The organism is Rothia sp. P7208, from assembly GCF_048512915.1.
GTDB lineage: Bacteria > Actinomycetota > Actinomycetes > Actinomycetales > Micrococcaceae > Rothia.
The window spans coordinates 1-57,671 of record NZ_JBLXXW010000010.1 but is presented as its reverse complement, the minus strand read 5'-3'; the positions used below and the strand labels follow the sequence as shown (position 1 = coordinate 57,671).

Genomic DNA, 57,671 nt, shown 5'->3' with positions numbered 1-57,671 from the left:
CTCGCGGTGTTCAGGTGACGGCTGAAGCGACACCTCATCATTTGCTTTTGACAGAAGAACTTGTTCGGAGCTATGACCCCGTGTATAAGGTGAATCCTCCTTTGCGAACCGAAGAAGACGTTATGGCTCTTCGTCAGGCGGTTGCAGATGGAACGATTGATATTATTGGCACAGATCATGCACCACACCCAATAGAGTCTAAAGATTGCGAATGGGCTTGTGCTGCCAATGGTATGACGGGCTTAGAACAAGCATTGTCAATTGTTCAGAAAACGCTTGTTGATACTGGTCTTATTGACTGGGAACGTGTTGCAGAAATTATGAGTTTCCGTCCGGCACATATTGGTCGCGCAGTAGAGCAGGGGCGGCCTATCGCGGTAGGTGAACCGGCGCATATTGTGCTCTACGATCCTCAAGCAACACGCGTGATTAATCCGGCAGAGCAAGCAACACGAGGCAAAAATAACCCGTATAGAGGCTTAGAACTGCCCGGCGCTGTTCGTGCAACCTTCTTTGCCGGTCACCCTACGGTTTTGGACGGAGCATTAGCAACACCTCGTGTGCAACCGGCCGAGGGGAATAGCCTCTAAACAATGTCAAAATATTTTTTCCCCACGCTCGTATGTATCGGTGTTGTTGTCTTAGCTTGCCTTTTGATGTGGCGTGGCTGGTCGGCACGTAAAAGACGTCAAGGTGAGCTAGGCCCTTTAGCGCCGGTACCAGAACGCTATGATGAGTTACCGCCTGATGCGGTTGTTTCTGGGACGTATATTGTTACAACGCTATTAGGGGATTGGTTAGCCCGCGTTGCAGTGCACACTTTAGGTGTTAAATCCCGAGCTGAGTTATTCATTTTTGATGAAGGACTTGTCTTATCCCGAGAAGGTGCACAACACCTATGGATTCCTTATCGCGATGTTATTGCAGTACGCCAAGAGTCAGGCATTAACGGAAAGTTTGTGGAAAAAGATGGTCTTCTCATCATCTCGTGGATGTTCAATAGCACTGCTGTCGATACGGGGTTTAGGCTATTGCACCCGCAAGAACAAGAACGTATTCAAAAAGAAATTCTTCTAAGAGCACCTCAGGCGAAGGATTCTCTTCCAGCTCTTTAGCCCTCAATGATTGATGCGAATTATCGCAAAACACTATATAAGGAAGTTAGTTGATGTCTAATCTAACTCATCACCAACCGGCTCTTCTCGTATTAGAAGATGGCAATGTTTACCGTGGACAGGCGTATGGAACGGTTGGGAAGACTCTCGGTGAGGCCGTCTTTTCTACCGGTATGACCGGTTATCAAGAAACTCTCACTGACCCTTCTTACGCTGGTCAAATTGTGGTGCAGACTGCTCCTCATATTGGAAATACTGGTGTTAACGCTGTGGATGCGGAATCGCGTCAGGTTTGGGTTGCCGGATACGTTGTACGAGATGCTGCTCGACGTCCTTCAAATTGGCGTAGTGAAGGTTCTCTTGACGATTACCTTTCAGCACAGGGAATTGTCGGCATTGAAGGTATTGATACTCGTGCCCTCACCCGTCATTTACGTTCTGCTGGGGCAATGCGTGCTGGTATTTTTTCGGGGGAGTACGCACAACGTCCGGTATCTGAGCTGTTGACGATGGTGCAAGAGTCTGAGCCGATGCAGGGACGACAGCTTGCTGAAAGCGTTTCTTCTGAACAGGCGTATACCGTTGAGCCGCAAGACTTCGGATGGGACGGCCCCATTCAAGGGGTGTTAGCAGCTCTTGACTTAGGTATTAAATCGATGACTCCCGAACAGTTCGCACGTCGTGGTGTTCGTGTTCATGTTTTACCTGCCGCATCAAGTTTTGAGGATATTCAGGCGGTCAAACCTGACGGCGTGTTCTTCTCAAATGGCCCAGGAGACCCCGCTACTGCCAACCAGCAGGTTGAACTTCTACAACAGGTTCTTCGTTCTTCTATTCCGTTCTTTGGTATTTGCTTTGGTAACCAATTGTTAGGTCGTGCCTTAGGTTTTGGTACATATAAGTTGCCTTTTGGGCATCGCGGGATTAACCAACCGGTTCTTGATAAGACAACGGGCAAAGTAGAGATTACGGCTCAAAATCATGGCTTTGCAGTGGACGCGCCTCTTGATGAGGTGGTGCTGGCTCCATGTGAGGAATTTGGTCGTGTTGAGGTTTCTCATATCGGCCTCAACGACCGTGTTGTTGAAGGATTACGTTGCTTAGATATTCCAGCCTTCTCAGTGCAGTATCATCCGGAGGCTGCGGCTGGACCACATGATGCGGCGTATCTCTTTGACCGCTTTATCGATTTGATGAAACAACACCAGAACTAGGAAACTCACAAAGGATTTTGTAGACAATGCCACGTAGAAAAGACCTCAACTCTGTGCTCGTTATCGGTTCTGGCCCTATTGTGATTGGGCAGGCAGCCGAGTTCGATTATTCCGGCACTCAGGCGCTTAGAGTTCTCAAGGAAGAAGGAATCCGAGTGATTCTTGTGAACTCAAACCCTGCGACGATTATGACTGACCCAGAGTTTGCTGATGCAACATACATTGAACCCATCAATGCAGAAGTTATTGAAAAAATTATTGAAAAAGAACGTCCTGACGCTATTTTGCCAACTCTTGGCGGGCAGACAGCCCTCAATGCCGCAATTGACCTTGACCGCCAAGGCGTTTTAGCGAAGTATCAGGTAGAACTGATTGGTGCGAATATTGAAGCCATTAATCTTGGTGAAGACCGAGAGAAGTTCAAGGGTGTCGTAGAACGTGCTGGTGGTGAGTCTGCTCGTTCGGTCATCGTTCATAGCATGCCAGAAGCTTTGGCAGCAGCTGAAGAGCTAGGTTATCCGATGGTGGTGCGCCCTTCCTTTACGATGGGCGGTTTAGGCTCGGGTATGGCTTATAACGAAGAAGACTTGTACCGTATTGCCGGTGCTGGTATTCAGTACAGCCCCACGAGTGAGGTTCTTTTAGAAGAATCTATTCTTGGGTGGAAAGAATACGAGTTAGAAATGATGCGAGATAAGAACGATAACGTTGTTGTTATTTGTTCTATCGAGAACTTTGACCCAGTAGGCGTACACACTGGAGATTCCATTACTGTTGCCCCAGCGTTGACCCTTACCGACCGTGAGTTCCAAAAGCTTCGTGATATTTCTATTAACGTTATTCGCGAGGTTGGTGTTGATACGGGTGGATGTAATATCCAGTTCGCGGTTGATCCTCACAGTGGACGTATTATCGTCATTGAGATGAACCCTCGTGTGTCTCGTTCTTCTGCTTTGGCTTCTAAAGCGACAGGATTCCCTATTGCAAAGATTGCGACAAAGCTTTCATTGGGGTACACCTTAGATGAGATTCCCAATGATATTACACAAAAAACTCCAGCGTCTTTTGAACCAACATTAGATTATGTTGTTGTTAAAGTTCCGCGTTTTGCATTTGAGAAGTTCCCTGCAGCTGACCCGACTTTGACAACAACCATGAAATCAGTGGGTGAGGCTATGGCGTTAGGCCGTAACTTTACGGAGGCTCTACAGAAAGCTATGCGTTCTTTGGAGCAGAAGGGTGCGGAGTTTAGTTTTGAGGATTCCTCTATAACTGGTGTTGAACGTGAAGAGTTACTCCGTCGCTGTGCTACACCGACGGCAGAAAGAATTCATGATGTTCGGCAGGCTTTGGCTATTGGTGTGGGCGTGGATGAACTCTATCAGATAACGGGTATTGATCCTTGGTTCTTAGACCAGCTTGTTCTTTTGAATGAGGTTGCAGAGCAGATTCGTGACCATAAAAACCTTGATGAGCAGACTCTACGTCTGGCGAAGAGACATGGTTTTTCTGATGCGCAGATTGCACATATCGTGGGTTCCTCAGAGGAAATTGTTCGAGGTATCCGCTATGCCTTAGGTATTCGTCCGGTCTTCAAAACGGTTGATACTTGTGCTGCGGAGTTTGAGGCTTTTACTCCGTATCATTATTCTTCTTACGATATGGAAGACGAGATTGCACCACACCAAAAACCATCTGTGATGATTTTAGGCTCTGGACCGAACCGTATTGGTCAGGGTATCGAATTCGATTATTCTTGTGTTCATGCCTCGCTGGTGTTGCGTGAAGCGGGATATGAGACGGTGATGGTTAACTGTAATCCGGAGACAGTGTCAACTGATTATGACATTTCAACCCGTCTGTATTTTGAGCCTCTTACGCTCGAGAATGTTTTAGAAATTATTGATGCAGAGCGTCGTACGGGAGGTCTTCTTGGGGTTTTTGTCCAGTTGGGTGGGCAGACTCCGTTGAAACTAGCTCAGGCGTTGAAAGAAGCTGGTGTTCCAATTCTTGGAACATCTCCAGAAGCTATTGATTTGGCAGAGGATCGTGGTGAATTCTCGCGAGTTCTTGAAGAAGCTGAGCTGATTTCACCAAAGAATGGTACCGCTTTTACTTTTGAGAATGCTCGTCGTATCGCTGATGAGATTGGTTATCCGGTGCTGGTTCGTCCTTCCTATGTTTTGGGCGGTCGTGGTATGGAGATTGTGTATGAGCCTAAGCAATTGGCTCGTTATCTTGAGAACGCCACGGAGGTTTCGCCTTCACAGCCTGCGCTGATTGATAAGTTCCTTGAAGACGCTATCGAAATTGATGTGGATGCTTTATACGATGGTGAGCAGCTTTATCTTGGCGGTGTGATGGAGCACATTGAAGAAGCTGGTATTCACTCTGGCGATTCAGCATGTACTTTGCCTCCAATTACTTTGAGCCCTGACACTATTGCTCAGGTGAAGGAAGCGACGCTTAAGATTGCTCGTGGCGTCAACGTTCGTGGACTGATTAATATTCAGTTTGCGGTGCAGTCTGATGTTTTGTATGTGATTGAGGCTAATCCTCGTGCTTCGCGTACGGTTCCTTTCGTGTCAAAGGCTACAGGCGTTCAGTTAGCTAAGGCAGCAGCGTTAATTGGTATGGGTAAGAGTATTGCTCAGCTACAGTCTGAAGGTATTTTGCCGGTTACCATGGATGGAGCTTCTTTGCCGTCTCATACGGCTATCGCGGTGAAAGAGGCGGTGCTTCCATTTAGTCGTTTCCGTACTCCTGAGGGCGTGGTAGTGGATTCGTTGTTAAGCCCTGAGATGCGTTCTACTGGTGAGGTGATGGGTTTGCATCGCCATTTTGATACGGCTTTTGCGAAGGCAGAGAGCGCTGCTGGTGGGGCGCTACCTACGGAGGGTAAAGTTTTTGTCTCTATTGCGAATAGGGATAAGCGTCACGCGATTATTTATGTTCGTATGTTGCAAAGTCTTGGCTTTGAAATTATTTCTACTGGTGGTACGGCACAGGTGTTACGTCGTAATGGTGTTGATTCTGTGGTTGTTCCAAAAATTGCTGAGACATCTGCTGATGAGAAGTCTATCGTTCAGATGATTACTGAAGGTGAGATTTCGTTGATTCTTAATACGCCTTCTGGCGGTGAGAATGCGCGCGGTGATGGGTATGAGATTCGTGCAGCAGCGACTTCTGTTGGTTGCCCTGTAATGACAACAGTCTCGGAGTTTGGTGCAACGGTACAAGCAATTCAAGCGATGCGTGAGCATAGCTGGGATGTTATGACGTTACAAGAGCATAGCGCTTCGTTGAAGGCTGAGCAGAACCGTCGTTCAGGTGAGGCTGAGGAGGTAGTTGATGCGTAATCCGCGTGTAGGTTTTGGTGATGTACTGGCTCAGAAAATGGAGCAGTATGGTCCCTTGTGCGTAGGTATTGATCCTCATCCTCAGCTTTTGCAACAATGGGGTCTTCCCGCAACGGCCGATGGCGTAGAACGTTTTGCGCGGTTGGTTCTTGAAGCATGTGCGGGGAAGGTCGCTGCGGTCAAGCCACAGGTTGCTTTTTTTGAGAGTTACGGTTCTGCTGGTTTCCTCGCTTTGGAGCGTTGTGTCCAGTATGCGCAGAGTCTGGGTCTTTTGGTGATATCGGACGCCAAACGTGGGGATATTGGTTCTACGATGAGCGCTTATGCTCACACGTGGTTGGATGATTCTTCACCTCTTGCAAGTGATGCGCTCACGCTTAGCCCTTATCTTGGGTTTGGGAGTTTAGCTCCTGCTTTGGAGCTTTCTGAGGCTCAGGGGCGCGGTGTTTTTGTATTGGCGTTAACGTCTAATCCTGAGGGTAAGAGTGTTCAACATCGTGGGGGAGATTGTTCTGTTGCTGCGGAGGTGATTCGTTCTGCTCAGGAGCGAAATGCTAGGCAGTCGTGGCAACGGATGGGGTCTTGCGGTCTGGTGGTGGGAGCCACTGTAGCTGATGCTTTGAAATTACTTTCAATTGATTTGTCGGGATTCAATGGCCCAATTTTAGCTCCGGGTTATGGGGCGCAAGGCGCTACGGCTGAACAATTATATGAGGTTTTTTCTGGTTGCCCATCACAAGTTTTGGTCAATTCTAGTCGCGGAGTTTTGTCTCGGGGTCCGTCTCTTGAGGGACTTATCGATGCGATTGAAAGTTCGCAAGAAAATCTCAAAAATAACTTAAATGACAGAATATAATAATTCGTCGTTTATTAGGAGTGATTGGTCTAAATAATCTGACTTAATCTAAGCATCATCTAGTAGAAATATCTGATAACGTCCCCTAAAGTGTTAGATTAATACACGTCAGAGGTGGTTTGTTCAGCACATGATGCATATTCGCGTCATGTGCTGAACAAACCACTAAAGACAGGTTCGCAAACATAACACGCCACAATAGTTACACTAAGGGGAATTAGTATGGCACTCCGCCCACTCACCGAAGAAGAACGCGCAGCAGCTCGCGAAAAAGCTAAAGTTTCTCGCACCATTCGCGCTGAGGTTAAAGAATCTCTCAAAAAACGTGAGACAACTATCGCAGAAGTGCTCAAACGAGCCGATAGCGAAGAAGCTGTGAGTAGACTAAAAGTGACAGATTTGCTGATGGCTCTTCCAAGCATTGGTGAGATTCGCGCTAACGCAATTCTTAAAGAACTTAATATTGCGCCGTCCCGCCGTTTACGCGGATTAGGTGTACACCAGCGACGCGCATTAATCGATTTCCTCGAACGCTAAAGGCGGTTTTCAATGACTGAGAACACTACACCTCGACTCACTGTTCTAGCGGGCCCTACCGCAGTAGGTAAGGGCACTGTCTCGCAGTATATTCGTGAGAATTATCCAGATGTATGGTTCTCAGTTTCAGCGACCACACGAGACCCTCGACCTGGCGAGGAAGAAGGCATACACTACTATTTCGTATCCGATGAGGAATTCGACTCAATGGTAGAAAATCGCCAGATGCTTGAGTGGGCGCAGGTTCATAATAAATATCGTTATGGAACCATGAAGAATATGGTTACTCGCGCTCTTGAGTCAGGGAAGAACGTCCTGCTAGAAATTGATTTACAAGGCGCCCGTCAGGTACGTAATAGCATGCCAGAAGCTCGACTGATTTTTCTCGCTCCACCTAGCTGGGAAGAACTCGTTCGCCGTCTGGTAAGCCGCGGCACTGAATCTGCCGAGGAACAGCAACAACGTCTAGATACGGCAAAAGTTGAGTTGGCTGCTGAACCAGAGTTTGATCACACAGTGATTAACGATACTGTTGAACAAGCTGCTCAAGAAATCATTGAGCTTATGGGTCTGACGAAAACCTCAGCATAAAACTTCTATGAGGGATGAGAATATTCAGTACGAGTATTCTCATCCCTCATAATATTTTTTATCCTAGAGTGCTTTTTATCAGGCTTTTAGATATACTTATTTTTTGTCTTAGGCAAGTTCGTTTCGATGAAGCTTGCTGGTTGTCAATCTTATGGGAGTATTCGTGGCTAACGCACACAATGAAGAAGGAATCATCAACCCTAGCGCAGATGAGCTACTTGAAAAAGCAGAGTCTAAGTATGGTCTGGTGATTTTTGGCGCTCGTCGTGCCCGCCAGATTAACGCATACTACTCTCAGATGCACGAAAATCTTTTCGATCATGTTGGTCCTCTCGTAGACAGCGAACCAAACGAAAAGTCACTTTCTGTTGCGATGCGTGAAATTAATGAAGGTCTCATTGAAGCCCGCCATGTCAGCGAAGGAACGTTTGACGAAAACGGCGATCTCATTCCTGAGGAAGCTCCCTCAGCTTTCTTGACCGGTGGTTTTTACACTGAAGAATATTCTGAGGCAGCACCTATCGTAGAATACGTAGACGCCGAAGACTCCGAATAAGGCTTTCGGTTTCTGCTGAGAAGAACGCACTATGCGTATAGTTATTGGTATCGGAGGAGGAATCGCGGCTTATAAAGCCACGTCCCTCCTTCGTCTCTTTTCAAAAGCTGGGCATGAGGTTATCGCTATGCCCACAGAAACTGCTCTGAACTTTGTGGGTAAGGCTACCTTTGAAGCTCTCAGCGGTAATCCTGTGGCAACTTCTGTTTTTGAGCGAGTACCTGAAGTAAACCATGTTAAGCAGGCAGAGGAAGCTGACGGTATTATCATCGCCCCGGCTACGGCCGACCTTCTCTCACGGTTAGCTTCTGGTCGAGCAGATGATCTTCTTAGCGCAACGGTGCTTACTACTCACGCCCCAGTGATTCTTGCCCCTGCAATGCACACTCAAATGTGGGAACATCCTGCAACCGTGCACAATGTTCGAAAACTTCAAGAATACGGTTACCACGTTATTGAGCCAGCAGTTGGACGCCTCACAGGAAAAGACTCAGGTATTGGTAGAATGCCCGAACCTGAGGATATCTTTGAGGAAGCTCTCAACATCCTAAAACAAAATGCTCAAGTCGACACAGATTCTCGCCCTTTTGAAGGAAAACATATTGTTATCACAGCCGGCGGAACTCGAGAGCCTTTAGACCCTGTACGGTTCTTAGGAAACCGTTCCTCTGGAAAACAAGGCGTAGCATTGGCCCACGTAGCTCATGCTTTGGGTGCAAAAGTTACTCTTATCGGCGCCCATCTACAAGTGCCAGTTCCCTCTACCGTAGAGTACGTTGACGTTTCAACAACAGAAGAATTACGACAAGCTGTTCATCAGTATAGTGAGGGCGCCTATGCTCTCATCATGGCTGCTGCAGTTGCTGATTTCCGTCCAGCACATTATGCCGAATATAAAATCAAGAAAACAGATGACGCTCAAGAAGCTCCCACGATAGAACTTGTTCGAAACCCTGATATTCTACGTGAGATGGTTCAGCGGAAAGAACAATCTGATCCGAAAGCACCAAAAATTATTGTTGGTTTTGCTGCTGAAACCGGCAGCCAAGAAAAAACTGTGCTAGAGCTCGGCCGCGAAAAACTGAAACGAAAAGGCTGCGATTATCTTGCAGTTAATCAGGTCGGAGAAACACTCGGTTTTGGTGCCGACACCAATTCAGTGACGCTACTTTCACAAGATTTAGCTACCGCTGTTGAGGTCACTGGCTCAAAAGAAGATGTTGCTCAAGCCTTATTACTCCATATAGCGCAACATGTGCATAAAAATTAATATTTCCCTTTTATCCCGTCTAACTAAGTAGAGTAAATACGTGAATTCTCATCCTTCTCATCTTCGTTTATTTACCAGCGAGTCTGTTACTGAAGGTCACCCCGATAAAATTTGTGACCAGATTTCAGACGCTATTCTTGATGCTCTTCTCACCGAAGACCCTCACGCAAACGTGGCTGTTGAAACCATGGTAACCACCGGTCAAGTGCATGTTGCCGGTGAGGTCACAACCACGGGGTACGTCGATATTCCCTCTATCGTGCGTAAGACCATCCTTGATATTGGATATAACTCTTCTACCCACGGTTTTGATGGTGAGTTCTGCGGTGTGTCGGTATCTATTGGTGAACAGTCTCCTGATATCAATGCTGGTGTTTATCATTCTCTGGAAACACGTACCGGTTCTGAAGATGAGCTAGACCGTCAAGGTGCAGGGGATCAAGGCATCATGTTTGGGTATGCCTCAAATGAGACTGAAGTACTCATGCCTGCTCCTATCTGGGTTGCTCACCGACTTTCTGAACAGCTTACGGCTGTACGTAAAAACGGGACTCTTGATCGGTTACGACCAGACGGAAAAACTCAAGTTACACTCGGTTATGATGGCAACACCCCTGTTTCGGTAGATACCGTTGTTGTTTCAACCCAACACACCAAAGACTATGATTTAGGTGAACTTGAAGCTGACATTCGTCAACATGTTATTTCTCCGGTACTGCAAGATTTAGATTTTGATAGTTCTCAGGCCAAAATTATTATCAACCCTGCCGGACAGTTCGTTCAGGGCGGCCCAGTTGGCGACGCGGGACTTACCGGACGAAAAATCATTGTTGACACATATGGCGGGTTTGCTCGCCACGGTGGAGGGGCATTCTCCGGGAAAGACCCTTCAAAAGTTGATCGTTCTGCCGCTTATGCAATGCGTTGGGTTGCAAAGAACGTTGTTGCTGCTGGTCTTGCAGATCGTGCAGAAGTTCAGGTTGCTTACGCCATTGGTAAGGCTTCTCCCGTTGGTCTATATGTTGAGACTTTTGGAACAGAAAAAGTAAATCCTGTGGTGATTGAACAAGCCATTCGTGAAGTCTTTGATTTACGACCTCTAGCTATTATCCGTGATTTGGAGCTTCGTCGCCCCATTTACGCAAAAACAGCTGCTCATGGTCATTTTGGCCGTGAAGAAGAAACTTTTACGTGGGAGAGAACAAATCGCGTAGAAGAATTACGCGCCGCAGCGAATCTCTAAATATACTAGGTTCTATGACGAACGTTTCTTCTGCAGGGTCCCTGCAAACAGATTTGTTTGCAGGGACCCTCAATATCACCGATATGATGGGTCAAGAGAATCCTCTTGCCCAGCAATTCCCTGTTGCTCGGGTGATATTAGAAACGGACGTCCCGCATCTTGACCGAGCTTTTGATTATTTAGTTCCTGAATCATTGGCTGAGACTGCTCAACCAGGAGTGAAAGTCAAAGTTCAGTTCAATGGTCAAAACTTGATGGGTTATATCGAATCTCGTCAAGATAGCACTGATTATGATGGCAATATGCGGTACATTGATCAGGTTATTTCGCCTGTTTCTTTAGTATCTCCAGAAATTTTTCAGTTAGCTGATACTCTTGCAGACCGTTACGCAAATGTTCTTCCTCATGTTTTACGTTTAGCAATTCCAACACGAGTGGTTGGGGTGGAAGAGAAATTTCTTAACCAGTCACCAGAGTTCTTTCATCGAACAGCACCCCCTATCCACCTTAAAAAGGAGCTAAATACTGCTCTTTTTGAACCATATGACGGGGGATTAGAATTCCTTGAAGACGTTAGCTCTGCTGTACCTGCCCGAGCCGTTATGAATACTCTTCCTACTGCTTCAGCAGCGTGGGAAGATATTCTTGCTGTTGCTTTAGTAAGTACTATTGCATCTGGTCAAGGCGCCTTAGCTGTTGTTCCGGATAAGAAATCTTTAGAACGTCTGAGCGATGCGCTTTTAGAATACATAGATGCAGACAGTTTTGTTCGTCTGACGGCACATGATAAGCCATCAGAGCGCTATCGTTCTTTCCTTAAGGTACGCTCGGGTGAAGTCTCGTTAGTAATTGGTACACGTTCAGCAGCATATGCTCCTGTTCATCGTCTTGGATTAGTTGTGTGCTGGGACGATGGTGATGCTAACCATATAGAACAGCGAGCTCCGTATTGTCATGTACGTGATGTTCTTACGTTAAGAGCTGTTCAAGAACAATGTGCAGCTCTTTTTGCCAGCTATTGTCTGAGCAGTGAGTCGGCTCGATTAGTTCGTACACGTTGGGCTAGTTTTTTGGGTGCTCACCGTGAGATTGTGCGTGCTTATGCTCCACGAGTTGTACCAGTAGGAGACGACTACCAGTTAGCACGTGATCCTTTAGCAGCTAAGGCTCGTATTCCTCATCTTGCCTTTGAGACAGCTCGCGCAGCGTTACAGAAGGGGCCAGTCTTAGTTCAAGTCGCACGTTCTGGGTATATCCCGTCGTTGTCATGTCAGCGTTGCAGAATGCCAGTTCGATGCCCTGAGTGTCATGGAAGCGTCTCCGTAACTGCTTCTGGTGCTATCCCAAATTGCACGTGGTGCGGACGTCTTATTCAACAATGGAGTTGCTCTGAGTGTGGTTCTCATACATGGCGAAGCAACGCTAAAGGTGTTTTACGTACGGCAGAAGAATTAGGAAGAGCGTTTCCGGGGGTTCCCATTATTTCTTCAGGCGGAGAACACATCCGAACTTCAGTGGGTTCTTCTGCCGCACTGGTGATTGCAACTTCTGGGGCAGAACCTGTAGCAGAGGGCGGTTATAGTGCCGCTTTACTGCTTGACGCAGATTCGATGTTACGTCGGGATTCTCTGCGTGCGCCAGAAATTGCTTTACGTTCTTGGTTCAATGCTTCAGCTTTAGTTCGTTCTGCAGCTGAAGGCGGAACCGTTATTTGTACGGCTTCTCAATCGAGGGCTTTAGAGTCTTTGGTTCGTTGGGATTCGCCAGCTTTTGCCCTTCGAGAGCTTTCAGAACGACAGGAGCTCTCTTTACCTCCGGCGGTTCGTACTGCAGCTATTACTGGCAGTGAACAGGCGGTAGAGTCTTTTGTCTCCTCGTTGTCTTTGCCGGAAGAGGTCATTGTTCGCGGACCCTTAGAGGTGCACGATCATAGTCTTTATTGGGCGGAAGAAGATCAAGAATCACATCAGTATCGAACTATTCTTTTCTTTAACTTTAGTATTGCACCAGAAGTGACTCATCATCTGCGCACGTCACGTGCTTCGCAATCTATACGTCAGTGTGAGCCTGTGCAGATTCGTTGCGATGGCCTTGATATTTTCTAGCCGTTAGCTCTTATGATGCTGGTTGCAAACCGTAAGTAGCTTTAGTGCTGATTTTTCCCAGGAGAAACGTTGTGCATCGCAGAGTCCATCGTGAACTACTTGCTGATAATACTGAGTATCTTCTAAAGCTCTAATAGCTTGAACAAATTCTTGCGGTTTTTCTGGGTTACAGTGCAACCCATGAGGGGCAATTTCATGGAATATTTCGATGTCACTGATGACGACGGGGCATCCTTGAGCTTGAGCTTCAACGACAGGTAACCCATATCCTTCGGCTCGGGATGCTGTGAGTAATGCGGTGCTTTGAGCGAGGAGACGCTGGTATTCTTCATCGCTCACTCCGTGACAAAATTCGATGTTGTCAGCAGCATATTTTTGTAGTTCTTGCTGACGGCGTTCGTTAATGCGGGAGAGTAATAATAGTCGATACTCCGGTAGGTCTTTCATCGCTATCATGAGGGTTTCAACATTTTTATATTCCATAAAAGATCCCATATAGAGGAGAGTCTTTTGGCGGTGAGCGATACGTTCTTGTGCTTGTTCTTCGCTCACGATGCTGTCTGTGGCGGCAGCATTAGGAATGATGTGTAATGGTTTTTGTGTGAGTTGGTGCTGCCGAATTAGTTGAGCACTTGTCTGTGAAACTGTTACTACGGCGTCGGCACGGTTGAGGAGCAAACGTTGTGGCGTATAAGAACGGTGAAAGAGTTTCCAGCCCCATTGGATAGGACGAGGCAAGAAACTGGGGGGAGTTGGGTGCTCATAGTAGATGAGGTCATGCAGGGTGAGTATCAAACTGAATTTTCTACCCCAGCTCCCGATAGTTTGCATGGGAGAAAAAACTACATCTGGATGGTATCGGTTTAAGGTTCGTGCAATAAACGGTTCGCGAATACTTGTCGGAGATGATACGAGAATATAGTCCAAATCAGGGAGCATTTTAAGCTGTCTTCTATCGCTAATTGCCATGATGATCTCGAGGTTAGCGCATAGAGGGTGCTGTTCATCGTGAAGTTTTTTGAGAGCTTCAAGTAACGACGCAGTATAGCGGCTGATGCCGTCGTGAAAACCGTATCGGGTGTAACGGGCGTCAATAATGAGTCTCATGCGTTCTCTTCCATGATAAAACTCCGAATGAGTTGTGCAGCGTATCGAGGTGTCTCGTAATGAATTAGGTGACCGACCTCAGGGATAATATCGATTTTTCCTTGACGTATCTTCTGGTACATGAGGTGTTGTGTTTCGAGTGTACCCAAATCATCTTTTTCTGCAACAATCATGTGTACTGGTACAGGTACATGACCAATATATTCTGCGGCAGTGTGCTGTGTTGAGATTTTATAGGCCTCATAGACACTTTGGGCGCTGGCAAAGGAACCAAAATATAGGTGATGCTGAGTATTGATAAAAGATCGTAGTTGTGGCGTTTTTGTTTTCATCATGATTTCGCTCATGATGCGGGTGATGATTGTTGAACGGAGTAAAGGCATCCCTAAGAATGAGGGAAGGCGGGAACCTAACCAGTAGTACCCCTGAACGGCTAAGGTTAGCGCTTGAGCAGAACTTTTAAGCGGGCATTGGCTAATCGGGTTAATAAGAGATAGCTTTTTGACCTGTTGTGGGTATGTAGATGCGGTGTAGCTACAGATAATGGATCCGAAGCTGTGCCCGATGAGATAAATAGAACGTTGTTGATGGCTCAGAGAGAGCATCAGAGCATGTAACCATTGTCCGTAAGCATCAATGTTGTGTTGGTCAGAGGGGAAGGCTTCTGTTTTTCCGAATCCTGGTAAATCGGGGATGATGACACGGTATTCAGATAAAGACGAACCGATGAGCTCTAATCCGTGGTGGTCACCTCTAAAACCATGGATGAGAAGTAAGGGCTCTCCTTTGGGATTTCCGTATTCCCAGTACCAGGTAGATATTCCATTAATCGTGAGGTTTTGAGGTGTCCCATGGGGGTAGGAGGCGGGAGGAACTTCAAAAATATTTTGTTCGGTGACGCCCATGAGATACTACATCGCTTTCTGTCCAGTGTGCTCTTAAAAATTCTTGTACCTTTAAGACTATGGCAACAATAACTGGTGGGCTGGTCATCTATAAGGTGTTTTCACGATAGACTAAAGATAATCTAAGAGCATTTAAAGTTTTGTCGCATGTGCATAACACACAGCACATTGAAGCTCATCGTACCGACGTTCAACAACCAAAGGAAATCGCTGTGTCAGCTGAGGTGAAAGCTACTAAAAACACGGAAAAGTCGTATGACTTCCGCGCTATTGAGCAAAAATGGCAGCCCTATTGGGAAGAAACTAAGATTTTTAACCTAACGGGTGATGAAGACCGAGAAAAACGGTACGTCCTCGATATGTTCCCTTATCCTTCTGGCGACCTTCATATGGGTCACGCAGAAGCTTTTGCTGTTGGCGATGTTACTTCTCGCTATTGGAAACAGCAGGGCTTTGAAGTTTTTCACCCTATTGGTTGGGATTCTTTTGGTCTGCCAGCAGAGAACGCTGCTATCAAGAACAATACCCACCCTCGTGAGTGGACGTATAAGAATATTGAAACTCAGGCTGAGTCTTTTAAACGCTACGGTATTATGGTGGATTGGAGCCGACGTATCCACACGTCAGACCCCGAATATTATCGTTGGACGCAATGGCTTTTCCAACAGTTTTACCGTAAAGGACTTGCCTATCGTAAGTTCTCACAGGTGAATTGGTGCCCTAAGGATCAGACTGTTCTCGCAAACGAGCAGGTCATTGATGGCGCGTGCGAACGTTGTAAATCTGAGGTCACCAAGAAGTCTCTGAATCAGTGGTATTTCAAGATTACTGATTATGCTCAAGAGCTTCTGGACGATATGGAACAAATCAGAGGCCATTGGCCAGATCGTGTTTTGGCCATGCAGAAGAACTGGATTGGTCGCTCTGAAGGCGCAGAAATTCGTTTTGATATTGAAGCAGGCGGAGGGAAAGATCAAACCTCCATTAATGTTTTCAGCACTCGCCCAGATACTCTATACGGTGCGACCTTCTTCGTCGTTGCTGCAGATTCTGAGCTTGCTCTAGAAATCATTGCAGAAGACCAGCAAGAAGCTCTAGAAGAATACCGTGAACAGATTAAAGTTCTTTCTGATATTGATCGTCAGTCTACAGAGCGCAAGAAGACTGGTATCTTCACGGGACGATACGCAGTTAACCCGTTGACGGGAAAGAAACTTCCTATTTGGGCTTCCGATTATGTTCTTGCAGATTATGGAACCGGCGCAATTATGGCTGTTCCGGCTCATGATCAACGTGACCTTGAATTTGCGAAGGCCTTTGACCTTCCCATCGTAACGGTGGTGGACACGGGAGAAGAAGACCCAGCTACTTCAGGTGTCGCTACCACCGGCGACGGAAAACTTATCAATTCTGGCGAGCTTACTGGGCTTGATAAGGCCGAAGCTATCAAGAAGGCTATCGAGATGATTGAGGCTGCTGGAACGGGTGAGGGTAAAGTCATTTACCGTCTACGTGACTGGTTGCTATCTCGTCAGCGTTTCTGGGGCACTCCTATTCCTATTATTCATTGTGATGACTGTGGGGAAGTTCTTGTTCCAGAGGATCAGCTTCCTGTTCGTTTGCCAGAAGACCTCAAGGGTGATGAACTTGCACCTAAAGGTCAGTCTCCTCTAGCGGCAGCCGAGCAGTGGAATACTGTAGACTGCCCACAATGTGGCAAGAGCGCTAAACGTGACTCTGATACGATGGACACCTTTGTGGATTCTTCGTGGTATTTCCTCCGTTACCTCTCACCGGATGAAGATAAAGCACCTTTTAATAAGGAAGACGTCCAGCAGTGGGGCTCGGTTGATATGTATATCGGCGGTGTAGAGCACGCAATTTTGCATCTACTGTATGCACGTTTCTTCACCAAGGTCATTCGCGATTTGGGCATGATTGATTTTGATGAGCCTTTTGCCTCTTTGATGAATCAGGGGCAGGTTCTCAACCAAGGTAAAGCCATGTCTAAGTCTTTGGGCAATGGTGTAAATCTTGGTGAACAGCTCGATACATTCGGTGTCGATGCTGTTCGTACAACCATGATTTTTGCTTCTCCACCAGAAGATGATATTGACTGGGCGGATGTCTCTCCCGGTGGTGCGCAGAAGTTTTTGGCTCGTGCATGGCGTATTGCCGCGGATGTTACTTCAGACCCTGGTATTGATTATCAGAGCGGAGATAAAGATTTACGGTACTTCGTACACCGCACGGTTCGTGATGCTACCGAGAATATCGAGAGCGGTAGATTCAACGTCATGGTTGCAAAGACCATGGAATTAGTGAACGTGACCCGTAAGGTCATTGACTCCGGTGTAGGTCCGGCTGATCCTGCAGTTCGTGAAGCAGCTGAAACTATTGCTATTTTGCTTTCTTTGTATGCACCATATACGGCAGAAGATATGTGGCATATTTTAGGTCATGATGCTCCCGTGCTGACTGCCGGTTGGCCACAGGTCGATGAGTCATTACTTGCTGATGAGATGGTGACTGCTATCGTCCAGATTAAGGGTAAAGTCAAAGAGCGTTTTGAGGTCTCTCCACAGATTAGTGAAGAAGAACTACAACAGATGGCTTTGAACTCGGAGACGATTCAACGTCTTATCGGTGATTCTCAGGTTGTTAAGGTGATTGTTCGAGCACCTAAGCTCGTCAATATCGTTACCGCTTAGTAGAGTGACCTATGTGGGTGTGAAAGTATAACTTTCACACCCACATACGTTTTAAGTTCTAGGGAGGCACAAGGAGTATGGTCCGTCGTATTGCTATTGTGACAGATTCGTCATCGGCTTTAGATGAACGTACCCTTCGTCATCTCATGGGCTATGGTGGTTTTGCAATGGTTCCCTTAGATGTCTTTATTGATGATCAGCGAGTTTCTGAGAGGTTTGCACCGTCAGATAAACATTCTGTGCAGGAACAAGAAGCCGTAGTTCTTGCTCATGTTTTAGGGCAAAAAGTGCATACCTCAGCTCCCTCCCCAGAACGTTTTCGACGTGTTTATGAGGCTTTTGCGTACCAAGGTTATGAGGCTATTATCTCTTTGCATCTGTCTCGTCATCTTTCAAGTGCGTATTCTTTTGCGTGTACGGCTGCTACACATAGCCCAATCCCTGTGTACGTCATCGACTCGCAAACTGTGGGCATGGCATTAGGCCATGTTGTCTCGTATCTGCACACGATGGTTTCTCAAGGTTTTAGTGCTTCTGAACTATCTCAAGTAGCAGTGGAAATGCTTGAAAATACGGATATCTTTTTCTATGTTCCAACTCTTGATGCTTTATGCCGTAGTGGGAGAGTTCATCCAGCGCTTGCGAGAGTGGGACAGATGTTGCAGGTTCGTCCGGTTGGGAGCATTCGTGAGGGCAGGTTGATGTATCTTCATCGCCCTCGCTCTTTGGAGCGAGCGCAAGCTCTTTTAGCAGAGGTCGTGTGTGAACGTGCTGCTTGTAAAAAGGTGGAGAACTATCAGCTTGAACATGTGGCTACACCTGTTCCGACAGGAAGTATTGTTGCCGTTCATTATTGTGCTCAGGAGTTGGAAGCTCGGCGTTGGGCTTCTTCTTATCATATTGATCCAGATTTTTTTGTTCCGTTGCCTACGGTTCTTGCTGCTCATGCGGGGTTAGGTGCTGTGGCGGTTGTAGTGTATTAGTGACGATATTGGTGCACCAGATATTGTGAATAGATAGATATTTCTGGAGTGTTATCCACATTTTTCTATCAAGTCAGCGGTCTGATGTGTGATTTTTTAAACTCAGTTCTATGAAAAGTTTTTCTGGTTCGTCGTTTCGAAACTCATACGCTGAGGTTGATTCATGTTCGTCAGAATCTGCCCCTATGCATCGGCTTTATCGTGCCCGTCATATTGATGGTGGGGAACGTTCTATAAGCCTGTACGAGGAGCTGGGCGAGCCTGATATCGACGCTCACGAACATTATGGTCAGCAAGTTTTAAGGTGGAAAGTTCCTTGGAGCATCGTCGTTGTTTTAGTTATTGTCTTGGCGGTTCTTGGTGCTTGGGTGTTCTTTTCGTCCTCATCTGATGAGGTATTGTTTCCAGAAAAAGAAGTTTCGTCCCATCCAACCGATTTTTCGGTAGAAGAGCTTTCGGAAAGTAGTCCTTCTGCGCTTTCAGTTTCCTCGGTGTGGGTTCATGTCGTGGGTGCGGTGAAGTCTCCGGGGCTCTATGAACTTCCTGACCAGAGTCGTGTGGCTGATGCTATTTCAGCAGCTCAGGGGTTGGTAGAAGACGCGAATTCAGATTCTATTAATTTGGCGTCGAAAGTCTCTGATGGGCAGCAGATACGTGTTCTTTTTCAGGGGCAGAGTAGCGATATGTTCTCAGAGACGTCGACGTCTCATCGTCAAGTTGATGGTATTTCATCGTCTCTAGTGAATATTAATACAGCCTCTGCTGAGGAGTTAGAGACTCTTCCTCGAGTTGGTCCAGCCACGGCACAAAAAATTATTGAGTTTCGGCAGGCTCATGGAGGTTTTCGTGATGTTACTGAATTAGAAAGTGTTTCAGGTATCGGACCGGCACTTCTTGAACGTCTTCGGCCTTTGGTACGAGTTTAGTGATGATATCTCGTATTCGTGTGGTTTCTTCGTACCATGATTTTCGATTAGTTTTAGCTGCATTTTTCATATGGGTTTATACGTTGATGACTTATGCAGGGTTTGGATTATCGAATAATGTTCTTGTTGTCGGTGGAGGTGTGTTGTGTTCTCTTGTATGGGGCTTCTTTTTAGGTCCACAGCGTTTTAGGGTGTTCTTCTCTATATGTTTGACTTTATCTAGTGTGTTTTTGGTTGTTTGTTGTCAGGGACTAAACCTATCTTCCAGAGATATTACACGTTCGGTTCATGTTCTTGAGCAGCTTGAGGGGAGTTCTGCACGTTTTTGGGGAAGTGTTCAGCGTTCTTCCCAGATAGCTTCACACCGTTATGTGGTGTACCTCCATGCGGAGAAAGTTTTTCATCCTTCGTTAAAGCACGTTAAATCTTTGAATCTTCCTATGACCTTCTTCTCCTCAAAGAGGTTTGAGGAGGGGACGTTTGTAAAGGTTATTGGTGTTCCAGAAAATTCCATACCGCAATTTCAGTTAAGTTCGGTTAAGGTGTACCCGTTATCGAAAGGTAGCTCTTCTTTCCTTAAGGAATCTCAGGAGAGACTTTCACATTATGCCTCGTCTAGAGTCGGCCCAGCAGAGGGATCTTTAATTTTGGGATTGGGTTATGGGGATGATAGTCAGCTTCCCGCACAGAATCGTCGAGAGTTTCGAGTTGCTGGGTTAACACATTTAACTGCTGTTTCAGGGGCAAATATTGCGTTTATTTTTGTGCTATTTTATCGATTTTTAACGTATTTTAGGTTTGTGCGTTCTTATAGTATTTTCGTTGCTTCTATGGCGACGTTCTTTTATGCTGCCGTAGTAGGTTGGGAAGATTCGGTACTCAGGGCATGGGTTATGGGTGTACTTGGGGCATATACCGTATTGCGGGGGAGTATGAAGTATTCGTTGCATCTTTTGTCGTTGAGCGTCATCGTTCTTTTAGTGTATGCTCCTGAGCTATCAATCAGTGTGGGGTTTTCTCTTTCTGTTATCTCATCTAGTGCACTCATCGTCTTTGCACCTATTCTGGTTAATATCTTGTCGTGGCATCTTCCTTTATGGTTGTCTGAACTTTTGGCGATTCCTTTAGCAGCTTCATTATGGTGTGCGCCGTTGCTTGTTCTTTTGACGCAAAAAATTACACCATATACGGTTCTTGCAAATATGTTTGCCAGTATCTGTGTTCTTCCGTTAAGTGTCGTGGGGTTATTAGTCTTATGTTGTTGGTTATGTCGATGGTTTTGGGTTGTTGATATGCTGCTACAGATAGGTTGGTTCCCTGCTCATGTATTAGTGTTGATTGCACGGGGTATTACCAGCTTGCCGTTTAGTTCTCTTGAAGTTCCCTCTGGTATGTTGAGCGTGATAATTACGCTAGGAGCTGTTATGCTTCTAACCTTTATTTCGTTCTTTGTGATGTTGTTTAAAGAAAAGTCTTCAGGTACTTCTGTGAGAAAATAAGTTTTATCTTTTGGTCACGTTGAAAGGCACATTTTATGGCGAGGAAGACTCGTTCATCTTCTACTAATTCTGCAGTATCGTGGCGGTCAGCTCAGGTAGCGCCAGCAACGTTGTTATGGGGTAGTGAAGAATATTTTATTTCGCGTGCAAAGACACGGATTCGTGCGCAGTTTATGAAGCATTATCCAGATGCTGATCGAGTAGAGATTTCGGCAAAGGACTATCGGCGAGGGGAACTCGCTGCAGCTGCTAGTCCGTCATTGTTTAGTACTTCAAAAATTATTGAGGTCGATCAGCTTTCTTCGATGAGCGAGGACTTTCTTCATGATGTGATGGATTATCTTCAACGTCCTGAGACTCATATAGCAATGGTGTTGTCTCATAATGCTTCGAACAGCAGGGGGAAGAAATTAGTTGATTTTTTCCGTGCATCGGAGTCTTTTCCTCTGGTGGAGTGTAAACCTCTCAAGACAGACCGTGAGAAGTTAGAGTTTGTCTCTCAGGAGTTTAAAGATCATCGAAAAACTATTGAGGCTAAAGCAGTTCAGCTTCTGGTAGCGGCTACTGGTGCTGATACAGCAGAGTTAGCTTCTGCCTGTTCTCAGCTAATGAGCGACGCTCCTGATGTTGTTACTGAAGAACTTGTTCATAAGTATTATGGGGGAAGAACAGAGGTAACAGCTTTTAAAGTTTCTGACGCTGTGGTCTCTGGTAATAGTCGGTTAGCGTTGAGGCTTTTACGTCATGCCTTAGCAACCGGTGTCGATCCTATACCTCTTGTCGGGGCTTTAGCTGCTCGTATGCGTCATATTGCTAGAGTCTATGGAAGTCGTGGGAATGCTGCAGCGTTAGCGGCAGAACTCAAGATGGCTCCGTGGCAGGTTGAGCAGGCTCAACGTGATTCGCGACGTTTTTCGGAGCAAGATTTGGCGGAAATTTTTCGTGTCTTAGCAGAAGTTGATGCCCAGCTTAAAGGGGAGAGTACCGACCCCTTATTTGCGCTTGAAAAGGCAATTCTTACGATGAGTCGTTCATAACGACTCCGGTATAGTCTTTGGATATGAGTAGTCCCCGGTAAGTTAACTTACCGGGGACTACTCATCACTTCACTAATAGACAATTACCGTCCGAGAACGATAAGTGAAATTAGGAAAGCTTATTTACTCGTACAGCAAGACCTGATTTCTTGTTAGCAGCGGTCTTTTTGTGAAGAACGCCCTTAGAAACAGCCTTGTCCAGTTTGCGGCTTGCAAAACGAAGTGCAGCAGTTGCTTCTTCTACGTTCTGCGCCTCAACAGCTTCGTTAACCTTGCGGATAGCGGTCTTTAGCTCAGACTTGTAAGCGTTGTTACGAAGGCGAGCCTTCTCGTTGGTGAGGATGCGCTTTTTCTGGGACTTAATATTAGCCACGATTAAAACTTTCTTTTTTGTCTAATTGGTCGGTGAGGGCTACGCTGATCGATCATCGACTGAGCGGCGTGGGGATGCCTATGGCAACCGATCAGCAGTGCCCGATGACCATCGGACACACATAGGAAACTCTAGCAGAAACTTATGGCAGAGTCAGTAGAGTTATTCCCCACATTTACCGTGTTGTTTGAGAATCCTCTCACGCACTACGATGGGCCAATGCTTGATGAATGCGATTAAAAGTGGTTTTATCCATCACTGCACCCTCTCGACGCATATCTGCTGGGCTTACTCGAATAATTCTATCGAGCTTCACTTCAGAGGCACGTCCGCTTTTATCCCAAGACCCTGAGCCGATGTCCATATAGTTTCGATCTCGATGAGTTGAGTTGGTATGGTCTTTACTTGTTAGCATCAAAGCTAATAAGTATTGTCCATCTCTTCCAATGAGAATGACGGGGCGGTCTTTTCCTCGAGTGTGGTCTTCTTCATAAGGCACCCACGTCCACACCACTTCACCGGGGTCTGGCTCTCCGTCAAGGTGGGGAGAATATTCAAAATGTACAGGGCCACGATAATCACCGGGGTATCGAGCCGCAAAATCTTCACGACGGGTTGTGTCGCTACCAGAGCTTCGACGAGGTGCAGAATCTGCTGGTCCTTGCTGAATTTTCTGGAATTCTCGGTAGGCTCTTTGAGCAAGACTAATGATACGGCGCACCGTTGAAATATTAAACTTCATTCCCTTAACATAACTGTTTTGACCATCGTTGTCTGCTTGTTATTGAGATTACCGCCATTATCTTCAGTGTTTATCACGTCTTAGACAGCAGAAAAACAGAAAACATGGGAAACTAGATATTTGATGATCATATTATTCGCAGGTTTCTGCGGCTGAAAGGAATGCCCTACGTGTCACCTCTAGCTGCCAATGCTCCCGTTCCCGCGGCAACATCACCAGAAATTATTCGTAATTTCTGCATTATTGCTCATATTGATCACGGGAAATCTACGTTGGCTGACCGCATGCTTCAAGCAACCGGCGTTGTTACACCGCGCGATATGAAAGCACAGTACCTTGACCGCATGGACATTGAACGCGAACGGGGAATCACCATCAAGTCACAGGCCGTTCGCATGCCATGGGAAGTTGATGGCACGGCCTACGCTTTGAACATGATTGACACCCCCGGTCACGTTGACTTCACCTATGAGGTATCTCGCTCTCTGGCAGCATGCGAAGGTGCATTACTGCTTGTCGACGCCGCTCAAGGAATTGAAGCGCAGACACTCGCTAACCTATATCTAGCGATGGAAAACGAACTAACAATTATTCCAGTTCTCAACAAAATTGATTTGCCAGCTGCTATGCCTGATAAATACGCTGAAGAGCTAGCAAATCTTATTGGAGTTGAACCAGAAGATGTTTTACGAGTCTCTGGTAAGACGGGAGAAGGCGTTGAAGAACTTCTTGACCGCATTGTTGAGCTGATTCCTGCCCCTCAAGGCTCCGCTGAGGCACCAGCACGCGCCATGATTTTTGATTCGGTTTACGATTCTTATCGAGGAGTCGTCACCTATGTTCGCGTAGTTGACGGAAAGCTAAGCCCTCGTCAAAAAATTAAAATGATGTCTACCGGCGCAGAACACGACCTATTAGAAATTGGTGTTATTTCTCCAGAGCCTATCCCGTCGAAAGGTCTTGGAGTCGGAGAGGTCGGGTATCTTATTACCGGTGTGAAAGATGTACGCCAGTCTCGCGTCGGTGATACCGTTACGTCCTCTCACCATCCAGCTGAAGACTCTCTTGGAGGATATGAAGACCCCAAACCGATGGTTTTTTCGGGGCTGTTCCCTATTGATGGTTCTGACTATCCGGCGCTTCGAGATGCTCTTGATAAGCTCAAGCTCAACGATGCGGCATTAGTTTATGAGCCAGAAACCTCCGCCGCGTTGGGCTTTGGCTTCCGTTGCGGATTCTTAGGTCTTCTACACCTTGAAATTGTGCGTGAACGCCTCGAACGAGAGTTTAATCTAGACCTCATCTCTACCGCGCCTAACGTTATCTACGATGTAGTTGATGAATCCGGAACTTCTCGACGGGTGACAAACCCCAGCGAATTTCCCGAAGGAAAAGTAGCGCTGATTAAGGAACCTATGGTTGCTTGTACGATTATTGCTCCCAGCGAGTTTATCGGTGCAATCATGGAGCTTTGCCAATCACGACGTGGCATCATGGGTGGGATGGACTACCTATCTCAAGATCGTGTTGAGCTACGGTACCGTATTCCTCTTGCAGAAATTGTTTTTGATTTCTTTGATCAGCTCAAATCACGTACCCGTGGTTATGCGTCCCTCGACTGGAAATTTGACGGGGAAGAAGAAGCTGATTTGGTGAAGGTCGATATTCTCTTACAAGGTGAGAAAGTAGATGCGTTCTCTGCTATCACGCACCGAGATAAGGCTTATTCTTATGGTGTGATGATGACAGGAAAACTACGAACACTGATTCCTCGTCAACAATTTGAGGTACCTATTCAAGCCGCGATTGGTTCTCGTATTATTGCTCGTGAGAACATTCGTGCTATCCGTAAAGATGTTCTCTCCAAATGCTATGGTGGCGATATTTCTCGTAAACGTAAGCTTTTGGAGAAGCAAAAAGAGGGTAAGAAACGTATGAAGATGGTCGGCAGGGTAGAGGTCCCACAGGAAGCGTTCATTGCGGCTCTATCCTCAACTGAAGAAGCTAAGGACAAGTCTAAGAAGTGACCCCTCCGGCGCAACCTTTAGGTATTCCTGCTCCTAGTGGTGGAATGATACCCGCCGAATCTGTTGCAGCTAGTAAGCATCAAGAGTTCAGTCTGTACGTTCACGTACCTTTTTGTTCTATCCGATGTGGCTATTGTGACTTTAACACCTACGCTACCGAAGATTTTGGGCAAGGTGTCGGTTTAGCTACGTATGCAAACGATGCTATAGCAGAGTTAGACTTTGCTCAGCGGGTCTTAACAGGTTCAGGGGTTCCGGAACGTCCGATGAATACGGTATTTTTTGGGGGAGGGACACCCACAAAATTACCAGTAGCAGATTTAGTGAAAATATTACGTCACGCTGTCGAACTTTTTGGTTTATCTCCGGAGGCTGAGGTTACGACTGAGGCTAATCCGGATTCTGTATCAGAAAAAGATTTCGCGGTGCTTGCTTCAGGCGGGTTTACGCGTGTTTCTATTGGGATGCAGTCAGTTGTCCCTGAAGTTCTTTCGGTTCTTGAACGAACTCATACGCCAGAGAATGTTCCGAAAGTTGTTTCGTGGGCTTCTCACGAGGGATTACAGACTTCTGTTGATTTGATTTATGGTTCTCCTGGTGAGACGCTCGAACAGTGGAGACGTTCTGTAGAAGCTGCAATTAGTTACGAGCCTGACCATATTTCTGCGTATTCGCTCATTGTTGAAGATGGCACAAAACTTGCTGCTCAGATTCGTCGAGGCAAGTATCATATGCCAGATGAAGACCTGATGGCAGATATGTATCTTTTGGCAGAAGAACTACTCACAGAGGCCGGATACCACTGGTATGAGGTCTCTAATTATGCAAAGGCACCACGCTATCGGAGTACTCATAACTATTCGTATTGGCGTAACCAAGATTGGTGGGGAATTGGCCCTGGTGCACATTCTCATATTGCTGGTACACGCTGGTGGAATGTTAAACATCCCGTAACCTACGCGCATCGTCTTCGGCACGGAGATTCACCGGCAGCAGCTCGTGAAATTCTTGATCAAAAGACGCAGTTTTTTGAAAAGGTGATGTTGGAGCTCCGTACTGTTGATGGTATTCCCTATGAGACGTTATCCAAAGTTCATGGTACTGAAATTCTCAACCGGAAGCTTCAGTGGCTGCAAAATCAGGGACTTATTGACGATGAGCAGCTTAAACGCGGTGTTGTGGGGCTGACTCTTCAGGGGCGTTTATTAGGCGATGCAGTCACCAGAGAACTGCTTCCAGAATAATTTTTTTGCTTTCGAGGTGTTCTGATAAAACTGTGGGTGGTGTGCATCGCTTATAAGCGATGCACACCACCCACAGTTGATTTTTGACAGGATTATTTTTTCTTCTCTGTCAGTGAGACGATACGTTCAAAGAGAAAAGTATTGAATTTGTATTGGTAGGGGTTAGATCGGTTGACTTTAATTCCAGCACGTAAAGACATGAACGCAAGATACGTCCACGTCAATGCTGCGATGAGGCCAAATAGCCAACCAATTTTAGGTGTTCCAGCAAAAAGTACCGAAAACACGATGACGATAGAGGGCAAGAGGGTGAAATTAAATGCTTCACGAGCTTCTTGTTCGGCGAAAGGTCCGCGTCCTCGGTAGAGGTAAAGAATAATACCCGAGGGGATGCAACCAATGACGCCTCCAAAGTGGGCGAGGGTTGCGATGTTGCGATCCTGTTGGACCGTTAACTTGTTCATAGGTGTGGATGAACCCTCAAACTTAGAGTCAGGGGATACAACAGTTTTCAAAAAACACTCACTCTTCTAAAAGTTGCGAGACAGGCTAAATGATTACGAGATAAAAGATTACAATCCATTCTAGGTCTGATGTGTTCAATGTAGAAGAACTTTTGTGATCTTTTTCTTCACTTTAGTCGAGACCTTTGGCACAGCTAAACCTTTACTCAGGTGATTCCATCAGAAAATCGATTAATTGTTCAACCGGAGCTAACAGAGTAGGTTCTAAATCTTGATAAGAGTTCACTCGTCCTAGAATCTTTTTCCATGCCTGAGCAACATCTTCTTGACTCGTGCAGGGCAATCCTAGCCTTTTGAGTACACCTTTTTTCCATTCTTCTTCACGAGGAATAACTGGCCATTTTTTTATTCCTAGTCGTTGAGGGCGTACAGCCTGCCAAATATCGACAAAAGGATGTCCAACAATCTGCACGTTGTTCCTAGCACCAGGTATCTGTAACGCCTGAGCCACAATGCGGCTTTCTTTAGAACCTTCTACTAGATGGTCAACAAGAACACCTAATCGTCGGTGTGGTGCAGGGCAAAACTCACGAACAACATCAGGCAAGTCGTCAATACCGTGTAGAGGTTCTACCACAATACCTTCAACTCGTAGGTCATGCCCCCATACTTTTTCAACCAGTTCTGCATCGTGGATACCTTCGACCCAGATACGTGAGGCGCGGGCAACTTGTGCCGGCACATTCTCTACGGCAATAGATCCAGAGCGACTAATTTTAGGAACAGAACGAGTGGCATGTGCCCGTGGCGGTAGCACTTTGACAGGAGTTCCTTCAAGAAGAAAGCCAAATCCTAAGGGAAAAGTTTTAATTTTCCCTCGAGCGTCTTCTAATCCCACCATACCTTCAGCGCCGATACGCTCATACGTTTTAGCAATCCCAACCCAACCACTATGAACGTCTTCAAGGAGCATTCCTTGAACCAGATGAACTTCTTGTATCTCTGGTTGGCTTCTTTGGTGTAGTTGGTTGAGTTCTTGAGCACCCCACGCATAGTAATTTTCCATAGTAAGTATTTTATTCCATTAGCCCTGAGCGTACGCGCTAGGGTTTTAATAGGTTTCAGTACTACAGTTACATTGGCACTTAAAGTGCAGTAGTGCTAATTTCTCTCTAGTTCAAGGTAGGTTCCGTGACGCAATCTCGTCAGCATAAGATCCTCCAAGCAATCGTTGAGGACTATATCAGTTTCCGCGAACCGGTGGGGTCTAAAGCGCTCATCGAACGCCATCATTTAGGCGTTTCTAGCGCTACGGTTCGTAACGATATGTCTATCCTTGAAGAGCAGGGACTCATCTCAGCACCGCATTCGAGCGCGGGACGTATCCCCACAGAAAAAGGGTATCGTTTCTTCGTGGATGAGCTTTCTAATCCTCGTCCTCTTTCGACTGCGCAGAAACGTGCGATTCACCGTCTTTTAGACTCTTATGACAGTGTTGATGAAATACTTGCACAGACAGTTAAAATACTGTCGCAGCTAACTCAGCAGGTTGCGATTCTTCAGTACCCCTCTGCACCAGAGAATGTTGTTCGACATATTGAGCTAATACCTGTTGGAGAACATCATGTAACGGTAATGTTGATTAGCAACTCTGGGCAGCTCACCCAACGACTAGCGCAAGTTGAACGGTATAGGGAAGAAGAGCTTGAGCTGCTTCGAATTCGACTCATCGAAAAATGTCAGCAACAGAAATATCAGGTTGCACGTTCCCTCTTAGCTTCATTACCTTCCTCTCGTGATGTTCCTCATAGCCTAGAGAACGGGGTTCTTGATGCGTTAGGCCAGCTGCTTTCACCCAAAGATACCTCGAAACTTCTTATTGCTGGAACTTCGTATCTGGCGCAATCAACAGAAGATTTCAGCACCAGCATCGCACCCATCTTAGAAGCTCTAGAAGAACAAGTAACGATGCTGCATTTACTAGCTGAGATGGCTCAAGACCCACGAGGATACGCTGTCCGTATTGGCACAGAAAATAGTGCGGCCCCTCTGAGCGAAACGTCTATCGTTACTTCTGTATATAGTTCGCCTAGTTGTACCGCTAAGCTTGGGGTTGTTGGCCCAACCAGAATGGATTATGCAGGAAGTACAGCCGCAGTGCGAGCCGTAGCAAAATATCTTTCAAAAATTTTGGGTAGTTAGTTCTCAACGACTAGAATTTCTACAAAATACTTTCAACACATAGCAACACACGATAAGGATGATGTGAGTGAGCAGTCACTATGAAACATTAGGTGTTTCCCCTGATGCAAGCCCCGAAGAAATCAAAAAGGCATACCGTAAGAAAGCTCGTCAGCTTCACCCCGATATTAACCCCTCGGCAGAAGCAGCTGAAGAGTTCAAACGCGTATCACATGCCCACGATGTTCTCTCTGACCCTGATAAACGACGTATTTACGACCAGACCGGCAACGAAAACGGACAGGCACAAGGCGGATTCGGAGGCGCAAACTTCGGAGGTTTTGGCGGATTCTCGGATATTTTTGAGACCTTCTTTAACCAACCGCAACAGGGCCCTACAAGCCGAACACGTCAGGGTCAAGACGCTCGCATTACGGTTCGTATCAGCCTTGAAGATGCCGTATTTGGTGCAGAAAAACCTATTACCGTTGATACCGCAGTAACCTGCGAAAAATGTGATGGTGACGGTTGCGCTGAAGGAACAGCCCCTGTCACCTGTGACACCTGCCGTGGACAAGGATATATGCAACGACAAGTTCAATCTATCCTTGGAACTGTAGTACAGCCTGTCGCGTGCCCATCTTGTAATACTTTCGGCACTGTTATTCAAAGCCCCTGCCCAGAATGTTACGGCGAAGGACGAGTCCGAGAACGGAAGCCCATCACCATTAAAATTCCGGCTGGTGTTTCTTCCGGCGCGCGTATGCGTCTAGCCGGTTATGGTGAGGCCGGTACAGCAGGCGGACCAGCAGGAGACCTCTATGTGGATCTTCGCGTCAATCAACACGATACTTTCACACGTGAAGATGATGATTTACATGCCACCATCGCTATTAGTATGTCGGCAGCTGCCCTAGGTACAGAAGTCACTTTAGAAACTTTTGATGGTCCACAAACCGTAAGCATTAAAGCTGGTACTCAATCTGGAGATGTTGTCACGCTTAAAGGATTAGGAGTGACTCATTTTGATCGAGCAGATCGAGGTTCGCTCAAAGTTCATGTCCAGGTCAAAACACCGACGAATTTGACTGAAGAGCAACGCGAAATGCTTCAACAATTTGCTCAGAGCCGTCAAGAAGACCTCAAAATTAGTGAAACAGTACGTGAGAAGCACGGTTTCTTCTCACGTTTCAAAGAACGTTTCGACCGTTAAAAAGTATAAAGGATATTCTGTGACCTCACCTATTTTCTATGTTTCCTCTGATGAACTTCAGTCAGTAACTTCAGGGCAGCTTATCGCTGTGCAGGGGGTAGAGGGGCATCATGCTAAAGTCGTGAAACGTTTAGAGATAGGTGAGGCCATAGACCTTGCTGACGGTAAAGGTACACGAGCCGAAGCAGAAGTATTCTCATATCTTGAGGATGGGTTAGAAGTTCGTGTAAACACTATTTTGCACGAAGAACCATCAACCGAAATTATTCTTGTTCAAGCGTTAGCTAAACAGGATAGAGACATATTGGCGATAGAGACCGCCACTGAATTAGGTATTTGGGGAGTCATTCCTTGGAGCGCTGACCGCTCTATCGTTCGTTGGAAAAAAGAACGAGCAGTAAAAGCTCACACGAAATGGAATAACACCGTCCGTGCTGCGGCAAAGCAGGCACGACGTAGCTGGATACCTCAGGTCGAAAATCTTGTATCTTCACACGATTTAGCTGAACGTATCGCACAAGAGGTTACGCACGGTGCTATGGTTATTATCTTGCATGAGCAAGGAACACGCCTATTGACCCAGCACATCTCGGAGCTAGAGAGTTTACCTCAACGTATTTATCTTGTTGTTGGCCCAGAAGGTGGTATATCTGAGCAGGAGCTTGAGGCATTTGAAAAAGCTGGAGCCGCAGTCTGTCTCTTAGGCGAACACGTATTACGATCTTCTACCGCAGGAAGTGCCGCACTGTGCGTTATTAATACGATTTCGCAAATATGGTAGAAGCCCACTTCTAATTTTTTTTCGTATAGGGAAGAAGTATTTTCGTTGGCTTCATACTCCGCAGAAGACCAGCATCCCGATAGACTATTGACCAGTGGAGTTTAAGGAGCACTAGTGCAAGAGAACCCTATCACCGCAATACATCCCCATCAAGATCGTCCTTTATCTGTTGTACGTACTTTTTCTTTCTCTTCTGATCATGAGATGGTCTCAGTGTTAGGCCCTTCAGATAGTTTTTTGACGTTATTAGAAGATAAATTCCCAGGAATTACAATCCAACCCAAAAACTTAGATTTACTCATTACTGGAAATTCTGAACTCGTAACGACCGTTATTCGGCTGTTAGGGGAGTTGTGCCATCTCAGTAAGCAATCTATTCCGATTACGACTGAGGTTATTTCACGAATCATTGGGATGCTTTCGGCTGAATTAGCAAGTCCTGCTGTTGCCATGTCTCAAAATATCCTTAGCTCACGTGGCAAAAGTATTCGTCCGAAAACCATTAACCAGAAGAAATACGTAGATTCTATCGACGATAATACCGTTATTTTTGGTATCGGCCCTGCTGGTACCGGAAAAACTTATCTGGCAATGGCTAAAGCTGTTCAAGCTTTACAGGCTAAAGAAGTTAACCGCATCATCTTGACACGCCCCGCTGTTGAAGCAGGCGAGAGGCTAGGTTTCTTGCCAGGATCTCTCAACGATAAAATTGACCCATATCTTCGCCCTCTTTATGATGCATTACACGATATGTTAGACCCTGAGTCTATTCCACGACTTATGGAAGCTGGAACTATTGAGGTTGCCCCCTTAGCCTATATGCGTGGGCGTACGCTGAACGATGCTTTCATCATCTTAGATGAAGCCCAAAATACTACTGTTGAGCAGATGAAGATGTTTCTTACACGTCTAGGATTTGGGTCAAAAATTGTGGTTACGGGCGATATTACTCAGGTTGATTTGCCTCATGGTCAGGCCTCCGGATTACGTCAGATACGTCAAATCCTTGAAGGCATCGATGATATTAGTTTCTCAATTCTTGATGCGACAGACGTTGTACGTCATGCTTTAGTCTCTGATATTGTTTCTGCCTATAACCGCTGGGACGAAGACAAAACTGCTATGGAACGTAAACGTCAACGCAAGGTTAAACGTCAGACAATTGAAGCAGCTGCAGAAAAGTTGCTAGAGAAAACTGGTTTTGAAGCAGAGAAGGACAGCTAATGCCTATTGATTTTGATATTGAGTCTCTTGAGGATTCTGCTGACGAGTGGACGAGAGAATCCTTTGCTTCCTTTGACCAGCAGACGATTACAAATTTAGTGCACCACACTTTTGAGCATCTGCACATTTCAGAAGACACAGAACTTTCTATAGCTGTTGTAGGTGAAGCAGAGATGGAACGTATCCATCTTGAATGGATGGATCTTCCCGGACCAACAGATGTCATGTCTTTCCCCATGGATGAGCTCAGCGTTGGGACACCAGAGAACCCCACCATTGGTATTTTAGGCGATATTGTTTTGTGCCCTACAGTAGCTGCTCGTCAGGGTCAACAAGCGGGGCATAGCACTATCGATGAGATGTGCCTGTTGACAGTACATGGGATTTTGCATTGTCTTGGCTATGACCACGCAAATGCTGAAGAGGAAGCAGAGATGTTCGCTCTTCAGCGTTCCATTCTCGAAGCATTCTTAGGACGTCCTGCACCTGTAGAAACACGGTATTAAACTTATGGCTTTCTTTCTTCTTCCTGTTTTACTGATATTTTTTATTGGCTGTGCATATGTGCTACGCGCTGTAGAAACTGCTTTTACGTATCTTCCTTCAACAGAGATGGAGCATCTCAGTAAAGAGCGGGGAACCAATAAACTCGCTGCGATTGCTGATTTTCTTGATCCTTATATTTTTTCGGTTCGACTGTGGCGTGGCATTTTTGAAACATTTGCGGTAGTAGCAGCATTTACAGTATTGCAATTACTGTGGAATACTGTATGGATTAGTGCGCTACTAACAGGTCTCGTGATGTCTGCGGTCAGTTATTTCTTCTTTACCGTGGCGCCACAGAAGTCAGGACGTACACACCCTGAATTGTATGTTCGCCGTTTTTATCCAGTGGTGTATTTCTTACGTTTCGTATTGGGGCCTTTACCAGGTTCGGTGATTCAACGTCATAAAGATTCTGAGAATGAACCAACTCGTGCAGGATATTTCACCGAAGATGAATTGAAAAAGTTCGTTGATCGAGCTAGTACTCAATCAACCATTGAAAACGAAGAAGCACAGATGGTTCACTCTATTTTTGAGTTGGATGAGACGCGTATTCGTTCGGTGATGGTCCCGCGCACAGATATGGTCACCATGGATATTGATGAGACTTTAGAAAATGCCATCAATCTTTTCTTGCGTTCTGGATATTCTCGAATGCCTGTTTTAGGTGAAGATTTTGATGATATTCAAGGTTTCCTTTATCTCAAAGACGTGGTTGAGGCTGCGGTAACAGGGCAAGGCGAATCTTCTACTCATACGGTTGCTTCACTTTTACGTCCTGCTCGGTTTGAGCCAGAATCTAAACGAGTCATGGACTTGTTACGTCAGATGCAACGAGAATCTACGCATGTAGCTATCGTTGTTGATGAGTATGGTGGTACTGCTGGATTGGTTACTCTTGAGGACCTGATTGAAGAGCTTGTTGGTGATATTTCTGACGAATATGACCAAGAAACGCCCGAGGTAAAAGCTGAATTAGATGGAACGTTCAAAATTAGCTCTCGTCTTAGCGTTGAAGAGCTAGGGGAGCTCTTCAACATTGAACTTGATGATGAAGAGGTAGATACTGCCGGAGGCTTGTTATCGAAGCATCTTGGTAAGGTTCCTATTATTGGTAGCAGTGTTGTGGTCAGCGGTATTGGTATCCGCGCTATTGGCGTTCGTGGTCGCCGTAATCAGATTGGCACTCTATTGGTATGGTCTGTCAATCACAAAGAGGCAGAAGAGATAGCAGATAGTGCTTCAAGTAGTTCTCAAGCAGATTTAGAGGGAGGGCACAGGAGTAGTTAGGTGCTGCTTGCCTTTTATCACGGTAGAGTATAAAGAATAGTTATATTCATTGATTAAGGGAGTTTGTGTGGAGCTTTCCACTTTTCCGGAAGATTTTTCTGCAGGTTTCGCGGTTCTTGTTGGGCGTCCAAACGCTGGTAAGTCTACGTTGACAAATGCGCTTGTAGGCCAAAAAATTGCTATTACGTCGAACCGTCCGCAGACGACTCGTCACACGATTCGTGGAATAGTTCATAAGGATAATTTTCAGTTAATTCTCGTTGACACACCGGGGCTACATCGTCCCCGCACTCTTTTAGGTGAGCGTTTGAACGATATGGTTGCTCAGACGCTTTCTGAAGTTGATGTTATTGGGTTCTGTATTCCTGCTGATGAAAAAATTGGCCCTGGCGACCGTTATATCGCTTCTCAAATTGCAGCTGCAGGGCATAAACCAATCGTAGCTATTGTGACTAAAGCGGATAAAGTTTCTTCGGCAGAGCTTGCCGAGCATCTACTCGCGGTTCAGGCCTTAGGTGAAGAGGTCATGAGCGCAGAACGTGCTCAACGCGCGCAGCGTGCTCAGCGACGTACGCAGTCCTCTCGCAAGAAAAATATGGCTGAGGAGCTTCCGTTCCGTAAGGATACTGGCCCTGCTGCACAACGTGAAAAAGCGCGTCGTCGAGGACAAGATTTCCAATCTAATACCCCCGTTGTTGATGGTCAAGGCGGATGGGCTTCAATCATTCCGGTTTCGGCTGTTCAAGATTATCAGGTTGACCAACTGGCTGAACTTTTCTCAACCTTCTTGCCAGATTCCCCGCCGTTATATCCTGAAGGTGAATTGACGGATGAGCCAGAGGTCACCCTCGTTGCTGAGCTCATCCGTGAAGCTGCACTTGAAGGTGTACGAGATGAACTGCCTCACTCAGTAGCAGTTACTGTTGAAGAAATGCAGGCTCGTGAAGGACGCCCAGAAAATAACCCATTGGTTGATATTCATGTCAATCTCTTCGTTGAACGCCCTTCTCAAAAAGCAATTATTATCGGCAAAGGAGGCTCTCGACTCCGAGAAATTGGTGCAGAGTCTCGTAAAAATATTGAAGCGTTATTAGGCACTAAAGTGTATCTAGATATTCATGTGAAGGTTGCAAAAGATTGGCAACGTGACCCGCGTGCATTAGGAAGACTAGGGTTCTAATGAATCATGGCGACCACTCATGCACGTTATCGTGCGGTAGCGATGATTGAGTATATAGATATGACCCAAACCATTATTTTTAGTATTTTCTGATGGGAGAATCAGTGACACATCCGAAGCAGAACTCTTCCGGCCCGAATCGTCTTGTAGGGTTTGGGCGACACATGCGTCAAGAGCCGGTACGTTCCCGTCCTTACCGATGGATTGCTTTGTCCTGCGTTGGAGTGTTTCTTTTTATGGTGGCAGTAGCAGGAGTTAATCTTTTACGTCTGCGTACTAATGTCCATACAGCGTCACTGAACATTGGTGAATATGCTAATGGACGTCTCAGCGATGGACCTTTAGATATTCTTGTCATTGGTTCAGATACACGAGCTGGCAACAATGCTGCTTACGGTAGTTTGGAAGACGCTAATTCTGGGGCCCGTTCAGATGTGATGATGCTGGTTCAGGTAAGCCAAGACCGTCAAAACGTTTCGGTGATTTCTTTTCCACGAGATCTCATCGTTGACATCCCCAAATGCACGAGCCCTACCACGGGAATGGTCTATCCAGCAGCTTCTGGACTGCAGATTAATGAATCGCTCAATCACGGTGGTCCTGGTTGTACGGTAGCAACCATTAGTTCTTTGACCGGTATTAATATTGACCATTTTATGCTTGTCGATTTTAATGCGGTCAAGGCTCTTTCTCATGTTGTTGGTGGCGTTCAGGTATGTGTCACCCAAGCTATCGATGATTCCTACAGCGGTTTGAAGTTACCTGCAGGCGTTTCATCGGTAGAGGGGGAACAGGCTCTAGCATTTTTGCGTTCTCGTCACGGTTATAGTGATGGTAGTGATACCAGTCGAATTGCTGCTCAACAAAGTTTTCTTGCGTCTCTTCTACGTAAGGTTAAATCAGAGGGAACGTTGACGAACCCTACTCAGTTATTTAATATTGCTGAGGCTATTACCCAGAACGTCACGGTAGATAAAGGATTGACGAATCCGGCAACCCTTGTCAATATTGGCACCATGTTTGCTGGCATAGATTTGAGCAAAGTAGTTTTTGCGACAGTTCCGCATGAGCCATATCTTTATGATGCAAATAAGTTGCAATTGGCTCCTTCTTCAGAAGACCTATTCGAACGCCTTCGCGAGGATCGTGGACTGACGGATAAGCCTGCTCCTACTCCGGAACAAGCGCCAACAGAAGAGACTGAAGAATCTGAGCAGGCAGCTGAGGAGCAGGTCTCTTTAGATTATTCTGCTCCGATTACGGTGCTTAACGCTTCAGGCGCTGAACATCGTGAACAGGATATTGAAAAAGTGGTCGCTTCCTTGGGATATTCACGTATTACGGCAGAACATTCTGATACTGAATACGCGGCTTCAGCGGTATATTATCCAGCTGGTTACGCGGGACAAGCTCAGCAGATTGCTCAAAAACTCGGTATTACGGCGGTTGAAGGATCGGCTTCTTATGATGCTGTGACTGTAGTGATTGGTCAGGATTTCACGTCGGGGGATGTTCTTTCGCAGAAAGAAACGTCTATTGCTGGTGATGCTTCTGGTCAAACTGCTGATCAGGTAAAATGCCAGCAATCCTATGAATATTAGGGTTGAGCGTTAAAAATATTGGGGTGTGTAGCTTTGTCATAAAGCTACACACCCTTTTCATATATTGGAATGGGGGAGAGTTGTTTTCTTGAGGAATTTCACTCTCGTGGTACGTTCAAGAGGTGATACATATTTCTTATTTTCTCCTTAGTTGCCGTAACGACCCCTAAAATTCAGTATTGACGAGTTCGGAGAGTCGTTACGGAGTTTTGTTTCCGATCTTTCTTTTTCTTCAAGCTAAGGCATCATACACCATGAAAAATTTTCAAAAATCTTCCCCTATGCCAGTACATAAGTACCGCCCTTTTTCTGAAAAGATTGCTGTTGACTTACCTGATAGAACGTGGCCACATAAGGTTGCGACGCAGGCACCACGTTGGTGCGCTGTCGATTTACGAGATGGTAATCAGGCACTTATCGATCCCATGGATAGCGAACGTAAACTAGCAATGTTTAAGCTACTTGTGAGGATGGGATATAAGGAAATTGAGGTAGGGTTTCCGTCTGCTTCACAAACTGATTTTAATTTTGTTCGTACTCTTATTGAGGGTGGACATATCCCTGACGATGTCACGATTCAGGTGTTAGTGCAGTGCCGCGAGCATCTTATTGAACGGACTTTTGAGGCTCTTGCAGGGGCTCAACGAGCCATTGTTCATTTTTATAATTCTACTTCTGTTTTGCAGCGCAAGGTTGTTTTTAATCAAGATCAAGACGGCATCTTAGACATTGCCCTTAACGGTGCACGCTTGTGCATGAAATATGAGGAACAATACGCTTCTTGCACAGAAATCACCTATGAGTATTCACCAGAGTCTTTTACTGGAACTGAATTAGAATATGCTGCACGAGTCTGCAACGCGGTAACAAACGAGTTAGGCATCGGCCCCGGACGTGAAGTGATTATTAACCTTCCGGCAACGGTGGAGATGGCAACTCCGAATGTATATGCTGACTCTGTTGAGTGGATGAGTCGACATCTTGAACATCGAGAACACGTCATTTTGTCTTTGCACCCTCATAATGATCGAGGAACAGGAGTTGCTGCAGCAGAACTTGGGTATCTTGCCGGAGCAGATCGTATTGAGGGATGTTTGTTTGGTAATGGCGAGCGCACTGGTAACGTCGATTTAGTTACTTTAGGGTTAAACCTGTTTACGCAAGGAATTGACCCTAAGATTGATTTTTCTCAAATTGATGAGGTTCGTCGTACCGTTGAGTATTGTAATCAGCTTCCGGTACATGAGCGTTCTCCATACGGTGGAGACCTCGTTTTCACGGCTTTTTCTGGTTCTCATCAGGACGCTATTAAAAAGGGTTTTGAAGCAATGGAGAAGGCTGCTCAGCAACAAGGAAAGAGCATTGACGATTTGGTGTGGGAGGTTCCGTATCTTCCGATTGATCCGCGAGATGTTGGCCGTAGTTATGAGGCTGTTATTCGTGTAAATTCTCAGTCTGGTAAGGGTGGGGTCGCTTATCTTATGAAGAAAGATTTTGGTTTAGACTTACCTCGCCGTGCGCAGATTGAGTTTTCGTCGATTGTTCAGGCTCAGACAGATGCTGAGGGTGGCGAAGTTACGTCTGAGAATCTTTGGAGGATTTTTAATGATGAGTATTTACCTCATCATGATGTCGCTCAGCGTTGGGGAAGGTTCTATTTGGATTCCATGGTTGTAGAGTCTCAAGCCGGTGGTGTGACGACCTTACGTGTGGGGTTGAATGTTGCTGGTCGCCGTTTTGAACGAGTTGGTACGGGTAACGGACCCATTCATGCGATGCAGTCTATTTTTCAGTCTGAAGGTGTTGATTTGAGGGTGCTTGATTATTCTGAGCATACGTTATCTTCAACGTCAGAGGCTCAGGCTGCTAGCTATATTGAGGCAGCTGTTGGCAATCGTGTGTTATGGGGTATCGGTATTGACTCGTCAACGACGTGGTCTTCGTTAAAGGCTCTTACTTCTGCGGTGAACCGTGCTTTACGTGAAGAAGGCTAAAATTTTTCTGATATTGCTAGGGAAACCGGCGTAGGAGCTTGAAGAGTTCTTGTGCCGGTTTTCTGTTCTTCTTTCGGTGATATGAGATAATGGCTGTTGTGAGTACGGTAGCTTCAACGTCGCGTTCGTATACGGATCAGGCATTAGTATTGAGGACCCAAGTTTTGGGGGAGAGCGACCGTATTATCATTCTCTTGACCCGTTCTCATGGTGTGGTTCATGCGGTGGCTCGTGGTGTGCGTAAAGGACGTTCTGCTTTTGGTGGTCGGCTTGAGCCGTTTATGTACGTTGATGTGTCTTTACGGTCAGGTAAAAATTTAGCGACGGTGACGCAGGTTCAGACTCGGCGTGCTTATACAGGTGCAATTATGGGTAATTATTCTTCCTATATTGTTGCTTCTGCTTTGAGCGAGGTTGCTGAGGCGTTAACCTCTTTTGAAGGTGAGGTTGTTGAGTCTCATTTTCTTCTTTTAGCTGGTGCTTTGTCTGCTTTAGCTCAAGAGCGTCTTCGTCCTTATGATGTTCTTAATTCTTATGTGCTCCGTGCATTAGGGTATGCTGGCTGGGGTTTCTCGCTAGATTCTTGTGCTATTTGTGATGGTTGTGAGGGTCCGTGGCGGTTTGCATCAGAATATGGTGCTGTATGTAACGTGTGTAGTCGTTCTATTGTTCATTCTAAAGTTTTTGTGATGTCAGAGGATGTTCGTCAGTATTTGATACTTGTTAGTCGTTCTCAGTGGGGGAGGTTGGCTCAGCTAGATACGGAGTTGTTATCTCGAGCTGCCTTCTCTTTTGTCTCTGGGTACGTACAATGGCATTTAGAGAAACCTCTTAAATCGTTCTCCCTGTTGAAAAAGGATATGTAGTTATGCCTGTTTTTCCTGATCCGCACCCTTCTGGGGCTGTTGCTCCGAAGATTCCGAGTCAGTTTGTTCCGCGTCATGTTGCGGTGGTGATGGACGGTAATGGGCGTTGGGCTAATCAACGCGGTTTGCCTCGTAATGAGGGCCATAAAGCGGGGGAGCATTCTCTTGTTGATGTGGTTGCTGGTGCTATTGAGATGGGCATTCCGTACGTTTCCGCTTATGCTTTTTCTACAGAGAATTGGCGTCGCAGTATTGATGAAGTCAGTTTTATTATGCGTTTTGTGACGGAAGTTTTGACTCGTCAGTTAGATACTTTGCAGTCATGGGGTGTTAGGGTTCTGTGGTCAGGACGTAAGCCAAAGCTTTGGAAATCTGTTATCCGTCAGCTGGAATATTGTCAGGAGCAGACAAAAAATAATACGGTATGCACGTTAGTTATGTGTGTCAACTATGGTGGGCGTGCTGAGATTGCAGACGCTGCTCAAGCTCTTGCTCAAGATGCTGCTGCAGGGGTGGTTAAACCGCAGTCTGTGAATGAGAAGATGTTAGCGCGGTATTTGTATCATCCAGAAGTACCTGATGTTGATTTGTTTCTTCGGTCTTCGGGGGAGTTACGTACTTCAAATTTCTTGTTGTGGCAAAGTGCTTATGCAGAGCTGGTGTTTCTTGATGTGTTGTGGCCAGATGTCGACCGTTTGGTGCTGTGGGATGCTGTTGAGCAGTATGCTCGCCGTGATCGTCGTTATGGTGGTGCGGTAGATCAGGTTGCGGGGCGTTAGTCTTAAATTTTTTGAAACGTTAGAATTGTTGTAGCGTTGTATTGCTGATGGTAAAGAGGTTGTTATGAGGATTTATCCTGCCTTATTCAAAGTTATTTTTGTCCCTATGGACGCGGAGAAAGCCCATAGGGTGGGTTATTGGGGTATCCGATTCCTCAGGGCTTCTGGGGTGACTCGTTTGGGTCGTCGTTTTTTGCGGCCTCATCCGCAGCTTAAGACCACCGTCATGGGATTAGATTTTCCGTCTCCTTTTGGTTTGGCTGCTGGTTTTGATAAAGAGGCTCGAGCTATTAACGCTTTAACTGATTTAGGTTTTGGGCATGTTGAAGTCGGTACTGTTACGGCGCATGCTCAACCGGGCAATCCGCCCAAACGTCTTTTCCGTTTAGTCAAAGATTATGCGGTGGTTAATCGCATGGGATTTAATAATGATGGTGCAGCGACAGTTGGTCCGCGTATTGCTAGTGCAAGAGCTGATATTGATGCTGAATATGATTCTCAGCAGGTGCGGCCTATTGTGGGGGTCAATATCGGGAAGACAAAAGTTGTACCTTTGGAAGACGCTTTAGAAGATTATAAGATTAGTACGCGTACGTTGGCGCCACAGGCTGATTATTTAGTTGTCAATGTTAGCTCTCCGAATACTCCGGGGTTGCGTTCTTTGCAGTCAGTGGAATCTTTACGTCCGTTACTTGAAGTTGTTCGGGCTGAGGCTGATAAGGTTGTCTCTTCTCGTCGAGTTCCCTTGGCGGTGAAGATTGCTCCGGATCTTGCGGATGAAGATATTAAAGATATTGCACAGTTAGCTGTTGATTTAGGGCTCGACGGAATTATCGCGACAAATACGACTATCGCTCGAGAGAATCTAGGCTTGGTTTCTTCTGCAGAAGAAGTTGCAGCTTGTGGTGAGGGAGGTCTTTCGGGCAGGCCTCTTAGGTCTCGGTCGTTAGAGGTTATTCGTTTGCTCAAAGAATATGTGGGTGAGCGTTTGTCAATTATTGCAGTGGGCGGAGTTACTGATGCTCAGGACGTTCAGGAACGTTTGGATGCTGGAGCTGATTTAGTTCAGGGGTACACTGCGTTCTTGTATGAGGGGCCGTTGTGGGCTCACCGCATTAATAAGGATTTATTGGCTTTACGCTCTTAATATATAAAAATACTCCGTGTTCGTTTACTAGAAAGTAAACGAACACGGAGTATTTTTATAGGTTTTTTATCGTGGGTATTCTCCGCGTTTAACCTGTGGCTTCGGTAGGCGGAAGCGTCGAATCATCAGGACACGATTGACCGCATAGAATGCGCTTCCTGGTTCGATGTCTGAAAATTTTTCGAGGAGTTTCTTCTTCAATTTACGCCACATCATCCAGCTGTCGAGTGCCCAGATGAGGATGAATAGCCACATAAGAGCAGTGGAGATGAAGCGTAGTTGAGGGGTAAATAGTCCCAGAACGAAGATAAAGATGACAGCAAGAATCATGAAGTCACCAATGTTGAATCGGGCGTCTACATAGTCACGAATATAGCGACGTTGAGGTCCTTTATCTCGTGCCGGTAGATACCGTTCTTCGCCGGTGTGCATTGCTCTGTTTTCGCGTAGGCGTTGTTCGCGGATGGCTTCTCGCTCTGCTTGTTTCGCGGCTTTTCTATCAGCCGGTATGAGAGGTTTTTTCCGTGCTGCTTCTCGTTCTTTTCGAGAAGGGGTTGGTCGCCCTTTGGGTGCAGTGTAATGCGGGTTTTGGGGGTCTTCATTGGGAGCTACCGTGGTTTCTTCTACCAGGGGCTCTTGTTCACTAGATTTCTTTTTACGTCCAAACACTCTCTAAGAATATCGGAGAATCTGCAAGAACGCTCATAACCGCGTAATGTTATATCTATGAGTATTGAATCAAAGTTTAGTTTTCCGTATCGTCAGGCTCTTCAAGAGAAGATTGGTCAGGATTTTGAGCAGACTCTTCAAGAGTTGACAGATCTTGTTGCTATCCCATCTATTGCGTGGGAAAGTTTTGATCTTTCTGAGGTTACTCGTAGCGCTCAGAAGGTCAAGGAGTTAGCTTTAGCTGCTGGTTTTCCAGAGGTAGAGATTCTTAGCGCCTCGTATGGGCCTGATCAAAAAGAGGGTATGCCTGCTGTTGTTGCAACGAAGCCTGCTGCTGAAGGGTATCCCACCATTTTGCTTTATGCCCATCACGATGTTCAGCCGGTTGGTGATTGCGCACTTTGGGATACTGAGCCTTTTGTGGCTACTCGCAAAGGTAACCGGTTGTATGGTCGCGGGGCAGCTGACGATAAAGCTGGCATTATGGCTCACTTGTCTGCGTTTCGTGCTGTGAGCGAGGTACTTGGTGAACAATTTTTAGCTGGAGTAACTCTTTTTATTGAGGGAGAGGAAGAAGCTGGTTCGCCGAGTTTTACGTCGTTTATTCAGAAGTATCGTGAGAAGTTGGCTAGCGATGTGATTGTGGTTGCTGACTCGGCGAATTGGCGTGCGGGTGTTCCTGCTTTAACGACGGGCTTACGTGGTGTTGCCAGTGGATCAGTGGAAGTTCGTGTGGGTGATCATGCTGTTCATTCTGGTATGTTTGGTGGCCCAATGTTGGATGCTCATACTGTTTTAGTTCGCTTGTTGAGCACATTACACGACGCTAAAGGTTCAGTAGCAGTTGAAGGTTTAACTTATGCACCTGAACCTGAGGTTGAATACCCAGAAGCAGACTTCCGTCAAGACTCAGGAATTCTTGATTCAGTAACTCTTGCAGGTGAAGGAAGTATCACCTCGCGCCTATGGGCACAGCCAGCTATCTCTATTATTGGAATGGATATTCCATCAGTAGCCGAGTCTTCAAATACTATTGCAGCAAGTTCTCGAGCAATGTTAAGCATGAGACTCGCACCGGGACAAAACCCTCAAGAAGCGCACCAGAAACTTGAAGAGCACTTACTTAAGCATGTTCCGTGGGGTGCAGAAGTTCGATATACGGCATCAGATAGTGGACAGCCTTTCAGTGCAGACCCAACAGAAGACAGCGTTGAGCTTGCTTTAGCCGCAATGCACACCGCTTGGGATGTTGAGCCCGTACAAACAGGCATGGGCGGATCTATCCCGTTTATTGCAGACCTCAAAGAGGTCTTCCCTGAGGCTCATATTCTGATTACCGGAATTGAAGATCCAGATACTCGCGCTCATAGCGCAAACGAGTCTCTATATCTTCCTGATTTTGAGCGCGCTATTTTGGCTGAGGCTTTGATGATTAGCCACCTGAGCCAATAGTGCTTTCGTTTTCTTCAACGAACAATGTCTCTCAACACGTTAGAGCTTCAAGGAATACTGATAAGAGTATTTATGTTCTAGGATATTGAGTAGCACATACCTTTAGTCTGCTTTATGCAAGCTAATCCACTAAGAGAAGGAATTGGTAATGACCGAAACAGTAACCACCGACACTCCCACACACGGAGTCAATCTGACTGACGTTGCGGCACAGAAGGTACGCGCCCTACTAGAACAAGAGGGCCGAACAGATTTGCGTCTACGTGTCGCTGTTCAGCCAGGAGGTTGTTCAGGGCTAATTTATCAGTTGTACTTCGATGAAAGAGTCCTCGAGGGAGACGCAATCCGTTCTTTCGATGGGGTAGAAGTCATTGTTGACCGAATGAGTGTTCCTTATCTCGATGGATCAACCATTGATTTTGAAGACACCATTGAAAAACAGGGATTTTCTATCGACAACCCCAATGCACAAGGTTCTTGTGCTTGTGGAGATTCTTTCCACTAAGAGTCGTGATGACAAAGTTTTGAGAGGGATATTGAGGTTAATAAGATCTACTAACAACCCTGATATCCCTCTTAAAAGAGTAAAAATACCGAAATAGTTAAGAAATAGCGGCAAGTTCAGTGACACAGTGTCAGCAGAATGAGCAGAATCAAGGTAAGCTCATACTGAAAGAATTTTTAGAGGCGTTTTCTGTCCACACACAGTTTTCGTCTTAGATAGCACGCACACCGCTAAAAGGAAGGGCCGTCTGTGAGTTCGCAGCATCGAACCGGCAGTATTAAGCTCAAGGCACTGGCTACTAGCACCATTGCCTCAGCTTCTGTATTGCTGATGACAGGTTGTTCAGATCAGGCAGAGGTGGGTTGGTTGCCCACGAAGCGTGGAGTTACCGATAACGCAGACACCATCATGGATTTATGGATTGGATCTTGGGCTGCTGCCATCGTTGTTGGGTTGATTACATGGGGACTAATGCTTTGGTGCATTATTGCCTACCGTCGACGCAAAAATGAAACCGGTTATCCACGCCAGCTGAGCTACCACGCTCCTCTGGAGATCTTCTACACCATTATTCCGGTTATCATGATTGTCAGCTTGTTTACGTTCTCTGATACTGCTGAACGTCAAATCACTGCACCAAAATCTGATAACCCTGACGTCACCATTGAAGTGTATGGCAAGCAGTGGGCTTGGGACTTCAACTACCTAGATTCCAATGTGCACACTTCAGGTGTTCAAGCACATTTGAACGTTGACGGTTCCGAAGGAGTCGAAGAGACTCTTCCAACTCTATATTTGCCAACGAATTCAACTGTTGATCTCGTTCTTAAAACCCGCGATGTTATTCACTCATTCTGGGTTCCTGCTTTCTTGGAAAAACGAGACACCGTTCCTGGTATGACCAACCACATGTACTTCACCACTGGTGCTGAAGAAGCTACATATGCTGGTAAGTGTGCAGAGCTTTGCGGCGAATACCATTCGGAAATGCTCTTCAACGTCAAGGTTGTTTCTCCTGAAGAATACGAAGCTTATATGAAGAAATTGGCTTCAAACCCTGAAACTCAGGGTATTCTCGGTGATGAATACAACCGTAATCCTAATCAAAACATCCGAAACTAAGAGGTGACCCGTGACTAGCTTGGAATACTCAGCGGATGGGGGTCAGGTTGCCCCCCGCGTGGTACCTAAATCTAAAGGGCGAATTTTCGTCAATTGGATAACTTCCACTGACCACAAAACTATTGGGTACATGTACCTTATAGCATCATTCATCTTCTTCTGCATTGCAGGTATCATGGCTCTACTCATGCGTATTGAGCTTTTTGAACCTGGTATGCAATTCTTGCAAACTAAAGAACAGTTCAACCAGCTGTTCACTATGCACGGAACCCTCATGCTTCTCATGTTTGGTACCCCTGCATTTACCGGTTTTGCAAACATCCTTATTCCCTTGCAAATTGGTGCTCCAGACGTTGCGTTCCCACGACTAAACGCATTAGCATTCTGGTTCTTCCTCTTTGGTTCTCTTGTTGCCATTGCTGGGTTTATCACTCCTCAAGGTGCGGCTTCCTTCGGTTGGTTCGCATACGCGCCATTGAATAGCACAACCTATTCGCCAAGCATTGGTGGAGACCTTTGGGTCTTCGGTCTTGCCCTTCAGGGTTTTGGAACTATCATGGGTGGAGTCAACTTCATTACCACTATCTTGTGCATGCGCGCTCCGGGTATGACGATGTGGCGTATGTCCGTTTTCACATGGACAACACTTATCACCTCCATCTTGATCATTATGATCTTCCCCCCTCTAGCATCTGCTCTCTTTGCGCTGGGAATGGATCGTCGTCTTGGTGGGCATATCTTTGACCCTGAAAATGGTGGCGCTATTCTGTGGCAACACCTCTTCTGGTTCTTCGGACACCCCGAGGTATATGTTCTAGCACTCCCATTCTTCGGTATTGTTTCTGAGATTATTCCGGTATTCTCCCGTAAACCTATTTTTGGTTATAAAGGTCTAGTCTTTGCAACGATTTCGATTGCTGCTCTCTCTGTAACGGTGTGGGCACACCATATGTACGTTACAGGTGCAGTAATGTTGCCGTTCTTCTCCTTCATGACCATGATGATTGGTGTTCCCACCGGTATGAAGTTCTTCAACTGGATTGGCACCATGTGGCGAGGATCAATTACCTTTGAGACACCCATTATTTGGGTTCTCGGGTTCTTGGTAACATTCCTTTTCGGCGGTTTGACCGGTATTATTTTGGCAACACCTCCACTAGACTTCCACGTATCAGATACCTACTTTGTGGTAGCACACTTCCACTACGTTATCTTCGGTACAGTAGTATTCTCCATGTTCGCAGGCTTCTATTTCTGGTGGCCTAAGTGGACTGGCAAAATGCTCAACGAGCGTCTAGGTAAAATTCATTTCTGGCTCCTATTTACAGGTTTCCATATGACCTTCCTTATCCAGCATTGGTTAGGTGTCGTAGGTATGCCTCGTCGTTATGCAGACTACATGCCTGAAGATGGTTTTACGTGGATGAATCAGTTCTCCACTATTGGTTCCATGATTCTTGCAGTATCGATGATTCCGTTCTTCTGGAATGTTTACATCACAGCACGCTATGGAACCAAGGTTGAAGTTGATGACCCATGGGGCTTCGGTGCGTCCTTGGAATGGGCGACATCTTGCCCACCTCCTCGTCACAACTTCACCGCTTTGCCACGTATCCGTTCTGAACGTCCAGCTCTTGACCTGCATCACCCAGAGCTCTCAACTAACGTTGATGTTGCGATGGCTGCTCGTCAGGCTGTGACAAGTGGAGAAAGGAAGTAACGATGAAGAGTATTGCTTGGCTTTTTGGAATCATCGGAGTCTTCCTCATCCCCGTTGGACTTGTCTACGGTTTCATGTCGAAGTTCACTGATTTAGCAGGTTTCCCCGCAATTATGGTTACTGCCATTATGTGTTTGTTCCTATCGGGGTTCTTGTTCTACACCGATAAATTGCATCCGGATCAGCCTAATGACAACGAAGATGGAGAAATTATTGAAGCTGCAGGAGACTATGGCTTCTATTCTCCTTGGTCATGGTGGCCTATTGTGATTGCGGCAGTCTGCGCACTATTAGTGATTGGCTTAGCTTTGGGCTGGTGGATTGTAGGCATTGCGCTTCCGCTATCGGTTCTAGCTTGTGTCGGTTGGGTCTACGAATATAACCGTGGAGATCACGCTCACTAATAGAGCTGGCTATAGACATCATTGTCAATGGTGTTCTAGGTTCATTATGAACCTAGAACACCATTTTTTATGTCCTCCATTATGAGAAGAACATGGAGTTGAGTACAAAACATCTTCGACTAAAGCACACCGTTTACGCTAAGAGGTTCTAAGAATCTGAATTGGTGCTTATAGACTGGTCGCTTGAGTATCACGCTTATCGAGGCTTTGGTTTTGCACAATCCTGAGCAATAAAGGTATAGAGCATTGGCTTCTGCTGAGGTTTTTAGAGCACACGGGGCAGTATTTTGTGTTTTCGTCCATGCTTTGTATTGACGGTTTTGAGGTCTACTGTAAGTCAGGGGGAAGATTCTTTACGGGGTTGCACCTCAGTGCCAGACGTGTGTAAGTAAATTGAGTTTTCTTTTTGGTGGGGCGCTGAGGTTTTCGGTGGTGGTTCGGTATTTCTAGGGGTGTATAGGTGCTGGTTGGGCTGAGTGCTGCTCCGTCAAGGCTCGGTGGTGTTGTCACTTAGCACCCCGACAGTAAGAATGTTACGTAAGTTTTTTTGAGAGCTTGCTGACTAGGGAGTTTGTTGTTTCTTTTATCAGTTTGCGATGTAGTAAGTTGACTTGTATAAAGTGTGTGTGATGGGGTTTAAGTGTCGCCAATCACTAGAGTGAAGATGCTCTGGGGCGAAAGGAAGAACGAACAAATGAAGAAGAACAAGCTTCTACTCTCGATAGTACTTCTTGGAGCAGGTGTGAACCTTGTACTTCAGCAGCATCTAGCAGCTTTAATGCTTGTGGCTCAGCTGTCTTTGTTATTGCCTCAGACGGCAGTTTTGAGAAGATTCCTCCGAGGAAGGAAAAGAATCAACCATACCCGTCTTTAGGAGGTACCGTGAGGAGCATCCAAGAACCTCGATTGCCCCAGGCGGTAGGAACGTTGAAGGAGTGAGGGACAAGGTGGGGAAAGGGAATAAAGCGGTCATACCCTGACTAAGCTTCAGGAATAATACCTTTCAGCTCAGTTCCCCGCACATTTGATTGTGGCAATACCTAAACCCATTTTTCGGCAACTTCGCATTGGTTATACCCGGCCTCTTACAAAGCCTGAATCTGCGCTCTGCTGTCGATCGGCTAAGGCATTCTTCACGCCCTTCCCAGCGCGTGAGCCTTTCGCTAAGGCCGCGCGCTGGGCTTCTGTTCTTCGGCCTCCCGCCCTTATACGCCCCAATCTCAGCCATGAAACTCACGCAGTTGCTCAGTCATAGGCTCCTAGCTCTGTGAGCCTGTTTTCGGAGGTGTACTTCTCACGCATGAACTTCTCACAAACACTCTAGATAATTCCGGCAACCTCAGACAAGGGTAACGGCGGATTACACTGGGCGTTGTTCGCCGGAACCGGTAGCTGAGGTGGGGAAGTGACAGCAGAGGGCTGCTGAGTGGGAACAGGTTGCGAAGATGAAGCGTACGCGGTGTGTTGAAGAGATGGAGTGGGCTCGGGCTGATGTTTTGGTGATACTTCTTCTAGCTATTGTGAGGCCTCACGGCGAAATTCATAACGGTCTGTATAAAACATAAGGGGTGGCACAGGCTATTTTATCCCGTGCCACCCCATATGAAGAAGAAGTATGTTTTTCTTCTCGAGGGCTCCACCAGATGAATGAGAATCCAGCTCATCATGACCGTGATCATGGTGTGCTGCTTCAAGCTCAACAGGAGTTACCGGAGCAACTCTATCTTCAAACCATAGCTGAGATAGTTTGCCACGAGTCTTTTCCATCAAAGAAATCTTACCCTTCTTGTTAGGTTGGGCAGGAATAACTTCATGGTTTTCAAAGGCAACCAGTTTGTAACGGCGGAACTCATCTAGTGGTTTATGTACCTCAATAAATTCACCGTGAGGAAGCTGTACAACGCGACCAGTTTCAATACCGTGCAAGACAAGTTCTCGGTCTTTACGCTGAAGCGATAAGCACAGACGATAAGTAATCATATAACCAATGACTGGACCAATGAAGAATAGGACTCGTAGCCAATAAGCAACGTCGTTCAAAGATACATGGAAGTGAGTTGCGATGAGGTCAGAAGACGCTGCAATCATCAAAACACTATATGCGATAACGCCAGCAACACCAGCTCCAGTACGGAAAGGAGCATTACGAGGACGATCAAGAATATGGTGTTCCTTATCGTCTTTAGTAACCCAACGTTCAATCCACGGCCATCCGAACATGAACATGATGATAACGCCAGCCATGGCAAAGGGGAGAAGAACGTTCAGGACCCAAGTGCCACCGAGGAATTCAAATTCCCAATGGAATGGCCAAACGCCAGGCCAGAGACGTAATGCACCATCGCCAAAACCAACGTACCAGTCAGGCTGAGTACCTGCCTGAACAGGGGAGGGATCGTAAGGTCCGTAGTTCCAAATAGCGTTGATGGTGAAAGTCGCCGCCAAAAACGCGATGATTCCGAAGACGATGAAGAAGAAACCGCCAGCTTTGGCAGCGTAAACTGGGCCAACAGGGAAGCCCACAACGTTATCTTCACGACGTCCTGGACCTGGATATTGGGTGTGTTTGTGAACAACAACCATGAACAGGTGAATAGCTACACATAGAAGAATCAACGCGGGAATGATCATAATGTGCAAGGAGTACAAACGCCCAATGATGTAATGTCCAGGGAATTCTCCTCCGAAGAAGAAGAGAGACAGATAAGTTCCCACAACTGGAATCGCCATCATAATGCCATCGACAATACGTAGACCATTACCAGAAAGAACATCGTCGGGTAGGGAGTATCCGGTAAATCCAGCAAAAATGCCGAGGATAAAGAGAACACAGCCAACAACCCAGTTCAGCTCGCGTGGTCTACGGAAAGCACCGGTAAAGAATACGCGAAGCATATGGATGCAGATAGCGAGCATGAACATCAACGCTGCCCAGTGGTGAATCTGACGAATCAGAAGACCACCACGAATATCAAAGGAGATATGGAGTGCAGATTCAAACGCTACTGACATTTCAGTGCCCTTCATCGGCAGGTAGGAGCCATCATAGGCTACTGAAGCTGTTGAAGGGTTGAACCAGAACGTCAAGAACGTTCCGGAGAGGATGAGGATTACGAGGCTATAAAGAGCGACCTCACCGAACATGAAGGACCAGTGGTCAGGGAAGATTTTGCGACCAAACTCTTTAACAATTCCAGAGAGTCCAACACGGGAGTCCACAAAGTTCGCGATACGACCGGTTGAAGTTTTTGGAGTGTATTCAGTCTGAGTAGTATGTGACATTTTTATTGTTCACCTGCCATCTCTTTAACGTGTTGTGCACGTTCCCAATAAGCGGGACCAACAGGCTCTTTGAAGTCGCTACGGGCTACGAGGTAGCCTTCATCATCTACGGTGATAGGAAGCTGGGGTAGTGCGTGACCGGCTGGGCCAAACACAACCTTACACTCGTCAGCAGCGTCAAAGGTGGACTGGTGGCAAGGGCACAAAAGGTGGTGCGTACGCTGTTCGTAAAGAGCGATAGGGCAACCTACGTGGGTGCACACTTTGGAATACGCAATAATGCCGTCAACGTTCCAGTCTTCACGGCCCTTAGAGACTTTCAGCTCAGCTGGGTCAAGACGCATAAGCAGAACAACTGCTTTTGCTTTCTCTTCGAGGTATCCATTTTCGTGAGATACGGAAACCAGAGTTTCTGGAAGCACGTGGTATGCAGAGCCGATAGTAACGTCGGATGCCTTAATAGGTGTTCCAGAAGGGTCACGTACAAGACGGACACCCTTATCCCAGAGAGTATATTTGAGGACAGCTGGATCTGCTGGGCCTAGGTCACGAAGGAAGGTGACGAAGGTTAGTGGAGCAAGAATCATAGAGCCGATGAGAGTGTTACGAAGCAGTGGACGACGCTTAATGCCGGATTCTTCGATAACAGTTTCGATGATTTCTTGAGCTTTTGCACGATCTTCTTCGGTACGAACGGCGTGACGCTCTTCCATCATTTCGTGATCAGGCATCAAGGTACGTGCCCAATGGACGATACCGATACCGATACCAAACATTGCAAACGCAATGCCCAAGCCGAGCAACAGATTTTGCAGACGTAGCTGGTCTGTCGCGGCTGGGTTCAATACGTCGTAGTAGTCTCCGCCGATACGAACACCAAAGTACGCAAACCAGAAGAGTACTGATCCGAGCATCGAAATGATGAACAGAGCAATAACCTGGCGTTCTGCGGCTTTAGCTTTTTTGGGGTCCACGTCGGTCAGGCGCGGAGCGTGCGGAGGCAGTCCAGGATCACTGAACTTCTCCTTACTTTCCTCGTGAGAGGTAACTACGGCTGAGGAATGTTCCTGTACACCGTCACTATGGTTACCCATGTGTTGCCTCAAATCTTCCTTGGTACGAAATCTTATGTGTGTGTTGTTTTAAGCAGAACGTGATGTTAGCCAGATGGTAAATACTAGAACAATGCCTAGTCCAACAGTCCAAATGAGTAGACCTTCAGCCACAGGGCCAAGAGAGCCAATTTTGAAGCCGCCAGGGGAGACGTTGTATTCCTGAGACTTCAGGTAGGTGATGACGTCACGCTTTTCTTCTGGAGTGATGTTTGCGTCGTTGAATACTGGCATGTTCTGAGGTCCGGTTGCCATAGCCTCGTAGATGTGGCTTTCTTCGACGCCCATTAGTGAAGGCGCCCATTTGCCGCGAGTTAGTGCACCGCCTGCACCTGCTGCGTTGTGGCACATAGCGCAGTTTGCTAAGAAGACTTTAGCTCCGTTAGCAGCGTTACCTTTAGACACATCGAGATATTCGTCTTCGGGGATTGCTGGACCAACGCCGAGGGAAGCAACATAAGCGACTAGTTGAGCAGTTTCTTCTTTATTAAACTGTACTGGTTTAGTTTGAGCCTGCGGACCTTGCATCTGCAGAGGCATACGTCCAGTTCCTACCTGGAAATCAACAGCAGCAGCGCCTACGCCAATGAGGGAGGGACCGTCTGCAGTTCCTTCTGCATTTGCACCATGGCATGTTGCACAGTTGGAGACAAAGAGTTTTTGTCCTGCTTCAACCTGTTCTGCAGTATAGGTGTTCTTAGTTTCTGCTCTTGCTTCGTTTGTAGCCGTGGCAACTGCATAGAGGCCACCGGTGAGAACTAGAGCAAAAAGAAGTAACACGAGGGCTGCAAGCGGATGACGCCGCTTCTGAGAAATTGCCTTCACGTCGAATAGTTCCTTAGTTGTGTGTGTGCTGAATAATCTGTTGAGCTATGGTTTTTCGTTCGTATTTTCTACTTATCGTAGGAAGTAGACAACACCGAAAAGCGCAAGCCAGACGACATCAACAAAGTGCCAGTAGTAGGAAACAACAACGGCACTCGTTGCTTCGTAGTGACCGTAGCGTTTTGCCACGTATGCGCGGCCAATGATGAATAGGAACGCTACGAGTCCCGCGGTCACGTGGAGCGCGTGGAAGCCGGTGGTGATGTAGAACGCTGAGCCATATGCGCTAGAGGCGATGGTTACGCCTTCAGATACGAGGGTTGCATATTCGTAAACCTGCATGGAAACAAAGAATGCACCCATGACGAAGGTTAGAAGGAACCACTCGACCATGCCCCATTCCTTGACGTTCAACAGGGAACCGGTACGGCGAGGCTTGAGTTGCTCAGCTTTGAAAACACCGAATTGGCAGGTCACGGAGCTCAGCACCAAGACAATGGTGTTAAAAGTAGCTAGTGGGACTTCCAAAAACACTACGTTCTCTGCCCAGATGTCGGGGCGTGAAGCGCGTAGTGTGAAGTACATTGCGAATAGTCCGGCGAAGAACATCAGCTCAGAACCGAGCCACACAACGGTGCCTACGGCGACGTTGTTCGGACGGTTAAGAGTCGGATGGGCCGACTTACTTGGAGTTTGGGTTGCAGTTGTCACATAGACATTATGTCTGTAAAACACCGTTCAGACCAAGAACCTAGGCCTTAAAGTAGTAGGTGTGTTGCAAAAAACCCTTATTTTCCGCGGTTTTGCGGTAAATCTTTCTTCAGAAGATAGCGACACGATGTCTGTAAACTTGACGTAACTCTCATGCCGCGCACCTCATTTGCACTGTTTTGCCCTCAAGAAAAACGCTCATCGAGTTCTTTGTTCTAGAATCAGGGTATGACTCAGACAGCAATCTCGTGGAAATCCATTCTCAACTCTTTACAAAAGTCCCAAGAACTTGGCAAAGAACAAGCCTTATGGGCCATGGATCAAATCATGACAGGACAAACTCCCGACAGCGTCATGGGAGCCTTTCTTATGGGCTTACATATGAAGGGGGAGAGTAGTCGAGAACTTGAGCTTCTTTCTCAAGGAATGGTGTCCAAAGCCGTCCATCCGCAGATTAACCAGCGTGCGGTAGATATTGTTGGTACTGGGGGAGATCAGCAAAATACGGTCAATATCTCAACGATGTCCGCTGTTGTTATTGCTGCTAGTGGAGTTCCTGTTGTCAAACACGGCAATAGGGCTTCATCGTCGGCTAGTGGTTCAGCTGATGTTCTCGAAGCCTTAGGCGTTCCTTTAGATTTAAGCGTCGAAGAAATTGAACAGTGCAGCGTGGAGGTCGGCATTGCTTTTCTTTTTGCGCAAGTATTCCACCCTTCGATGCGTTTTGTTGCCCCTGTCCGACGGCAGATGGGAGTGCCATCTGTCTTCAATATTCTTGGACCACTCACGAATCCAGCTCAGGTCACTTCATCAGCTATTGGAGTAGCTCGCGAAGATGTTGCACAAAAAATTGCGGGGGTTTTTGCGCAACGAGAAAACCATCATGCACTGGTATTTAGAGGACATGATGGTTTAGATGAAATTACGGTCAGCGGGCCGTCAGATATCTGGGAGATTTACCGAGGTGAGATTAAGCATCAGGTATTTGACCCTCGAGATTTTGGATTGACATACCACCCGTTAGAGGATTTGCGCGGGGCGGACGCACGTTACAATGCGCAGGTTTTTTCAGATGTAATGTCTCGAAAGATTAGTGAGGGTGCCATTTATGATGCTGTTGTCCTCAACTCAGCAATAGGATTTATGGCGTATCAAACGCCGGGAGAGCTCACGAGCTTTAAGGAGCGATTCAGCCTCGCTGTAGCGACAGCTCAAGAAACTCTTTCAGAGGGTAAAGCTCAAGAAAAGCTTGAAGCTTGGATTAATTTCAAGAAATAAAACCTTATAGTAAAAGTTTAACTAAGGCTCTAAGGGTTGCAGCGTGATACATCCCTGCAACCCTTAGAGCCTTAGCTTTATAAGAACTTTTAGGAAAGTCTCCAACGCTTGTGTTTAAAAACTGTTTTTGAAAGCAGGAGAAGCACACATCGCCAACCCACCAAGAAGAATGCTAAGACAATCGCGCTCACGATAAAGAAGCTCCATGCTGTTCCACCACCAAAAACAAGTCGCAATAAATGCCCCATAATAAGAACAGAAGCCCATATTGCAACACCAGAAATAAGGGAGAATGGTCGAGCTTTAACGAATGGAACAAAACGAATCGCTAAGAATCCTAAAAGAAAGGGGATAGCGGTCAAGAAAGTTCCAGACAAAGGCTCATGGTGATTATGTCTGCCAATTCCAGCAAAGAACAGAATCGTTAAGATGTCGATGGCAGTACTAAGATGAGGGTTCAGAGAACCTCGAGTTCGAGAACGAGTGGCCATAAGGAATATCCTTCCATAAAAATATATATCTGCATTATCTCTCTGGCACAACAAGGTTTCTAGATATATTGACAGTCGTGTCATTAATTTTCATAAGACAGGTAGAGCGCTGTTTTATGACCGGTCGTCTGTCAAGATTATTCATCGGTGGTTTATCGCATGAAAAAGCTTCAAAGAGTTGCGACGCGTGCACAGTTGGGGAGTATAAAATTATATCTACTTTACATAATGTAGATTATCGGCTATCTAGAAAAGTGGGTATAAGTGAAAACTACTAGGTTCTTCTTTGCCGATAAGAATATAATGAAGATATACCGCAAAAGGAGCTTTATATGTTTGATTGGTTCGCTAACCACCTCTGGGCTTTTTGGATTCTCGCAGCCATCCTACTGGCAATCATCGAGATTCTTTCCCTTGATTTTTTCTTCCTTATGCTTTCATTAGCAGCCTTAGGAACATCAGCCTCAACACTTTTTACTGAATCACTCAACATTCAAGTCTTTATCTTCGCGGTACTCAGTATTGTGCTTTTACTTGCTGCACGCCCAAAGCTCATCCGCCGACTTAATAAAAACACCCCAAATATTGCGACAAACACCGCAGGACTTATCGGACAAGAAGTTAAAATCCTTGAACAAGTAACTTCACATTCAGGGCTTGTCGAGCTAGCTGGAGACACTTGGACAGCACGTTCAGTAGATAAAAATAAAAGTTTCTCCCCCTCTCAAAATGCTTATGTTTTGAAAATTAAAGGAGCAACAGCGTATATCGGCGAACATAACTCCTAAAACCGCACCGATAGACGCACCAGAGAAAGGTTGTGCATACCATGCCGCTAACAATTGTCCTCACATCACTTGCTGTTCTTGTAGCAGTTATTCTTTTACGCGCAGTACGAATCATTCCCCAAGCCAGCGCAGGAATCGTTGAACGACTCGGAAAATACCACACTACTCTCAACCCAGGTTTTCACGTCACAGTACCCTTCATTGACCGCGTACTCCCCCTCATTGATTTACGCGAACAGGTTGTATCCTTTCCAGCGCAATCAGTTATCACAGAAGATAACCTTGTAGTAGGAATTGACACGGTCGTATATTTCCAAGTAACAGACCCACAAGCTGCCACCTACGAAATTACCAATTACATCCACGCAGTCGACGAACTCACTTCAGCAACGCTACGTAACGTCGTCGGTGGACTCAACCTTGAACAAACACTTACCTCTCGAGACCAAATCAATAGCGAATTACGAGGCGTGCTCGATAGTACAACTGGCCGTTGGGGTATCCGTGTTTCACGCGTGGATATTAAAGAGATTCAGCCACCAGCTTCAATCCAAGATTCTATGGAAAAACAAATGCGTGCAGAACGAGATCGTCGTGCTGCTATCTTAACAGCTGAAGGTCAGAAGCAATCTCAAATTCTTACCGCTGAAGGCGACTCCCGTGCGGCAATTCTTCGCGCTGAAGGTCAGAAGCAATCTCAAATTCTCACTGCCGAAGGTGACGCAAAAGCAGCAATCCTTCGTGCGGACGGAGAAGCTCAAGCTGTCCAAAAAGTCTTTAACGCTATTCACCGAGCTAACCCCTCACAGAAATTGCTCACTTACCAATATCTACAAACACTTCCAAAACTCGCCGAAGGTGATGCAAACAAACTCTGGTTTATTCCTACAGAACTAGGAGAAGCCCTCCGCGGATTAGGAAATGCTTTTGACCCAAAGAGCTTTAGCACCGAAAATTCTATGGCCACTACAGAAACAGCTCAAGAGCCTTCTGCACAAAATGCTGAAGAGCCCCTCGTCGAAACGGACATCATTAAAGTCACTCCAGAAGACCTCAACCCAAACCTAGATAAACTCAATACCGGAATCGAAGTTCCCACTGAAAATAAACCAGGTTCGCCCTCATAGGTAGATTCGACAGAGGGAAAAGGTCTATAATGTTTCTTTGACCCACTTAACGTGAGTCAGCATATTTTACGCCCCTATCTGTTTTTCTCATAGAGGTTCAGCCAACACATTTGGAGGATATTAAATGAGCGATCGCAGCCTACGTGGTATGCGTCTTGGTTCGCAGTCGATGGAAACTGAGGCAGGCGTTGAGCCAGCTCCCCGACAGCGAGTTGAATACCGAACAGAAAAAGGTGAGCGAGTTTTTGTCACCTTTGCTCAAGAAGCCGACATTCCCCAAACGTGGACTGCAAAATCTGGAGATGAAGCATACCTCGTCAACGGTGAAGGCGATCAAGAGGAATCCCAGGAAAAACCAGTTCGCACACACTGGGATATGCTTCTAGAACGTCGCAGTATTGAGGAGTTAGAAGACACCCTCCAGCAACGTATCGACTACTATAGACAACGTCATTCGCTTTCCTAGAAAGCCTCTATAGCCAAAGATGATGGGGGTGTTTGGTGACGAACTATTGTCGA

The 57,671-nt window shown here is 46.3% G+C and carries 52 protein-coding genes (1 of these 52 running past the window's edge); 40 read left to right on the top strand and 12 right to left on the bottom strand.

Going from position 1 to position 57,671, the window contains the following annotated elements; all coding sequences use genetic code 11:
• The 11 genes from ACN084_RS08220 to ACN084_RS08170 form a co-directional block, all read left to right on the top strand.
• On the top strand, nt 1-590 hold the final stretch of the coding sequence (locus ACN084_RS08220; RefSeq protein WP_419106529.1) for a dihydroorotase. Its footprint begins 736 nt before the window's first position; only the last 590 of its 1,326 coding nucleotides appear in the window; its start codon lies off the left edge, out of view; its stop codon occupies nt 588-590.
• A gap of 3 nt (nt 591-593) precedes the next feature.
• Nucleotides 594-1,115 (top strand): hypothetical protein, encoded by a 522-nt coding sequence (locus ACN084_RS08215; protein ID WP_419106528.1) that lies wholly within the window; start codon nt 594-596, stop codon nt 1,113-1,115.
• A 53-nt stretch (nt 1,116-1,168) separates the two neighbouring features.
• A complete protein-coding gene (gene carA, locus ACN084_RS08210; RefSeq protein WP_419101673.1) occupies nt 1,169-2,329 on the top strand; it encodes a glutamine-hydrolyzing carbamoyl-phosphate synthase small subunit in 1,161 nt (386 codons plus the stop codon).
• Between the two features lie 26 nt (nt 2,330-2,355).
• Nucleotides 2,356-5,688, top strand: a complete 3,333-nt coding sequence (gene carB, locus ACN084_RS08205; protein WP_419106527.1) for a carbamoyl-phosphate synthase large subunit — start codon at nt 2,356-2,358, stop codon at nt 5,686-5,688.
• A complete protein-coding gene (pyrF, locus tag ACN084_RS08200; protein WP_419106526.1) occupies nt 5,681-6,544 on the top strand; it encodes an orotidine-5'-phosphate decarboxylase in 864 nt (287 codons plus the stop codon). Before carB ends, pyrF begins: the two co-directional genes overlap by 8 nt.
• A 222-nt stretch (nt 6,545-6,766) precedes the next feature.
• Nucleotides 6,767-7,081 carry an integration host factor, actinobacterial type gene (gene mihF, locus ACN084_RS08195; RefSeq protein WP_419101676.1) on the top strand — a complete coding sequence of 105 codons (315 nt, stop codon included), beginning with the start codon at nt 6,767-6,769 and terminating at the stop codon, nt 7,079-7,081.
• 12 nt (nt 7,082-7,093) lie between these two features.
• Entirely contained in the window at nt 7,094-7,672 is a 579-nt protein-coding gene (gene gmk, locus ACN084_RS08190; protein WP_419101677.1) for a guanylate kinase, read from the top strand.
• Between the two features lie 151 nt (nt 7,673-7,823).
• The gene (gene rpoZ, locus ACN084_RS08185) at nt 7,824-8,228 is read left to right on the top strand and encodes a DNA-directed RNA polymerase subunit omega (RefSeq protein WP_419101678.1); all 405 of its coding nucleotides are present in this window, start codon (nt 7,824-7,826) and stop codon (nt 8,226-8,228) included.
• 31 nt (nt 8,229-8,259) lie between these two features.
• Complete coding sequence (gene coaBC / locus ACN084_RS08180; RefSeq protein WP_419106525.1) at nt 8,260-9,498, top strand: bifunctional phosphopantothenoylcysteine decarboxylase/phosphopantothenate--cysteine ligase CoaBC; 1,239 nt, start codon at nt 8,260-8,262, stop codon at nt 9,496-9,498.
• Between the two features lie 40 nt (nt 9,499-9,538).
• Complete coding sequence (gene metK, locus ACN084_RS08175) at nt 9,539-10,741, top strand: methionine adenosyltransferase (RefSeq protein WP_419101680.1); 1,203 nt, start codon at nt 9,539-9,541, stop codon at nt 10,739-10,741.
• Nucleotides 10,742-10,755: 14 nt separating this feature from the next.
• Nucleotides 10,756-12,846, top strand: a complete 2,091-nt coding sequence (locus tag ACN084_RS08170; RefSeq protein ID WP_419106524.1) for a primosomal protein N' — start codon at nt 10,756-10,758, stop codon at nt 12,844-12,846.
• A 3-nt stretch (nt 12,847-12,849) separates the two neighbouring features.
• On the opposite strand, the gene ACN084_RS08165 is transcribed toward ACN084_RS08170, so the two are convergent.
• Together ACN084_RS08165 and ACN084_RS08160 are read right to left on the bottom strand one after the other, a co-directional pair.
• On the bottom strand, nt 12,850-13,953 hold the full coding sequence (locus ACN084_RS08165) for a glycosyltransferase family 4 protein (protein ID WP_419101682.1): 1,104 nt from the start codon (nt 13,951-13,953) through the stop codon (nt 12,850-12,852).
• Nucleotides 13,950-14,858 (bottom strand): alpha/beta fold hydrolase, encoded by a 909-nt coding sequence (locus ACN084_RS08160; protein ID WP_419106523.1) that lies wholly within the window; start codon nt 14,856-14,858, stop codon nt 13,950-13,952. The genes ACN084_RS08165 and ACN084_RS08160 overlap by 4 nt, the downstream gene beginning before the upstream one ends.
• Before the next feature lie 167 nt (nt 14,859-15,025).
• On the opposite strand from ACN084_RS08160, the gene leuS reads away from it, so the two are divergent.
• The 5 genes from leuS to holA all read left to right on the top strand — a co-directional run bounded on the left by leuS (nt 15,026) and on the right by holA (nt 22,014).
• Nucleotides 15,026-17,569, top strand: coding sequence for a leucine--tRNA ligase (leuS, locus tag ACN084_RS08155; RefSeq protein ID WP_419106537.1), 2,544 nt, complete (start codon nt 15,026-15,028; stop codon nt 17,567-17,569).
• A gap of 77 nt (nt 17,570-17,646) precedes the next feature.
• The gene (locus ACN084_RS08150; RefSeq protein ID WP_419106522.1) at nt 17,647-18,552 is read left to right on the top strand and encodes a DegV family protein; all 906 of its coding nucleotides are present in this window, start codon (nt 17,647-17,649) and stop codon (nt 18,550-18,552) included.
• Between the two features lie 185 nt (nt 18,553-18,737).
• On the top strand, nt 18,738-19,478 hold the full coding sequence (locus tag ACN084_RS08145; RefSeq protein WP_419106521.1) for a helix-hairpin-helix domain-containing protein: 741 nt from the start codon (nt 18,738-18,740) through the stop codon (nt 19,476-19,478).
• 86 nt (nt 19,479-19,564) lie between these two features.
• A complete protein-coding gene (locus ACN084_RS08140; RefSeq protein ID WP_419106520.1) occupies nt 19,565-20,977 on the top strand; it encodes a ComEC/Rec2 family competence protein in 1,413 nt (470 codons plus the stop codon).
• Nucleotides 20,978-21,012: 35 nt separating this feature from the next.
• The gene (holA, locus tag ACN084_RS08135) at nt 21,013-22,014 is read left to right on the top strand and encodes a DNA polymerase III subunit delta (RefSeq protein WP_419101687.1); all 1,002 of its coding nucleotides are present in this window, start codon (nt 21,013-21,015) and stop codon (nt 22,012-22,014) included.
• 109 nt (nt 22,015-22,123) lie between these two features.
• Here holA and rpsT read toward each other — a convergent pair whose 3' ends face one another.
• Together rpsT and ACN084_RS08125 are read right to left on the bottom strand one after the other, a co-directional pair.
• On the bottom strand, nt 22,124-22,387 hold the full coding sequence (gene rpsT / locus ACN084_RS08130) for a 30S ribosomal protein S20 (RefSeq protein ID WP_419101688.1): 264 nt from the start codon (nt 22,385-22,387) through the stop codon (nt 22,124-22,126).
• Nucleotides 22,388-22,586: 199 nt separating this feature from the next.
• Nucleotides 22,587-23,129, bottom strand: coding sequence for a type II toxin-antitoxin system PemK/MazF family toxin (locus ACN084_RS08125; RefSeq protein ID WP_419106519.1), 543 nt, complete (start codon nt 23,127-23,129; stop codon nt 22,587-22,589).
• Between the two features lie 170 nt (nt 23,130-23,299).
• On the opposite strand from ACN084_RS08125, the gene lepA reads away from it, so the two are divergent.
• Together lepA and hemW are read left to right on the top strand one after the other, a co-directional pair.
• Entirely contained in the window at nt 23,300-25,156 is a 1,857-nt protein-coding gene (gene lepA / locus ACN084_RS08120; protein ID WP_419101690.1) for a translation elongation factor 4, read from the top strand.
• A 44-nt stretch (nt 25,157-25,200) separates the two neighbouring features.
• Nucleotides 25,201-26,400, top strand: coding sequence for a radical SAM family heme chaperone HemW (hemW, locus tag ACN084_RS08115; protein ID WP_419106536.1), 1,200 nt, complete (start codon nt 25,201-25,203; stop codon nt 26,398-26,400).
• Nucleotides 26,401-26,492: 92 nt separating this feature from the next.
• Here hemW and ACN084_RS08110 read toward each other — a convergent pair whose 3' ends face one another.
• Entirely contained in the window at nt 26,493-26,864 is a 372-nt protein-coding gene (locus tag ACN084_RS08110) for a DUF4870 domain-containing protein (RefSeq protein WP_419101691.1), read from the bottom strand.
• Nucleotides 26,865-27,066: 202 nt separating this feature from the next.
• Nucleotides 27,067-27,930 carry a DUF3097 family protein gene (locus ACN084_RS08105; protein WP_419106518.1) on the bottom strand — a complete coding sequence of 288 codons (864 nt, stop codon included), beginning with the start codon at nt 27,928-27,930 and terminating at the stop codon, nt 27,067-27,069.
• A gap of 125 nt (nt 27,931-28,055) precedes the next feature.
• Here ACN084_RS08105 and hrcA point away from each other — a divergent pair, with 125 nt between their 5' ends.
• The 12 genes from hrcA (at nt 28,056) to ACN084_RS08045 (ending at nt 41,666) form a co-directional block, all read left to right on the top strand.
• Complete coding sequence (hrcA, locus tag ACN084_RS08100; protein WP_419106517.1) at nt 28,056-29,066, top strand: heat-inducible transcriptional repressor HrcA; 1,011 nt, start codon at nt 28,056-28,058, stop codon at nt 29,064-29,066.
• 67 nt (nt 29,067-29,133) lie between these two features.
• Complete coding sequence (gene dnaJ / locus ACN084_RS08095; protein WP_419106516.1) at nt 29,134-30,258, top strand: molecular chaperone DnaJ; 1,125 nt, start codon at nt 29,134-29,136, stop codon at nt 30,256-30,258.
• Between the two features lie 19 nt (nt 30,259-30,277).
• Entirely contained in the window at nt 30,278-31,039 is a 762-nt protein-coding gene (locus ACN084_RS08090) for a 16S rRNA (uracil(1498)-N(3))-methyltransferase (protein ID WP_419106515.1), read from the top strand.
• Between the two features lie 204 nt (nt 31,040-31,243).
• Nucleotides 31,244-32,263: a PhoH family protein gene (locus ACN084_RS08085; protein ID WP_419101938.1), complete on the top strand. Its 1,020-nt coding sequence runs from the start codon at nt 31,244-31,246 to the stop codon at nt 32,261-32,263.
• Nucleotides 32,263-32,769, top strand: coding sequence for an rRNA maturation RNase YbeY (gene ybeY, locus ACN084_RS08080; protein ID WP_419101696.1), 507 nt, complete (start codon nt 32,263-32,265; stop codon nt 32,767-32,769). The genes ACN084_RS08085 and ybeY overlap by 1 nt, the downstream gene beginning before the upstream one ends.
• A 4-nt stretch (nt 32,770-32,773) precedes the next feature.
• Nucleotides 32,774-34,099, top strand: a complete 1,326-nt coding sequence (locus ACN084_RS08075) for a hemolysin family protein (RefSeq protein ID WP_419106514.1) — start codon at nt 32,774-32,776, stop codon at nt 34,097-34,099.
• Between the two features lie 67 nt (nt 34,100-34,166).
• The gene (locus ACN084_RS08070; protein ID WP_419106513.1) at nt 34,167-35,279 is read left to right on the top strand and encodes a GTPase Era; all 1,113 of its coding nucleotides are present in this window, start codon (nt 34,167-34,169) and stop codon (nt 35,277-35,279) included.
• Between the two features lie 104 nt (nt 35,280-35,383).
• A complete protein-coding gene (locus tag ACN084_RS08065) occupies nt 35,384-36,880 on the top strand; it encodes an LCP family protein (RefSeq protein WP_419106512.1) in 1,497 nt (498 codons plus the stop codon).
• A 254-nt stretch (nt 36,881-37,134) separates the two neighbouring features.
• The gene (gene leuA / locus ACN084_RS08060) at nt 37,135-38,874 is read left to right on the top strand and encodes a 2-isopropylmalate synthase (RefSeq protein ID WP_419101700.1); all 1,740 of its coding nucleotides are present in this window, start codon (nt 37,135-37,137) and stop codon (nt 38,872-38,874) included.
• A gap of 89 nt (nt 38,875-38,963) precedes the next feature.
• Nucleotides 38,964-39,740 (top strand): DNA repair protein RecO, encoded by a 777-nt coding sequence (recO, locus tag ACN084_RS08055; protein WP_419106511.1) that lies wholly within the window; start codon nt 38,964-38,966, stop codon nt 39,738-39,740.
• Nucleotides 39,741-39,742: 2 nt separating this feature from the next.
• Nucleotides 39,743-40,519 carry an isoprenyl transferase gene (locus ACN084_RS08050; protein ID WP_419106510.1) on the top strand — a complete coding sequence of 259 codons (777 nt, stop codon included), beginning with the start codon at nt 39,743-39,745 and terminating at the stop codon, nt 40,517-40,519.
• 64 nt (nt 40,520-40,583) lie between these two features.
• A complete protein-coding gene (locus ACN084_RS08045) occupies nt 40,584-41,666 on the top strand; it encodes a quinone-dependent dihydroorotate dehydrogenase (protein WP_419106509.1) in 1,083 nt (360 codons plus the stop codon).
• A gap of 66 nt (nt 41,667-41,732) precedes the next feature.
• Here ACN084_RS08045 and ACN084_RS08040 read toward each other — a convergent pair whose 3' ends face one another.
• Nucleotides 41,733-42,335, bottom strand: a complete 603-nt coding sequence (locus tag ACN084_RS08040) for a DUF3043 domain-containing protein (protein WP_419101704.1) — start codon at nt 42,333-42,335, stop codon at nt 41,733-41,735.
• Nucleotides 42,336-42,392: 57 nt separating this feature from the next.
• Between ACN084_RS08040 and ACN084_RS08035 the strand changes: the two genes are divergently transcribed.
• The 6 genes from ACN084_RS08035 (at nt 42,393) to ACN084_RS08010 (ending at nt 48,412) form a co-directional block, all read left to right on the top strand.
• A complete protein-coding gene (locus tag ACN084_RS08035; RefSeq protein ID WP_419106508.1) occupies nt 42,393-43,787 on the top strand; it encodes a dipeptidase in 1,395 nt (464 codons plus the stop codon).
• A gap of 148 nt (nt 43,788-43,935) precedes the next feature.
• On the top strand, nt 43,936-44,292 hold the full coding sequence (locus tag ACN084_RS08030; RefSeq protein WP_419106507.1) for a HesB/IscA family protein: 357 nt from the start codon (nt 43,936-43,938) through the stop codon (nt 44,290-44,292).
• Nucleotides 44,293-44,541: 249 nt separating this feature from the next.
• The gene (gene coxB, locus ACN084_RS08025) at nt 44,542-45,414 is read left to right on the top strand and encodes a cytochrome c oxidase subunit II (RefSeq protein ID WP_419106506.1); all 873 of its coding nucleotides are present in this window, start codon (nt 44,542-44,544) and stop codon (nt 45,412-45,414) included.
• A gap of 10 nt (nt 45,415-45,424) precedes the next feature.
• Nucleotides 45,425-47,134 (top strand): cytochrome c oxidase subunit I, encoded by a 1,710-nt coding sequence (ctaD, locus tag ACN084_RS08020; RefSeq protein ID WP_419106505.1) that lies wholly within the window; start codon nt 45,425-45,427, stop codon nt 47,132-47,134.
• Between the two features lie 2 nt (nt 47,135-47,136).
• Nucleotides 47,137-47,538, top strand: coding sequence for a cytochrome c oxidase subunit 4 (locus tag ACN084_RS08015; protein ID WP_419101709.1), 402 nt, complete (start codon nt 47,137-47,139; stop codon nt 47,536-47,538).
• Between the two features lie 694 nt (nt 47,539-48,232).
• Nucleotides 48,233-48,412, top strand: coding sequence for a hypothetical protein (locus ACN084_RS08010; protein WP_419106504.1), 180 nt, complete (start codon nt 48,233-48,235; stop codon nt 48,410-48,412).
• Nucleotides 48,413-49,116: 704 nt separating this feature from the next.
• On the opposite strand, the gene ACN084_RS08005 is transcribed toward ACN084_RS08010, so the two are convergent.
• The 4 genes from ACN084_RS08005 to ACN084_RS07990 all read right to left on the bottom strand — a co-directional run bounded on the left by ACN084_RS08005 (nt 49,117) and on the right by ACN084_RS07990 (nt 53,468).
• Complete coding sequence (locus ACN084_RS08005) at nt 49,117-50,820, bottom strand: cytochrome b (protein ID WP_419106503.1); 1,704 nt, start codon at nt 50,818-50,820, stop codon at nt 49,117-49,119.
• Nucleotides 50,821-50,822: 2 nt separating this feature from the next.
• Nucleotides 50,823-51,914 carry a Rieske 2Fe-2S domain-containing protein gene (locus ACN084_RS08000; protein ID WP_419101711.1) on the bottom strand — a complete coding sequence of 364 codons (1,092 nt, stop codon included), beginning with the start codon at nt 51,912-51,914 and terminating at the stop codon, nt 50,823-50,825.
• A 48-nt stretch (nt 51,915-51,962) separates the two neighbouring features.
• Nucleotides 51,963-52,757: a c-type cytochrome gene (locus ACN084_RS07995; RefSeq protein WP_419101712.1), complete on the bottom strand. Its 795-nt coding sequence runs from the start codon at nt 52,755-52,757 to the stop codon at nt 51,963-51,965.
• Between the two features lie 72 nt (nt 52,758-52,829).
• On the bottom strand, nt 52,830-53,468 hold the full coding sequence (locus ACN084_RS07990) for a cytochrome c oxidase subunit 3 (protein WP_419101713.1): 639 nt from the start codon (nt 53,466-53,468) through the stop codon (nt 52,830-52,832).
• A gap of 228 nt (nt 53,469-53,696) precedes the next feature.
• Between ACN084_RS07990 and trpD the strand changes: the two genes are divergently transcribed.
• Nucleotides 53,697-54,746 (top strand): anthranilate phosphoribosyltransferase, encoded by a 1,050-nt coding sequence (trpD, locus tag ACN084_RS07985; RefSeq protein WP_419101714.1) that lies wholly within the window; start codon nt 53,697-53,699, stop codon nt 54,744-54,746.
• An 89-nt stretch (nt 54,747-54,835) separates the two neighbouring features.
• Here trpD and ACN084_RS07980 read toward each other — a convergent pair whose 3' ends face one another.
• Nucleotides 54,836-55,237 carry a DUF3054 domain-containing protein gene (locus ACN084_RS07980; RefSeq protein ID WP_419106502.1) on the bottom strand — a complete coding sequence of 134 codons (402 nt, stop codon included), beginning with the start codon at nt 55,235-55,237 and terminating at the stop codon, nt 54,836-54,838.
• A gap of 332 nt (nt 55,238-55,569) precedes the next feature.
• Between ACN084_RS07980 and ACN084_RS07975 the strand changes: the two genes are divergently transcribed.
• The 3 genes from ACN084_RS07975 (at nt 55,570) to ACN084_RS07965 (ending at nt 57,618) form a co-directional block, all read left to right on the top strand.
• The gene (locus ACN084_RS07975; protein WP_419106501.1) at nt 55,570-56,025 is read left to right on the top strand and encodes an NfeD family protein; all 456 of its coding nucleotides are present in this window, start codon (nt 55,570-55,572) and stop codon (nt 56,023-56,025) included.
• A gap of 41 nt (nt 56,026-56,066) precedes the next feature.
• A complete protein-coding gene (locus ACN084_RS07970) occupies nt 56,067-57,152 on the top strand; it encodes an SPFH domain-containing protein (RefSeq protein WP_419106500.1) in 1,086 nt (361 codons plus the stop codon).
• 124 nt (nt 57,153-57,276) lie between these two features.
• Nucleotides 57,277-57,618 carry an RNA polymerase-binding protein RbpA gene (locus ACN084_RS07965; RefSeq protein ID WP_419101718.1) on the top strand — a complete coding sequence of 114 codons (342 nt, stop codon included), beginning with the start codon at nt 57,277-57,279 and terminating at the stop codon, nt 57,616-57,618.
• The last annotated feature ends 53 nt before the right edge of the window (nt 57,619-57,671 follow it).

What these genes read in the sequence shown, in the direction of transcription:
- ACN084_RS07975 (WP_419106501.1), top strand. Translation starts at nt 55,570, where the DNA reads ATGTTTGATTGGTTCGCTAACCACCTCTGGGCTTTTTGGATTCTCGCA.
- ACN084_RS08215 (WP_419106528.1), top strand. Translation starts at nt 594, where the DNA reads ATGTCAAAATATTTTTTCCCCACGCTCGTATGTATCGGTGTTGTTGTC.
- ACN084_RS08030 (WP_419106507.1), top strand. Translation starts at nt 43,936, where the DNA reads ATGACCGAAACAGTAACCACCGACACTCCCACACACGGAGTCAATCTG.
- ACN084_RS08145 (WP_419106521.1), top strand. Translation starts at nt 18,738, where the DNA reads ATGCATCGGCTTTATCGTGCCCGTCATATTGATGGTGGGGAACGTTCT.
- ACN084_RS08085 (WP_419101938.1), top strand. Translation starts at nt 31,244, where the DNA reads ATGGTCTCAGTGTTAGGCCCTTCAGATAGTTTTTTGACGTTATTAGAA.
- ACN084_RS08125 (WP_419106519.1), bottom strand. Translation starts at nt 23,129, where the DNA reads ATGAAGTTTAATATTTCAACGGTGCGCCGTATCATTAGTCTTGCTCAA.
- ybeY (WP_419101696.1), top strand. Translation starts at nt 32,263, where the DNA reads ATGCCTATTGATTTTGATATTGAGTCTCTTGAGGATTCTGCTGACGAG.
- trpD (WP_419101714.1), top strand. Translation starts at nt 53,697, where the DNA reads ATGACTCAGACAGCAATCTCGTGGAAATCCATTCTCAACTCTTTACAA.
- rpoZ (WP_419101678.1), top strand. Translation starts at nt 7,824, where the DNA reads ATGGGAGTATTCGTGGCTAACGCACACAATGAAGAAGGAATCATCAAC.
- ACN084_RS08045 (WP_419106509.1), top strand. Translation starts at nt 40,584, where the DNA reads ATGAGGATTTATCCTGCCTTATTCAAAGTTATTTTTGTCCCTATGGAC.
- ACN084_RS08165 (WP_419101682.1), bottom strand. Translation starts at nt 13,953, where the DNA reads ATGAGACTCATTATTGACGCCCGTTACACCCGATACGGTTTTCACGAC.
- ACN084_RS08000 (WP_419101711.1), bottom strand. Translation starts at nt 51,914, where the DNA reads ATGGGTAACCATAGTGACGGTGTACAGGAACATTCCTCAGCCGTAGTT.
- ACN084_RS08160 (WP_419106523.1), bottom strand. Translation starts at nt 14,858, where the DNA reads ATGGGCGTCACCGAACAAAATATTTTTGAAGTTCCTCCCGCCTCCTAC.
- pyrF (WP_419106526.1), top strand. Translation starts at nt 5,681, where the DNA reads ATGCGTAATCCGCGTGTAGGTTTTGGTGATGTACTGGCTCAGAAAATG.
- ACN084_RS08050 (WP_419106510.1), top strand. Translation starts at nt 39,743, where the DNA reads ATGCCTGTTTTTCCTGATCCGCACCCTTCTGGGGCTGTTGCTCCGAAG.
- ACN084_RS08010 (WP_419106504.1), top strand. Translation starts at nt 48,233, where the DNA reads ATGAAGAAGAACAAGCTTCTACTCTCGATAGTACTTCTTGGAGCAGGT.
- ACN084_RS08015 (WP_419101709.1), top strand. Translation starts at nt 47,137, where the DNA reads ATGAAGAGTATTGCTTGGCTTTTTGGAATCATCGGAGTCTTCCTCATC.
- mihF (WP_419101676.1), top strand. Translation starts at nt 6,767, where the DNA reads ATGGCACTCCGCCCACTCACCGAAGAAGAACGCGCAGCAGCTCGCGAA.
- ACN084_RS07965 (WP_419101718.1), top strand. Translation starts at nt 57,277, where the DNA reads ATGAGCGATCGCAGCCTACGTGGTATGCGTCTTGGTTCGCAGTCGATG.
- recO (WP_419106511.1), top strand. Translation starts at nt 38,964, where the DNA reads ATGGCTGTTGTGAGTACGGTAGCTTCAACGTCGCGTTCGTATACGGAT.
- ACN084_RS08035 (WP_419106508.1), top strand. Translation starts at nt 42,393, where the DNA reads ATGAGTATTGAATCAAAGTTTAGTTTTCCGTATCGTCAGGCTCTTCAA.
- holA (WP_419101687.1), top strand. Translation starts at nt 21,013, where the DNA reads ATGGCGAGGAAGACTCGTTCATCTTCTACTAATTCTGCAGTATCGTGG.
- ACN084_RS08170 (WP_419106524.1), top strand. Translation starts at nt 10,756, where the DNA reads ATGACGAACGTTTCTTCTGCAGGGTCCCTGCAAACAGATTTGTTTGCA.
- coaBC (WP_419106525.1), top strand. Translation starts at nt 8,260, where the DNA reads ATGCGTATAGTTATTGGTATCGGAGGAGGAATCGCGGCTTATAAAGCC.
- ACN084_RS07980 (WP_419106502.1), bottom strand. Translation starts at nt 55,237, where the DNA reads ATGGCCACTCGTTCTCGAACTCGAGGTTCTCTGAACCCTCATCTTAGT.
- ACN084_RS07970 (WP_419106500.1), top strand. Translation starts at nt 56,067, where the DNA reads ATGCCGCTAACAATTGTCCTCACATCACTTGCTGTTCTTGTAGCAGTT.
- ACN084_RS08140 (WP_419106520.1), top strand. Translation starts at nt 19,565, where the DNA reads ATGACTTATGCAGGGTTTGGATTATCGAATAATGTTCTTGTTGTCGGT.
- ACN084_RS08110 (WP_419101691.1), bottom strand. Translation starts at nt 26,864, where the DNA reads ATGAACAAGTTAACGGTCCAACAGGATCGCAACATCGCAACCCTCGCC.
- leuA (WP_419101700.1), top strand. Translation starts at nt 37,135, where the DNA reads ATGAAAAATTTTCAAAAATCTTCCCCTATGCCAGTACATAAGTACCGC.
- gmk (WP_419101677.1), top strand. Translation starts at nt 7,094, where the DNA reads ATGACTGAGAACACTACACCTCGACTCACTGTTCTAGCGGGCCCTACC.
- carA (WP_419101673.1), top strand. Translation starts at nt 1,169, where the DNA reads ATGTCTAATCTAACTCATCACCAACCGGCTCTTCTCGTATTAGAAGAT.
- ACN084_RS08150 (WP_419106522.1), top strand. Translation starts at nt 17,647, where the DNA reads ATGGTCCGTCGTATTGCTATTGTGACAGATTCGTCATCGGCTTTAGAT.
- hemW (WP_419106536.1), top strand. Translation starts at nt 25,201, where the DNA reads ATGATACCCGCCGAATCTGTTGCAGCTAGTAAGCATCAAGAGTTCAGT.
- ACN084_RS08075 (WP_419106514.1), top strand. Translation starts at nt 32,774, where the DNA reads ATGGCTTTCTTTCTTCTTCCTGTTTTACTGATATTTTTTATTGGCTGT.
- ACN084_RS08105 (WP_419106518.1), bottom strand. Translation starts at nt 27,930, where the DNA reads ATGGAAAATTACTATGCGTGGGGTGCTCAAGAACTCAACCAACTACAC.
- carB (WP_419106527.1), top strand. Translation starts at nt 2,356, where the DNA reads ATGCCACGTAGAAAAGACCTCAACTCTGTGCTCGTTATCGGTTCTGGC.
- ACN084_RS08005 (WP_419106503.1), bottom strand. Translation starts at nt 50,820, where the DNA reads ATGTCACATACTACTCAGACTGAATACACTCCAAAAACTTCAACCGGT.